The organism is Thermodesulfobacteriota bacterium, assembly GCA_040753795.1.
In the GTDB taxonomy this organism is placed as follows: Bacteria; Desulfobacterota; Desulfobacteria; order Desulfobacterales; family Desulfosudaceae; genus JBFMDX01.
In genome coordinates, this window is record JBFMDX010000015.1 from 57,672 (window position 1) to 112,216 (window position 54,545).

General features: G+C 56.4%; 50 protein-coding genes and 1 pseudogene (1 of these 51 only partly in view). 21 read left to right on the forward strand and 30 right to left on the reverse strand.

The window, feature by feature from the left end:
* The 12 genes from AB1724_15535 to AB1724_15590 form a co-directional block, all read right to left on the reverse strand.
* Positions 1-345 carry the 5' portion of a histidine kinase dimerization/phospho-acceptor domain-containing protein gene (locus AB1724_15535; GenBank protein ID MEW6079219.1) on the reverse strand. Its footprint begins 324 nt before the window's first position, so only the first 345 of its 669 coding nucleotides appear in the window; its start codon is at positions 343-345; its stop codon lies off the left edge, out of view.
* Positions 346-358: 13 nt separating this feature from the next.
* Positions 359-712 (reverse strand): response regulator, encoded by a 354-nt coding sequence (locus AB1724_15540; protein ID MEW6079220.1) that lies wholly within the window; start codon positions 710-712, stop codon positions 359-361.
* Positions 693-2,462, reverse strand: a complete 1,770-nt coding sequence (locus AB1724_15545) for an ATP-binding protein (GenBank protein ID MEW6079221.1) — start codon at positions 2,460-2,462, stop codon at positions 693-695. Before AB1724_15545 ends, AB1724_15540 begins: the two co-directional genes overlap by 20 nt.
* 29 nt (positions 2,463-2,491) lie before the next feature.
* Positions 2,492-3,727, reverse strand: coding sequence for a response regulator (locus tag AB1724_15550; protein MEW6079222.1), 1,236 nt, complete (start codon positions 3,725-3,727; stop codon positions 2,492-2,494).
* Positions 3,728-3,758: 31 nt separating this feature from the next.
* Positions 3,759-5,873: a SulP family inorganic anion transporter gene (locus tag AB1724_15555; GenBank protein MEW6079223.1), complete on the reverse strand. Its 2,115-nt coding sequence runs from the start codon at positions 5,871-5,873 to the stop codon at positions 3,759-3,761.
* A gap of 25 nt (positions 5,874-5,898) precedes the next feature.
* Positions 5,899-6,474 carry a TetR/AcrR family transcriptional regulator gene (locus tag AB1724_15560; protein MEW6079224.1) on the reverse strand — a complete coding sequence of 192 codons (576 nt, stop codon included), beginning with the start codon at positions 6,472-6,474 and terminating at the stop codon, positions 5,899-5,901.
* A 227-nt stretch (positions 6,475-6,701) separates the two neighbouring features.
* On the reverse strand, positions 6,702-7,469 hold the full coding sequence (locus AB1724_15565) for a 4Fe-4S dicluster domain-containing protein (protein MEW6079225.1): 768 nt from the start codon (positions 7,467-7,469) through the stop codon (positions 6,702-6,704).
* A 17-nt stretch (positions 7,470-7,486) separates the two neighbouring features.
* The gene (locus AB1724_15570; GenBank protein MEW6079226.1) at positions 7,487-8,992 is read right to left on the reverse strand and encodes an NADH-quinone oxidoreductase subunit C; all 1,506 of its coding nucleotides are present in this window, start codon (positions 8,990-8,992) and stop codon (positions 7,487-7,489) included.
* A gap of 1 nt (position 8,993) precedes the next feature.
* Positions 8,994-10,487 carry a proton-conducting transporter membrane subunit gene (locus AB1724_15575; GenBank protein MEW6079227.1) on the reverse strand — a complete coding sequence of 498 codons (1,494 nt, stop codon included), beginning with the start codon at positions 10,485-10,487 and terminating at the stop codon, positions 8,994-8,996.
* A 4-nt stretch (positions 10,488-10,491) separates the two neighbouring features.
* Positions 10,492-11,136, reverse strand: coding sequence for an NADH-quinone oxidoreductase subunit K (locus tag AB1724_15580; GenBank protein MEW6079228.1), 645 nt, complete (start codon positions 11,134-11,136; stop codon positions 10,492-10,494).
* Positions 11,137-11,139: 3 nt separating this feature from the next.
* Positions 11,140-12,045: an NADH-quinone oxidoreductase subunit H gene (locus AB1724_15585; GenBank protein ID MEW6079229.1), complete on the reverse strand. Its 906-nt coding sequence runs from the start codon at positions 12,043-12,045 to the stop codon at positions 11,140-11,142.
* A gap of 13 nt (positions 12,046-12,058) precedes the next feature.
* Positions 12,059-14,050 carry a proton-conducting transporter membrane subunit gene (locus tag AB1724_15590; GenBank protein ID MEW6079230.1) on the reverse strand — a complete coding sequence of 664 codons (1,992 nt, stop codon included), beginning with the start codon at positions 14,048-14,050 and terminating at the stop codon, positions 12,059-12,061.
* Between the two features lie 271 nt (positions 14,051-14,321).
* On the opposite strand from AB1724_15590, the gene AB1724_15595 reads away from it, so the two are divergent.
* The 3 genes from AB1724_15595 to AB1724_15605 all read left to right on the forward strand — a co-directional run bounded on the left by AB1724_15595 (position 14,322) and on the right by AB1724_15605 (position 17,447).
* Positions 14,322-14,924, forward strand: a complete 603-nt coding sequence (locus AB1724_15595) for a CBS domain-containing protein (GenBank protein ID MEW6079231.1) — start codon at positions 14,322-14,324, stop codon at positions 14,922-14,924.
* A complete protein-coding gene (locus AB1724_15600; protein MEW6079232.1) occupies positions 14,921-16,345 on the forward strand; it encodes a transferase in 1,425 nt (474 codons plus the stop codon). The genes AB1724_15595 and AB1724_15600 overlap by 4 nt, the downstream gene beginning before the upstream one ends.
* A 187-nt stretch (positions 16,346-16,532) precedes the next feature.
* Complete coding sequence (locus tag AB1724_15605; protein MEW6079233.1) at positions 16,533-17,447, forward strand: response regulator; 915 nt, start codon at positions 16,533-16,535, stop codon at positions 17,445-17,447.
* Between the two features lie 6 nt (positions 17,448-17,453).
* On the opposite strand, the gene AB1724_15610 is transcribed toward AB1724_15605, so the two are convergent.
* Both AB1724_15610 and AB1724_15615 read right to left on the reverse strand, forming a co-directional pair.
* Positions 17,454-18,065 carry a TetR/AcrR family transcriptional regulator gene (locus AB1724_15610; protein MEW6079234.1) on the reverse strand — a complete coding sequence of 204 codons (612 nt, stop codon included), beginning with the start codon at positions 18,063-18,065 and terminating at the stop codon, positions 17,454-17,456.
* Positions 18,066-18,214: 149 nt separating this feature from the next.
* The gene (locus tag AB1724_15615) at positions 18,215-19,489 is read right to left on the reverse strand and encodes an acyl-CoA dehydrogenase family protein (GenBank protein ID MEW6079235.1); all 1,275 of its coding nucleotides are present in this window, start codon (positions 19,487-19,489) and stop codon (positions 18,215-18,217) included.
* A 270-nt stretch (positions 19,490-19,759) separates the two neighbouring features.
* Here AB1724_15615 and AB1724_15620 point away from each other — a divergent pair, with 270 nt between their 5' ends.
* The 3 genes from AB1724_15620 to AB1724_15630 all read left to right on the forward strand — a co-directional run bounded on the left by AB1724_15620 (position 19,760) and on the right by AB1724_15630 (position 21,845).
* Positions 19,760-20,473, forward strand: a complete 714-nt coding sequence (locus AB1724_15620) for an enoyl-CoA hydratase (protein MEW6079236.1) — start codon at positions 19,760-19,762, stop codon at positions 20,471-20,473.
* An 81-nt stretch (positions 20,474-20,554) separates the two neighbouring features.
* Positions 20,555-20,977 (forward strand): DUF134 domain-containing protein, encoded by a 423-nt coding sequence (locus tag AB1724_15625; protein ID MEW6079237.1) that lies wholly within the window; start codon positions 20,555-20,557, stop codon positions 20,975-20,977.
* Positions 20,978-20,993: 16 nt separating this feature from the next.
* Positions 20,994-21,845 (forward strand): Mrp/NBP35 family ATP-binding protein, encoded by an 852-nt coding sequence (locus AB1724_15630; GenBank protein ID MEW6079238.1) that lies wholly within the window; start codon positions 20,994-20,996, stop codon positions 21,843-21,845.
* 267 nt (positions 21,846-22,112) lie between these two features.
* Here AB1724_15630 and AB1724_15635 read toward each other — a convergent pair whose 3' ends face one another.
* The 12 genes from AB1724_15635 to AB1724_15690 form a co-directional block, all read right to left on the reverse strand.
* Complete coding sequence (locus AB1724_15635) at positions 22,113-22,544, reverse strand: type II toxin-antitoxin system VapC family toxin (GenBank protein ID MEW6079239.1); 432 nt, start codon at positions 22,542-22,544, stop codon at positions 22,113-22,115.
* Positions 22,534-22,779: an AbrB/MazE/SpoVT family DNA-binding domain-containing protein gene (locus tag AB1724_15640; GenBank protein ID MEW6079240.1), complete on the reverse strand. Its 246-nt coding sequence runs from the start codon at positions 22,777-22,779 to the stop codon at positions 22,534-22,536. Before AB1724_15640 ends, AB1724_15635 begins: the two co-directional genes overlap by 11 nt.
* A 425-nt stretch (positions 22,780-23,204) precedes the next feature.
* A complete protein-coding gene (locus AB1724_15645) occupies positions 23,205-24,311 on the reverse strand; it encodes a FecR family protein (GenBank protein ID MEW6079241.1) in 1,107 nt (368 codons plus the stop codon).
* Between the two features lie 140 nt (positions 24,312-24,451).
* A complete protein-coding gene (locus AB1724_15650) occupies positions 24,452-25,987 on the reverse strand; it encodes a 2-isopropylmalate synthase (GenBank protein MEW6079242.1) in 1,536 nt (511 codons plus the stop codon).
* 10 nt (positions 25,988-25,997) lie between these two features.
* Positions 25,998-27,605 (reverse strand): citramalate synthase, encoded by a 1,608-nt coding sequence (cimA, locus tag AB1724_15655; protein ID MEW6079243.1) that lies wholly within the window; start codon positions 27,603-27,605, stop codon positions 25,998-26,000.
* Positions 27,606-27,699: 94 nt separating this feature from the next.
* Positions 27,700-28,752 (reverse strand): ketol-acid reductoisomerase, encoded by a 1,053-nt coding sequence (ilvC, locus tag AB1724_15660; GenBank protein MEW6079244.1) that lies wholly within the window; start codon positions 28,750-28,752, stop codon positions 27,700-27,702.
* 22 nt (positions 28,753-28,774) lie between these two features.
* Positions 28,775-29,290, reverse strand: coding sequence for an acetolactate synthase small subunit (gene ilvN, locus AB1724_15665; GenBank protein MEW6079245.1), 516 nt, complete (start codon positions 29,288-29,290; stop codon positions 28,775-28,777).
* Positions 29,291-29,304: 14 nt separating this feature from the next.
* Positions 29,305-31,017, reverse strand: a complete 1,713-nt coding sequence (gene ilvB / locus AB1724_15670) for a biosynthetic-type acetolactate synthase large subunit (protein ID MEW6079246.1) — start codon at positions 31,015-31,017, stop codon at positions 29,305-29,307.
* 12 nt (positions 31,018-31,029) lie between these two features.
* On the reverse strand, positions 31,030-32,700 hold the full coding sequence (ilvD, locus tag AB1724_15675; GenBank protein ID MEW6079247.1) for a dihydroxy-acid dehydratase: 1,671 nt from the start codon (positions 32,698-32,700) through the stop codon (positions 31,030-31,032).
* A gap of 323 nt (positions 32,701-33,023) precedes the next feature.
* Positions 33,024-33,995, reverse strand: coding sequence for an alpha/beta fold hydrolase (locus AB1724_15680; protein ID MEW6079248.1), 972 nt, complete (start codon positions 33,993-33,995; stop codon positions 33,024-33,026).
* Between the two features lie 16 nt (positions 33,996-34,011).
* On the reverse strand, positions 34,012-34,446 hold the full coding sequence (locus AB1724_15685; protein ID MEW6079249.1) for a PIN domain-containing protein: 435 nt from the start codon (positions 34,444-34,446) through the stop codon (positions 34,012-34,014).
* Positions 34,433-34,666 (reverse strand): AbrB/MazE/SpoVT family DNA-binding domain-containing protein, encoded by a 234-nt coding sequence (locus AB1724_15690; GenBank protein MEW6079250.1) that lies wholly within the window; start codon positions 34,664-34,666, stop codon positions 34,433-34,435. Before AB1724_15690 ends, AB1724_15685 begins: the two co-directional genes overlap by 14 nt.
* Before the next feature lie 322 nt (positions 34,667-34,988).
* On the opposite strand from AB1724_15690, the gene AB1724_15695 reads away from it, so the two are divergent.
* The 13 genes and pseudogenes from AB1724_15695 (at position 34,989) to AB1724_15755 (ending at position 46,616) form a co-directional block, all read left to right on the forward strand.
* A complete protein-coding gene (locus AB1724_15695; GenBank protein MEW6079251.1) occupies positions 34,989-35,870 on the forward strand; it encodes a C-GCAxxG-C-C family protein in 882 nt (293 codons plus the stop codon).
* A gap of 12 nt (positions 35,871-35,882) precedes the next feature.
* Entirely contained in the window at positions 35,883-37,463 is a 1,581-nt protein-coding gene (lnt, locus tag AB1724_15700) for an apolipoprotein N-acyltransferase (GenBank protein ID MEW6079252.1), read from the forward strand.
* Between the two features lie 18 nt (positions 37,464-37,481).
* Positions 37,482-38,592 (forward strand): peptide chain release factor 2 gene (gene prfB / locus AB1724_15705; GenBank protein ID MEW6079253.1). Its coding sequence is split into 2 segments (ribosomal slippage): positions 37,482-37,562 and positions 37,564-38,592, totalling 1,110 coding nucleotides; the frame shifts between segments, so codons are not numbered across the junction.
* Entirely contained in the window at positions 38,589-39,179 is a 591-nt protein-coding gene (locus AB1724_15710; protein ID MEW6079254.1) for an HD domain-containing protein, read from the forward strand. Before prfB ends, AB1724_15710 begins: the two co-directional genes overlap by 4 nt.
* Positions 39,180-39,241: 62 nt before the next feature.
* A complete protein-coding gene (locus AB1724_15715; GenBank protein MEW6079255.1) occupies positions 39,242-39,475 on the forward strand; it encodes a CopG family transcriptional regulator in 234 nt (77 codons plus the stop codon).
* Positions 39,462-39,719: a type II toxin-antitoxin system RelE/ParE family toxin gene (locus tag AB1724_15720; GenBank protein MEW6079256.1), complete on the forward strand. Its 258-nt coding sequence runs from the start codon at positions 39,462-39,464 to the stop codon at positions 39,717-39,719. Before AB1724_15715 ends, AB1724_15720 begins: the two co-directional genes overlap by 14 nt.
* Before the next feature lie 125 nt (positions 39,720-39,844).
* Positions 39,845-40,114, forward strand: a complete 270-nt coding sequence (locus AB1724_15725; protein MEW6079257.1) for a BrnT family toxin — start codon at positions 39,845-39,847, stop codon at positions 40,112-40,114.
* Positions 40,111-40,377, forward strand: coding sequence for a BrnA antitoxin family protein (locus AB1724_15730; protein MEW6079258.1), 267 nt, complete (start codon positions 40,111-40,113; stop codon positions 40,375-40,377). The genes AB1724_15725 and AB1724_15730 overlap by 4 nt, the downstream gene beginning before the upstream one ends.
* Before the next feature lie 379 nt (positions 40,378-40,756).
* On the forward strand, positions 40,757-41,506 hold the full coding sequence (locus tag AB1724_15735; protein MEW6079259.1) for a hypothetical protein: 750 nt from the start codon (positions 40,757-40,759) through the stop codon (positions 41,504-41,506).
* Positions 41,507-41,791: 285 nt separating this feature from the next.
* Positions 41,792-43,399 carry a thiamine-phosphate kinase gene (thiL, locus tag AB1724_15740; GenBank protein ID MEW6079260.1) on the forward strand — a complete coding sequence of 536 codons (1,608 nt, stop codon included), beginning with the start codon at positions 41,792-41,794 and terminating at the stop codon, positions 43,397-43,399.
* 362 nt (positions 43,400-43,761) lie between these two features.
* A complete protein-coding gene (gene miaA, locus AB1724_15745) occupies positions 43,762-44,733 on the forward strand; it encodes a tRNA (adenosine(37)-N6)-dimethylallyltransferase MiaA (protein MEW6079261.1) in 972 nt (323 codons plus the stop codon).
* Between the two features lie 50 nt (positions 44,734-44,783).
* Positions 44,784-45,020 (forward strand): annotated as a pseudogene (locus AB1724_15750) (hypothetical protein).
* A 30-nt stretch (positions 45,021-45,050) separates the two neighbouring features.
* Positions 45,051-46,616: a penicillin-binding protein activator gene (locus AB1724_15755; GenBank protein MEW6079262.1), complete on the forward strand. Its 1,566-nt coding sequence runs from the start codon at positions 45,051-45,053 to the stop codon at positions 46,614-46,616.
* 45 nt (positions 46,617-46,661) lie between these two features.
* Here AB1724_15755 and AB1724_15760 read toward each other — a convergent pair whose 3' ends face one another.
* On the reverse strand, positions 46,662-48,146 hold the full coding sequence (locus AB1724_15760; GenBank protein ID MEW6079263.1) for a sigma 54-interacting transcriptional regulator: 1,485 nt from the start codon (positions 48,144-48,146) through the stop codon (positions 46,662-46,664).
* Between the two features lie 208 nt (positions 48,147-48,354).
* Here AB1724_15760 and AB1724_15765 point away from each other — a divergent pair, with 208 nt between their 5' ends.
* A complete protein-coding gene (locus tag AB1724_15765) occupies positions 48,355-50,481 on the forward strand; it encodes a VIT domain-containing protein (GenBank protein MEW6079264.1) in 2,127 nt (708 codons plus the stop codon).
* A gap of 74 nt (positions 50,482-50,555) precedes the next feature.
* A complete protein-coding gene (gene rrtA, locus AB1724_15770) occupies positions 50,556-51,167 on the forward strand; it encodes a rhombosortase (protein ID MEW6079265.1) in 612 nt (203 codons plus the stop codon).
* On the opposite strand, the gene AB1724_15775 is transcribed toward rrtA, so the two are convergent.
* From AB1724_15775 to AB1724_15785, 3 genes are all read right to left on the reverse strand, one after another.
* Positions 51,145-52,494 carry an ATP-dependent 6-phosphofructokinase gene (locus tag AB1724_15775; GenBank protein ID MEW6079266.1) on the reverse strand — a complete coding sequence of 450 codons (1,350 nt, stop codon included), beginning with the start codon at positions 52,492-52,494 and terminating at the stop codon, positions 51,145-51,147. The two genes, rrtA and AB1724_15775, sit on opposite strands and share 23 nt — an antisense overlap.
* A gap of 3 nt (positions 52,495-52,497) precedes the next feature.
* On the reverse strand, positions 52,498-53,496 hold the full coding sequence (locus tag AB1724_15780; protein ID MEW6079267.1) for a KpsF/GutQ family sugar-phosphate isomerase: 999 nt from the start codon (positions 53,494-53,496) through the stop codon (positions 52,498-52,500).
* 246 nt (positions 53,497-53,742) lie between these two features.
* On the reverse strand, positions 53,743-54,216 hold the full coding sequence (locus tag AB1724_15785; protein MEW6079268.1) for a PTS sugar transporter subunit IIA: 474 nt from the start codon (positions 54,214-54,216) through the stop codon (positions 53,743-53,745).
* Positions 54,217-54,545 lie beyond the last annotated feature (329 nt).

A 54,545-nucleotide genomic window follows, 5' to 3' on the forward strand; every position in this document is an offset into this window, starting at 1 on the left:
AATTCCCCGGTTGACGGCAATCCGATCCGAAACGCGCAGCATCAGTTCCAGCAGGGAGGAGATATCGACGGCGGCCTGTTTCTCATCCAGACTGTGAGCCAGGCGGTTCATGTTCTTGATGATGGTGTTGGCCCGCTGCACCTGCTTGAGAATGGTCCCGGCCAGGGAACCCAGGCGTCCGGGATCCAGGGGGACCCCTTTTTTGGCCATCAGGGTGACATCCTCCAGAAAACCGGCGCTTTCGTTGATCACCGCCAGGGCGTTCTTCAGTTCGTGAGAAATGGAGGCGGAGATTTTGGAATAAAAGGTAAGCCCCGTCTCTTCCGGAATCGGTCGGTTTCCCATGCGTGAGTCTCCTTTACCTGGACAGCGCGTCATTTATTTTGGCGATCAGGTCATCAATACTGATAGGCTTGAGCAGGTAATATTCCGCCTCGGCTACGCCGGCACGGTAATCCTCTTCGGAACCGTGTCCGGTCAGATAAATTGTCTTAACCCCCGGCAGCTGTTTTTCAATGATCTGTTTTAACTGCCGGCCTCCCATGTGCGGCATCTTGACATCCAGCACCACCAGGTCATAACGGCGCGTCTTGATCAGTTCCTCGGCTTCTCTGGCGCTGGTGGCCCAGTCGGCTTCAATGTGCCTTAAGGCCAGTCGTTCGGCCAACGTGGCCACAAAATCTTTTTCATCATCAACCAGGAGCAGTTTCATCATTGTTCTCCTTTGTTTCCGGCCGGGGTGTCAGCGGCAGTGTAATAGTAAAGGTGGTGCCCACTCCGACCCGGCTCTCCACGTCGATCGATCCGCCCAGTTCCTGCGTCAGGGAATAGGTGATGGAAAGGCCCAGCCCGGTGCCGCCGGACTGGGCCTTGGTGGAGAAAAAAGGTTCGAAAATGCGTTTGATATCCTTGTCCGGAATTCCGCAGCCGGTATCTTTCACCTGGAGGCGCAACATTTGGTCAGCGATTCGCTTTGCCGATATGTAAAGGGTGCCACCTTCTGACAGGGCGGCAAAGGAATTGTTGATCAGGTTCAGCAGAATCTGCTGCAGCTTGCCCCGGTCGGATTCAAACCGGGGTATATCCGGGGGAACGTCGACGGAAATGGTAATGTTACGGTATTCAGCCTCCTTGCCCAGAAAACCCAGTACGTCGGAGATGACCGCCTTGATGTCGACCGGCTGGACACTGGTATCCATATGGCGGGCGAAGCTGAGCAGCTGCTTGGTGATTTTGCCGCAGCGGGTCACGGAATCGTGAATCGAATCCACCAGGCCGATAAGCTTGGCGTCTCCGGAATATTTTTCCGTGAACTGGAAAATATCCTTGATCAGCCCGGCCTTTTCATTGATCACCGCCAGGGGGTTGTTGATTTCATGGGCCACGCCGGCGGCCAGCCGGCCGATGGAGGCCAGCTTGTTGGCATACTCCACCTGATGCAGGCTGCGGATGCGGCGTTGATCGGCGATGTAAATCCGGTTGACGAAGTAGGTGGCGAATCCGGTGACCGCGAACAGCACGATGACGATGCCGCCCAGCAGGTAAACCAGCATCTCGATGCGGGTCCGGTGCCACGATTCCATGAGTTCTCCGGTCTTGCTGACGATCATCAGGATAAAGGGACTGTCGGGAATATAGGCATAACCCAGGATATATTCGCCTTCAGCGGAACTGTGATATTGAACCACCTCGGTTTTGTCGGAATAAACGGGAATCGGGAATTCGATTTTTTCAAACATTTTTTCATGGCCCCGGGAGGGGGTCTGCAGAATTCCCTGGGTATTGACAATAAAAGCGTTGCCTTTTTCGCTCAGCTCAAAACCCGACAACTGCTCGTTCAGCCGGCCCGTGTCGATGGATATGCGCAGCACAAAAAATCCCTGATCCGAATTTCCGTGACGGACGGCGATCACGAAATGAGGCTCGTTACGGAACCCCATGAACACTTCGCTGATGAACATGCCCCGGTTTATGGCTTCCTGGAACCACTGCTGGTTGCTGTAATCCTTGCCTGCCAGGGGGTAAGGGCCGCTGTAGGCGACCTGGTTTCCCGAAGCGTCGATCACGCCGATATCCGTTACCCCGCCGATGGCCAGCCGCAGGTTGTCCAGCAGACGGGTCAGCCGGCCGGAGTCCAGCAGCCGTTCATAGGAATTGTCATTGGCGATAAAATCAAGAGCCGCTTTCCGTTTGGCCAGAAAGGCCGCGATGGTCCGCTTGGCATTGGAAACGGTGCGGGAGGTCCGGGCCAGGCTTTCCGATTCCACCGCCCGCTGGGTGACGTTGAAGTCGACCCAGGATACCAGCAGCAGGGGGATGATGGCGGACAGGCCGGTCAGCATGACCGCCGATTTCCAGAGACGGCCGTAGTTGAACATATAGCGGTCGTATCGTCCCGGGGAAGCGTCATCCTGGCGCCGGAAGACGGGAAAGAAAAGTTTGAAGGATCGTTTTATTTCCATGATGTTATCACGATTAGGGACGGTCGTTATCAGTCACGTTTTCCGCCGACTGATTTTTTCTGCCGGACCTTTTCGTTGGCTTTTTTCAGGGTTTCGCTGAGTTCATCGATATTGACCGGTTTATGCAGATAGGCAAAAGCCCCCAGTTCCATGCACACTTTTCTATCAGCTTCGGAGCCGTGTCCGGTAAGAATGATGACCTCGATGTCCGGCCGGGTGGCCTTGACACGGCGCAGAACCTCGATACCGTCGATGCCGGGCATTTTCAAATCCAGGATCATCACTTCGGGTTCCTCTTCGGCCACCATGCTCAGGGCCGATTCACCGTCGTAGGCCACGGCCGAACCCATGTCCCTCATGATCAGGCGTTCGGACAGGGTCTGGACGAATTCGCGTTCGTCATCGACCAGCAGCACTTTCGAGGGTATCTGGAAATCGTACTTGCGGTAGATATCGGTCTGGTAAAACGCTTCGCCGACCCTGGTCTCGACACTTTTGACACCGGGGATTTTTCCCGCCAGAGATTTCAGTTCCTCTTCCAGGCGGGAGAGCATCAGCACGTGTTTGTTGATGGTGATGATCACCTTTCCGTCCCGGGCCTGGGTGGAAACATTGTGGCCGGCCCTGGCCAGAACCTCTCCGGCCCTGGCCGCCAACTGAAAATCAGCCACCATCCGGCGGGAGCGGCTGGACGGCTGGACCACATCGGCGTTCATGTGCTGAACGATCAGGTCCACGGCCTCGTTCGGTTTAATCTTGTCCGTGGGCACGAGCATATCATAAAGTTCCGGTTTCCAGGGATCATCTTCCCCCTTGACGGTTTTAACCCAGACCGCCGCTTCCTCCATGTCCTTTCGAATCAGGGCCGCGGCCTCTTTTTCAGAGAGCACTTTTTGCTGACGAACCGTCTCGATCCGGTTTTTGACGTCGGCCACCAGGCACACCCGCAGCACGTGGCTGATATCGGCGGGAATCATCAGGCTGGAATATCCCGAAATAATTAAATTATCCGCGTCAAGAAGATCGGCCAGGGCCAGGCGCAGATAAGCAATGGCCCGTTCCTTTTCATGGGTAAACGGGTTGAAAACTGATGCCTTGGGCTGAAAAGCACTTTCGATTTTTTTCTCCGTCATACCTGACAGCCGGGCTGCTTCCGATACCAGGGCGGCGTCGGTAATCATCCTGTGGCCGGTTTTCCGACGGCAGTCCTCGATGACCGGTTCGGCGTTGCAGTACGTTCCGCTGAAAATCGCTAACGTAGACATGATATGTTTTCCTTTTTCCCACGTTTGGTTGTTATGAAATGCGGCATACCGTTATCAGCGGGCAGTTGGGCTCATCCGAATGCTGATGGGCGTCGGCGTGAATGGCGCAAACCGCTTTTTCCATGGTCGGATAGATGTTATCCTGACCGATTTTGGCCAGAAGATGAGTGCGCTCCAACACCTTCATCACCGATTCGTTGACCCCGCTAAAAGAAATTTTTACACCCGCGCTGCGGACATTGTCAACCAGCAGGGACAGGGTCTCTTCACCGGAGGCATCGATGTCGTTGATGGCGTTGGCGGCGATGATAATATGGCGCAGGTCCTTGTGATTGGTCATGCGGTCGCTGATCTTGTCTTCCAGATAGCTGGCGTTGGCGAAAAACAGCGGGCCGTCGAACCGCACCAGATCGATATACTTGCACTTCTGCAGGCCGTGGATCATGGCGGCCCGGAAAGCGTCGTCTTCCTTGCGGGAGAGCGACGCCACCGTGGGCCGCATGCTCTTGTAAAGGAAGACGCACAGGGACAGCACCACTCCCACCATGATGCCCTTGTCCAGGTGCGGGGCAAAGATCAGGGTACAGATAAAGGAAAGGATGGAGATGGCGCCGTCGTACCACTGGGCCTTCCAGGCGTGCACGAAACCGCTGACGTTGATCAGGCCGATGACCGCCATCATGATGACCGCGGCCAGCACGGCCTGGGGCAGGTGGTAGAGCAGGGGGGTGAAGAAAAAGAGCGTAACCACCACCGTCAGGGAGGTGACCGCGCTGGACAGGCCGGTCAGGGCCCCGGCCTGAAGGTTGACGGCGGAACGGGAAAAAGAGCCTGAAACGGCGTAGCTTTTCCCGACGGCGCCGATCATGTTGGCTAGTCCCTGGCCGATCAGTTCCTGGTTGGGGTCAAGCCGCTGACCGGTTTTGGCGGCCATGGCTTTGGCGATGGAGATGGCCTCCATGAAGCCCAGAAGGGAAATGATGGCCGCGTAAGGAAAGAGATGACTCATGATTTTCAGATCCACCCTGGGGATGGACATGGACGGCAGTCCCTTAGGCACCGTGCCCACCACCGCACCGCCGCCGATCATGGTGATTTTTTCCGGGTTCAGGGGCGCCTCACGCACCTTGATTCGCCAGACCCGGCCGTTCAGGTCTCGGGCGGCGGGGTCATCTTTCAGATAAAAGAAATTTTCATCCTTGTCGGCCAGGAAAAGAAAGGATCGCAGTTCCTCACGAAACAGGCCGGCTTCCTCATTGAGCGCGTCGATTTTATAGTTGATCACCCGCATGGCGTGTTCGGCTTCCATCAAGGCCAGAGCGTCATGACTGGTTTTCGCTTCATCCAGTGCCTTCATGATGCCGGTGCGTTCTTCCACCAGCGTTTTGACCTGTTCCATCCGACTGTTGTAGCCGGACGCTTTTTCGTGCACGTCGGCATTCTGGACAGCCGTAAGGGGGACCGGTTTATTGTATTCAAATCCCATCAGCCAGGCCATGACGGTAGTGACCGCCACCGCCACCAGCACATTGGGTATCCGGGGATTGATCCGCTTTAACACCACCATGATGGCAAAGGCCAGAATCCCCATGAAGAGCGTGGGCCAGTGCGTATAGTGGATGGCGGCCTCTACCGTGCGGACGACGGTTTCATAATGATGGACGGCGTTGTCCACATCGACGCCGAACATCTTGGAAAGCTGGGAAGTGGCGATAATGATGGCGGCGGCATTGGTAAAGCCGTTGACCACCGGGTGGGAAAGGAAGTTGACCACCAGCCCCAGCCGCAGCACGCCCAGGGAAAACTGAAAGAAGCCGACCATCAGGGACAGCATGATGGCATAGGTGATGTAGCCCTCGCTGCCTGCCGTCGCCAGAGGGGCCAGAGAGGCGGAGGTCATCAGGGACACCACCGCCACCGGGCCGGTCGCCAGCTGGCGGCTGGAGCCGAACAGAGCCGCGATCATCGGCGGCAGGAAAGAGGCATACAGACCATAGTAGGAGGGCATACCCGCCAGCTGAGCATAAGCCATGGATTGAGGAATCAGCACCAGCGCCACGGTCAGCCCGGCGATTCCGTCCGCCTTGAACTTGTCCAGATTATAGCCCCGCAACCAGGCCATAAAGGGGAAAATCTTGTTGATCATACCGTCGCCATTCCTTCCGTATTTATCATTTTATCATAAGACCGATTAGACGCATCAGTTCATTATATAAGGCGCCTGCATCATAAAGGTTGCAGTTTTTGAAGCGGACAATCCCGTCCACCGTGGACAGCAGGACGAGGGCGGTTTTGCGGGGAGAGAGGTCGCCTACCGATCCGTCCGCTTGTCCTTTGATCAGGGCTTTTTCGAAAATATCCACAAAACAGTTGTAAATTTCTTCCAGCAGGGTCCGGCAGTAAACGTTTTCTTCGGCGAGTTTGTAAGGGTAGTAGCGATGGAGCAGGAGAAACCAGGGTTGCCGGATACCGGCCAGGTAAAGGTAAAAGGCCAGTGACGCTTCCAGCAGAGAGGCGCCGTCGGGAAACTCTTTTTCACCAAAATACCGGGAGAACTCTTCCAGTATTCCGTCTTTGACGTTGCTCAATACCGCCAGGAAAAGGTCTTCCTTGGTTTTATAATGATAGAAGACTGTGGCGGTAGCGATTCCGCTCATACTGGCCACTTCGCCCATGGAGGCTTCTTTAAATCCCCTGGTTGCGAATAAGAAAGTTGCGATTTCAAGTATTTCTTGTTTTTTTGACATGAACTTTTTAATTCCATGGAATATGGTTATCTACAAACTGACTGATTCATCAGTTAGGCTGATTTATGAATCAGTTTTACGCTAGATAAAAGCCGATGTCAAGTTTTTTTTGCAAATATCCGGATGACATTCTGATCCGATAAGAATGTTCTTAATGATATCAACCAGAAAAATCTGGTTTGCGGATTTTGGGGAGATGTTGCGGTGTGCTGTGAATCGCAGGATCGTTATTTGATGCGATCGATAAAACGCAGCAATCCATCCAGGATGGTCAGGGGATGGGGAGGACAACCGGGGATAAACAGGTCCACGGGGAGAATATGGGGAACACCGTTGTGTTGTTCGGGATGACCGGTATAAGGACCGCCGGCTATAGCGCAGGCGCCTACGGCAATGACGATTTTGGGCGCGGGAACGGCGGCATAGGTTTTATCCAGGGCAAGGCGCATATTTTCGGTTACGGGGCCGGTGATGAGCAAACCGTCCGCATGCCGGGGAGAGGCTACAAACTGTATGCCGAAACGGCCCATGTCCCAGGCCAGGGTTCCGAGTACGTTGCTGTCCGCTTCGCAGGCGTTGCATCCGCCGGCGGAGACCTGCCGGAGCTTCAGGGATCGGCCGAACAGCCGGGCAGCGGTCTCGTAACGGGCCGGAGCGAAATCCGGCGATCCGGACCGGACAAGGAGGCTCTCCCGCCCGGACGCGGCCAGCCGGTATTCACGGTCGAAACAAATGGCGCCGACCGGGCAGGCGGTTTCGCAGGCCCGGCAGAAGAGGCAGCCTCCGGTGTCGATGACCGGTCCCTTATCCGCGTCGAATAGACGGACGGCGCCCACGGGACAGGCGACCATGCACCGGTCGCAGCCGCTTTGGCAGGCGGCGCCGTTGATCACCGGCCGTCCCGCGAAACGGGGAGGCAGATCCGGCGGCGGTCCGTCAGGATAGGCCATGGTCCGGTATTTCTGCTCAAGGCGGGTTTTGATAATTCGCAGCATAAAGATCTTCCTGTTTTTTATAAATCATGCCCGCAATAGGACAGGTTGAAGCTCTTGTTGCACAGCGGAAAATCGGATATCTGCTGGTTGCGCAGGGCCAGGGCCAATCCGAACCAGTTGTGAAATGAGGGATCGACAACCTTGTAGGTTTGAAAACGCCCTCCGGCATCTGTAACAGCCACATGGCAGATCTCTCCCCGCCAGCCTTCCACCAGACTGACAGCCAGCATATCCCCTCTGGCGGGGGCGGCAGCGCCGGTCACCGGCCCGTCGGGAAGTTCTTGCAGCTGCCGGCGGATGAAAGCCAGCGATTCTTTGATTTCAAGCCAGCGCACATAAGCGCGGGCAAAACAGTCGCCGGTTGATCCGACAGCTATTTCCGGCCGGGCCAGGCGGTAGTGTCCGTAAGGAAAGTCCCGGCGCACATCGCCGTCGATTCCCGAGGCGCGCGCGGCCACGCCCACCAGGCCTGCCTCTCTGGCCGCCGCTGTCGAAACGGTTCCCGTCCCTTCGAACCGCGCCAGCACGGACGGGGTGTCGAACATGATTTCCACCGCGCCGGTCACATCTTTTTCCACGGCATCCAGACGGTCCAGCAGGGTCTCTACCAGGGCGCCATCCAGGTCATAACCGGCGCCGGCTGGCCGGACCAGGCCGCGGCCGAAACGGTTGCCGCAGAGTACGGCCGTCATGTTCAGCACGTCTCCCCGGATTCGGCCGCAGTAACTCATGGTCGGCAGATAGCCCACGTCTCCGGCCAGGGCGCCGAGGTCGCCGGTGTGGTTGGCGATCCGTTCCAGTTCGGCCGCTACGGCTCTTATGGACTCGGCCCGGGGCGGGACGGACCGGCCGGACAAGGCCTCCACGTTCAGGCAGTAGGCGGTGGCATGCCCCACGGTGGTGTCGCCGGCCAGGGTCTCCATGTAATGAATGTCCCGCGGCCCGGGGCCGCCCGCCATGGCCCGCTCGATTCCCCGGTGCTGATACCCCAGGGATATTTCCAGGTGATAAACCGTTTCCCCATGGCAGAGAAACCGGAAATGGCCCGGCTCGATCACGCCGGCGTGGACCGGACCCACCGCCACCTCGTGAGATTCCGCGCCGTCCATGCGGAAAAAACCGGTCAGTCCCACCGGCACCGCCCCGCTGGCGGGGGACCGGTGGGAATGCTGAAAGCGGATGGGCTTGAGCCAGGGATGGCTTTCCGGCCGGACCTGCCAGGTTTCGGCGATTTCACGCTCAAACCAGTGGGCGGCCGGGAAATCGGTCGTCAGGGAAGGCCATGGCTCGGGCAGGTGGCATGAGACCAGCAGCAGATCGCCCGACAAGGGTCGGGACAGGACGGCCAGGATCCGTAAGGGCTCCTCCGGGTCCGGTCGCCAGACCGGCAGGGCGGAGAGGTGGGCTCCGGCCTTGACCGTGTTGATAATTGTCCAGCGGAATGTTTCATAGGATACGACGGGCAGTTCATGGCGGCTGACCGCCTGGCCGTTGACTGTTCTTAAATAATCGGCGGACGCCATCTTACATGCCTCCGGTCAGGGCCGCCGCCCGGCCCAGAAAAGTCCAGAATTGATTCGGAATATAAAGCCCCAGCGCCAGGATGACCGCCGCCAGGGCCATGACCGGCCATGAGAACCAGAACGGTTCCCGGTAATGAAAGGAAGAGGCGTCGGGAGATCTCTCCGTAAAAGGAAATCCGAAAACCATGGAAATCATGGCCCGGGACATGGCGATGAAAATGATGCCCAGCACGATCAGATAACCGGCGGCGATTCCCCACCGGCCGGCTTCCATCATGCCTTTGAGTATGGTCAGTTCGCTGACGAAAAGGCCGAAGGGCGGCGCCCCGGTAATCGCCAGAATCCCCGTCAGCCAGAGGGCGCCGGTCAGGGGCGCCGTCTTGAGCACATGCCGGATATCGTTTATTTCTTTGCTGCCGTAGACAAAGAGCAACTGGCCGGAAACCAGAAAGAGCATGCCTTTGGCCAGAGAATGGTTGACGGCGTGAAGCATGGCCCCGGTGGCCGCCAGACCGCCGATGCCGACGGCCAGTGCCAGAATCCCCATGTGTTCGATGCTGGAATAGGCCAGCATCCGCTTGTAGTCGGCCTGCCGGATCATGAAGGCCGCGGACACGATCATGGACAGCAGGCCGAAGAATACCAGCAGTTCGCTGCTGTACCAGCCGATCCCGGCGGCCGTGAGAACGGCATGCCCTCTTAAAATTCCCAGAAAAGCGCAGTTTAAAAGAGCGCCGGACAGCAGGGCCGAGACCATGGACGGGGCTTCGCTGTGGGCGTCGGGCAGCCAGGTGTGCATGGGCGCCAGGCCCATCTTCGTGCCGTAGCCCACCAGCAGCAGGAGGAAGGCGGCTTTGAGCCAGGTCTTGTCCAGCAGGGCGGCGCCCGCGATCAGCTTGCCCAGGTTGAGATGGGCTTTCCCCGGATCGGCAAAGGCCAGAAAATAATTGCCCAGCAGGGCGACGGCGATGCCGACCGAACAGATCAGCAGGTATTTCCAGGTGGCCTCCAGGCTGCGGTGATGCCGGTGAAAACTGATCAACGGCGCGCTGGCCAGGGTCGTTGCCTCCACGGCGACCCATAACAGCCCCATGTTGCGGCTGATGCAGACCAGGCTCATGGCGGACAGAAAAAAGAGGAGGCAGGCGCTGAAGACGGTTTCCGGCTTGTTCTCGAACAGAAAGCCCTCCACGGCGTCCTTGACCCGGCGCTGGGAATCCCGGCTGAGATATCCCGTGGTGTAGACCGCGACGGCCAGAAAAAGAACGCTGGTGACCGCCAGAAACAGGAGCCCCTGGGGGTCCAGTCCGATCCAGTCTCCGGGGCGGAAGGTGTTTTTCCCGGAAAACGCTATAATAGCCGTCAGCACGGTGTGACTGACGGCGCCCGTCATCAGCAGGCCCCTTCTGATTCCCTTCCTGGGAACGGCCGGAACCGTCAGGACGAGGATCATCACGCCGAGTATGAGCGGTATCAGGACAAGGCTGACAATCATGACATCAATCCTTCAGTTCCGAGAGACGGTCGGTGTCGATATGGTCGAATTCCCGGGATATCTGATGAACGGTAATACCCATGATAAACACCGCCACGAACACGTCCAGCAGCACGCCCATCTGGACCAGCAGCGGTTCCTCCACGGCCAGGGCGGTGCCGAAGGCATATACGCCGTTTTCCATGACCAGGTAGCCCACCACCTGGGTCAGGGCCTTTTTGCGCGATACGATCACCAGCAGTCCGGTCAGGGTGGTAAAAAGCGCACCGGGCAGAAGAAAGTCGGATCCCACGGAAACCGCACCTTTCATGGGGAGGAAAATCAGAAAACTCAGGCCCAGGAGCGCCACGCCGGTCAGCACGGAAGCGCTGTAACCGACGAGGGGTTCGATTTCCCTGAGCACCTTCACTTCCCGCACGGCCCGGGACAGGAGCCAGGGCAGAAGCGCGCCTTTGACCACAAAGGTAATCAGGGAGAGCAGGATCAGCAGGGATGGCCAGGGCCTCGGCGTCATGGCCAGCATGATGGCGATCAGGAACACGGCCTGCAAAACCGTTGTCTGAATCACCGCCGCCAGGCGGCTGGTCGCCAGCAGGCGAAAGTTGGTCAGGACCAGGCCGAGAATAAACATATCAGTCCACAGGGGCATGAATTACCTCAATATCCATAAAAGCGAAGCCACCGTTACGGCCAGGGCGGCGATGAGCATCTGCGGCACGTTCAGAAGCCGGAGCCGCGCCATGCCCGATTCGATGAAGCCGACCAGAATGGCGGCGGCGAAAATGCCGGCGGTATTGACCATCATGTCAAGGGAGACGATCCCGGTCCGGAACGGTATGGCCAGACCGGTCAGTAGCGCGGCAAAGAGCCAGAGTTTCAGTGCCGCGCCGTACTGGATGAAGGCCAGGTCGACGCCGCCGTGGTCCAGAACCATGACTTCGTGGATCATGGTGAGTTCCAGGTGGGTGTTGGGATCATCTACCGGAATCCTGGCGTTTTCGGTAAGTAAGATGATCAGAAAAGCAAAAGCCACCAGCAGGGACGCCGGTCCGAGGGCGGACGCGGCCGAAACCCACAGCTTCCCATAGATACCGGTCAGGCTGGTCTCGCCCGTGCCGATGGCCAGCACGGCCAGCCCCAGCAGTAGCACGATCTCGGCCAGGATGGCGAATTGCACCTCGCGGCTGGCGCCCATGCCCTCAAAGGCCGAGCCGGTATCCAGGGCTGCGATGACGGTTACAAAGCGCGCCAGCCCCAGCAGGTAGGCCATGAAAACAAAGTCGCCGGCAAAAGAGAACACCCCGCCCATGCCGCCGGACGGGACCATCGTGACGGCAACCAATACGGCCGCAAGACTTGCCACCGGGCCGAGCCGGAACACCCGGGTCGTGGTGGTGCTGTAAACCGAACCCTTTTTCATCAGCTTGACGAGATCATGATAGGGCTGCAGGAGGGGCTGGCCCCGGCGGCCCGCGATTTTCGCTTTTGTCCGATTAATAACGCCGATCAGAAGCGGCGATAACATCAGTGCCAGGAGCAGATTGATAATGGATGTCATGACGGCCATTGTCTTATTTCACCTTGACCAGCAGAAGAACCAGAACGGTAACGGCGATATACAGAACGTAAAGCTGGTTGCGGCCCTGTTGCAGAACATGGGTTCGCCGGGCCAGTTCACTGACCGCCCGGAAAAGCGGGTCGAACAGGTTCCGCCGGAAGGGATCGCTGCTGTGGGAGGAGAGACCGGCCCGGCGGGGAAAAAAATCCTGCCCCACGCTTACCCGCAGCTTTGGCCTTATGATCCACTTGAACATGTCGATGACCGGCCAGGCAAAAGAAGAGGCCGTATATTGCATGCGGCTGTCCGGAGCGGCGTAGCCGCAATCCCAGGTGGGGCCTGTTGTATTGACGCGGCCGGTCAGCAGACGGCGGCGCAGGCCCCAGAGGAATCCGGAAACGGCGATAAAAGCAAAGCCCCCCCAACTGATCTTCCACAGAAGGCCTCCGGCCATGAGCGATACGGCGGATACCTGGGCGCTGTCCAGCAATTGTCCGGCCGCCGGGAGGACCAGCCTGACGGCCAGGGGAGCGGCCAGTCCCAGGGCGATACACAGGACCGCCAGGGTGATCATGGAAAAACGCATTGCAGCAGGGGCTTCATGGGCTTCGGCCGCCTGGGGGGTCCGCGGCTCACCCAGGAAAACGATGCCGAAGACCTTGGCAAAGCAGGCCGCGGCCAGTCCGCCGATCAGTCCCAGAGCGGCCAGGACTATCAGTCCGCCGGCCATGGGACCGCCCGGAACGCCGGCCCCGGTGATCAGGCCGAAGGCGGCCAGGTAAATCAGAAATTCGCTCACAAACCCGTTAAAGGGGGGCAGGCCGCAAATGGCGGCCGAGCCGATGCCGAAGGCCAGGGCCGTGCGCGGCATGCGTTTCGCGAGGCCACCCATGACGTCCATGTTCCGGGTGCCGGCGGCATGAGCCACGGCGCCGGCCCCGAAAAAAAGGAGGCTCTTGAAGACGGCGTGATTGATCACATGGAGCAGACCGCCCATCAGGCCGAGGGCCGCCAGGGCGGGATGACCCGTGGACACGCCCAGGAGCCACAAGCCCAGTCCCAAACTGATGATGCCGATGTTCTCAACGCTGTGATAGGCCAGCAGCCGCTTGATGTCGTGCTGGGCCAGGGCGAAAAGGACCCCCATCACCCCCGACACGGCCCCGACCAGAATCAGGGTCCATCCCCACCACTGGGCCGGCATCCCGAGCAGCGATATGATCCGCACCAGGCCGTAGATGCCCGTCTTGATCATGACGCCGCTCATCACCGCCGAAACATGGGATGGGGCCGCCGGATGAGCGTCCGGCAACCAGACATGCAGCGGCAGGAAACCCGCCTTGGCGCCGAATCCCGCCACGGCCAGCAGGAACAGGACGCCCGCCGCAGCCGCGCCGGGGGGAACGGTAAAGGCGTCAAAGTCAAGGGTACCGCTCTGCCGGCCGAGAAAGACAAACAGAAACATCAGGCAGGCCTGCCCGGCGTGAGCCGCTACCAGATACACCCACCCGGCCAGCCGCACCTCCTGTTTTTCATGTTCGAACATCACCAGAAAGAAGGAAGAAAGGGACATGGTTTCCCAGGCGACCAGAAACAGGAGGCCGTTCCTGGAAATAACCACCAGCAGCATGGAAGCGAACAGCAGGTTGAAAAAAGCCCAGGCTGGACCGAGATTTTTTCCGGCTCGGTAAGCGTCCAGGTAGGCCGTTCCATAGACGGCGGCCAGGGCGCAGACAAGGGAAATGGTCAGAATAAAAAAGGCGGACAGGGGATCAACGGCAACATAAAAAGAACCGAAAGGCACCGGCCACGGCAGGCGGAGGGATACCGCCGTTCCGGTCTCCAGCACAACCAGGGCCGCGATAATAGCCGGAACCGCGCCGGCGACGCCGGTAATCACCCCGGTCCGGGAGGTGTTTCCGCCGGCTGGGCCGCCCGGCAGAAGGCACAGGCCGCTGCCCGCCAGAAGCACCGCCAGGGATATCATCATCAGTCCCATGACCATGAAGGACTTCCTTATTTGTTTCCCGATATATCATCTTTTTCGGAATTCGCGGCCGGGTGACGGTGGTTCCCACCGTCACCAACCCCTTCCGGGCAAAATATCATCAAAGATTCGGACTAAAAGTTATGTAATCTACTTGCTTGATCCTATTTTTGTCAACAGCGGTGTTTATATGTTTATACCCATTTTTTTTATTGGCGCCATTTTGCGTGAGTTGCTATTGCCATGTGTCCATGCTATGTTTTTTAAAAAAAATTTGCAGGGAGATATCATGAACTACCTTGTCAAGGACCTGATGGTTCCCATCTCGGAATATGCCACCGTTCCCGTGGGAACGACGCTGTTTGAGGCTGTCCTGGCCCTGGAAGAGGCACAGTTGAATTTCGACCGCTCCAAGTATCAGCACCGGGCCATTCTGGTCATGGATGAAAATAACCATGTGGTGGGCAAACTCAGCCAGCTCAATGTGCTTCGCGCTCTCGGGGCAGCCGCTGACAACCGGAAGATTAAAACCATTCACCAGTTGGATCAGTTCGGGTTTACCCCGCAGTTCATCAGCGATATGGAGTGCCGGCACTGGTTCGCCGGCCGCAGCTTGCGAGAGATTTGCGCCGCGCCCGCCGCCATGAAAGTGGAGATTTTTATGAAGGCCACCACCGCCGGCGAATATATCGATGAGAACACCCCCATCGAAAGCGTCATCCCCCAGTTTGTTCACGGCGCTCACCTGTCGCTGCTGGTGACCAGCAAAAAAGAAATCGTTGGCATTTTACGCCTTTCGGACGTTTTCGCAGCCGTATTCCATGCCATGGAAGAGAACCACCACGAAACCGCCCTCGCAGGCGATGCGTCTCAGCAGGAAAAACGCCCATGAACGAACTGAAAAAATTACTCGACAGACTGATTTTACGCACCAATGTCAATGTGCGGGAGAAGCGCCATGATGCCACACCGTTCATCCAGAATCTGGTGCCGTTAAAGCAGATGGACAAGTTTTACGCCTTTTATGGTATCTCCAATCATCACCCTCTGGATCTTCAGTTTCAGCATTCCAATCTGGCCGGAAGCTACTTTCTGGGCAAGTGCCGGGTAAACAATTCGCTGGTCTATAAAAGCGACGTCCGGGGAGATGAACTCAAGAAAAAAGGAGATATATTCAAATTCCAGGATTTCGAAATTCCGATTACCCGGGACGAGGGTATCGATATTGAAGACAGCTTTCTGGTCAAAACACTGGTACATAATTATTCTCATGACCCGGAAACCCTGGAGCGTTTTTTTATCAAAGACACCATCTCTACGCATTATGCCAATATTCACGGTTCGCCCTGCGAGGGCTGCTTTCTGGGCCCTTTTGCCACGGCGGATCTGACCACTTTACGGGACAGTGTCATCGGCAGCTTCTCCTATCTGCAGGCCGGAGAAATCAGCCATATGAGAATCAAGGCGGGGACCATATGGGTCCGCAACCCCGGGGTTTTTAATTTTTTTTATCAGCATGACCGCGACCGGCTTGGCACCTATATCCGTTTCTCCGCCGGTTCCCTTCCCACGGGGGTGTTCATGGCCGTGGCCGAGGTCTGCAAGAACGAATTCCAGGGTATCTTCGACAAGGTGAATCTCGCCCATACCGTGCCGGTGCCGGAGACGGCGTCGGTGGATCGCTATGCCGTTGTCATGCCCGGCACTCACATCAGCGATAACGTGCTGGTGGCCCAGCGGGCTTTTTTGCAGAATGCCTGGATGGGCAAGGGAGCCAACGCCCAGGAGAACTGCTACATTGTCGATTCCCGGCTGGAGGGAGATAACGTCACGGCCCACGGCGCCAAGATTCTGGGCGCGGAACTGGGGAAACAGGTTTTTGTGGGATTTAACAGCTTCCTCAACGGCCAGCCGGGCTGCCGGTTGAAGATCGGCGACGGCTGCATCATCATGCCCCACACCATCATTGACGCCGACGAGCAGTCCCTGACCATCCCGCCGGGCCATCTGGCCTGGGGACTGATCAACCGCCCCGAAGACATCCGGACACATACCCTGCCCATTGAAACGTTTGCCGCCATTTCCGAATCGTTTTCTCTGGGGAACCTCTTTTTCGAGGGCAGCGGCAAAGAGTTCGTCTCGGCCTTTGAACAACGGATTCAGCACATTCTCGAGGCCAACGGCGCTTTCTTTGACGGCACCCGGAACAGGGGACACGCGCAGATCAATCAGAACATTTCTTTCAATACCCTGCAGCCGTATTCCGAAGGCGACCTGAAAGGGATTTATCCCACTATCGTGATTCGACCCTGACGGGGATATGTAACCGCCAGGCTGATAAATGACGATTGAATTAATAAATGGTTTGGTGTATACTGATAAAGGAAAATATGGCTGAATCCCATATTGGGCCTTAGGCGGTCTCAGAATCCGGGACGGACATGCTGCCCAGGCGGTGGATTCAACAAGAAGTTTTTAACGGAATTTCAGGAGGCGATAGATGGAGTTAACTGATCTTCAACTGATGACAATTGCGCCGTTTATTGACGAGACCATCAAGAAGCTGGATATCATGTGCGGGCTTCAGGCTTACGCCGGCGACCCTTTTCTGGATCAGATCGAAAATTTCCGGTTCAAGGGCTATGCCGTAGCCGCGGCCACCAGCGGCAAGATAAACGGCGTTATCCTGCTGCATAACTACATTGAAACCGCCCTGACCATCGGGAACAAACTGCGGCTGCACATGCTCGAGGAAACCAATTACCATGATCAGATCGATAGCGATATGCAGAACGCTCTGGCCGAGTGGGGCAACACCATCATCGGTAACGCCACCCGTTTCCTGGCCGATAAAAATTTGGGGATCAAGTTCGCCCCGCCTTATTTCATCACCAACACGGGAAACCTGATGACGCTGCTGACCAACGTCCGGGAAATCATCTCTATCCCCATTCACATCAAGGACGAGGGCCGGTTCTACTTTAACTATATCATCAGCACCGGCGAAGCCGCGGTGGATGCCCGCACGGGCGCCATTTCCAAGAGCGGTAAAATCCTGGTCGTGGACGATTCCAATTTTATCCGCATGGTCGTCAAAAAATATCTGCGCAAGATCGGCTATGAAAATACCGTGGAGGCGGCCAACGGCAGAGACGCCATCGAAATGTACAAGAAGGAGAGACCGGATATTATCTTCATGGATTACGTCATGCCGATGATGACCGGGTATGAGGCGCTGCAGCAGATCCGCCTGGTCGACAAAAATGTTCCGGTGGTGATGTTCACCTCCGTGTCCGATCAGAGTGTTATTGATGAGTGCAAATCCCTGGGCATTGCCGGCTATATCATCAAGCCGCTGACCGCCGAGGAAGGCCCTAAAAGACTTAAGGAGTTCCTGGATAACCCCCGCGGGTAAACGCCATTATCGTCCGGTTTTGGAAAAAACCGAGGCCATGATGGCGGCCAGCCGCAGCGTGTGTTCCCGGATTTCCGCGTCCGTCCGTCCCGGGTAACGGGTGTAACTGATCATGATCCCGTTGAGGGCCGCGAACAGGGCGTGAGCCAGCAAACGACCGTTTTCCCTTACCGGCCTGGGCGTTTTGCCCAGGCCGGTTTCTATTCTGTCCATCAGATCGCGCATGGCCTGGTTGAGCCTGTCCGTGGCTTCGGGACCGAAATCGTTTCCCAGCATGAAGTGGCTCATCATCTGATAGAAGGTCATGTTGGTGTTCAGGTAGTCCACGTAAATCCGGCAGACGTCGTCCAGGGAAGGCGCCGATTCCCCCGCCTGCCGGTCTATCTGGGAGGCGATTTCCTCGGAACATTGCAGAAAAATATCCAGAAACAGCTGATCCAGATTCGCATAGTAATTGTAGATGGTGCCGACGCTGACCCCGGCCTGCCGGGCGATTTCGCGAACCGTCACCTGGCGGAAGTCCTTGACCGAGAAAAGTTCCCGGGCTGCCTCCAGGATGAGATTCCGGCGGGCATCCTTTTCCTGCTGCTTTAAATCAGCCAGTGTCAGTGCGGGCATCGGTTTCTCAAAAAAAGTCCAGATAATGTTGTATAAAATATGGCAAAGTAAAAAGTCCAAGTTCAAGGCGCGCAAGTCTCGAGGAGTAAGGCGTACTTAAAGTACGTCGCATCGACGAGGGACGCAGCGCAACGCAGAAATTGGGGTTTTTACGAAGCCATATGCTCCTCGTGAACCCGCATCATATCCTCGTCCGTGAAACAGCGCTCGCTATCGTCCGGACAGGCGGCGTCGTTTTCCATCTTGCGCCGGTCGTAGGCCGGGTCCAGGATCTGTTTGAAGTATTCGTGCTGGATGAGCAGGCTCATGATTTCGTTGGTTCCAGTCCAGATCATGGCCAGGCGGGTGTCGCGCAGGGCCCGTTCAATCGGATACACCTCGGTATAACCGATGCCGCCCATCATTTGCATGGCCTTGTTGACCACATTCCAGGCGGCCGTGGTGGCGAATTTTTTGGCTTCGCTGACCAGGCGGCGGACATAGGGATAGTCGTTGTCGACGGCCTTGGCGGCCATGTAACAGAGGCCGCGGGCCGCATCCAGTTCCGTGATGGCGTCGGCCAGCATGAAGCTGACGGCCTGATATTTGCGGATTTCCTGTCCGAAGGCCCGGCGGCGGTTGGCATAGCGCGCGGCCAGGTCCAGGGCACCCCACATGGCCAGACTGCCGCCGGCCGAGGTCATGCGCTCGGGAATCATCATCTGGTGAAAGCAGAGGGCGCCGCCGTGGAGTTCACCGACCAGGTTTTCCCGGGGCACCTTGACGTCGCGGAAGACCAGCCGGCCGGTGCCGCCGCCGCGGCAACCCATGAGACCGTAAAGGTATTCGGTCTCCACGCCCGGCCCCCGGTCCACCAGCAGCAGGCTGAGGCGGCCGTACTTGTGGGCCTTGGGATCGAAATTGGTCCGGCAGTAAACCAGGAAGAAATCCGCGCCTTCGGCGCCGACCACGAATCGCTTCTGGCCGTTTAACAGGAAATGGTCGTCATGGACTTCCGCCCGGGTCACGGCGCCGAAGAAATCGGATCCGCCCCGGGGTTCGGTCAGGGCCTCGGCGGCCACCAGTTTCCCTTCCAGATAGGGCTTCAGATATTTCTGCTTCTGCGCTTCGGTGCCGAATACGTTCAGGGCTTCACCAACGATGGAGGGCATGGAATAGGCGCAGCCCAGGGCGATACCCAGGCAGCCGATCTCCTCCAGCACCGCGATTTCCGCTGTCCAGCCCAGGCCCCGGCCGCCGTATTTTTCCGGAAAGCGGACACCGATCAGTTTGCGCGCCGCCAGTTTTTCCACGAACTCGCGGGGATAGGTGATTTCGTTCTTGTCCATTTTTCTAAGAAAATCACTGGAAATCTCATCGCGGACAAAGGCCCGGGCCTCTTTTTTCAATTCCTGTTCCTCCGGTGTCAACAGAAAATCATACATGCGGCCTCCTTGTATTATCGGTTTTATTTAAGAATTATGAACTTTGAATTTTATAATGAACATTGCTCATTCTGTCAATAGAAAAAATCGATCCAGGGTTCAAGGTGTAAGGGTGTAAGGTGTAAGGCTCAGGGGGCAAGGCTCGGGGGTTGAGGGGAGAGTGAAAGAGATTGAGGAGGGCTTGTATGATGTCAACCGCCTGGTTTGATTTTCTTACGTTTGATGGTATATTACCCGGCATGCTGAACGGTATGATGACGGGAGGTAAAGATGGAACAACCGATTTTGTTTGAGTTAGACGGCCCGGTGGCGATCATCCGGCTGAATCGCCCGGGACGGCGCAACGCCATTAATGAAGCGCTGCTGCGGGGCCTCTACGACAGCCTGGAACGGGTCGCCCGGGACAGCGCCGTAAAGGTTGCCATCATCACCGGCACCGGTAAGGCCTTCTGCTCGGGGCTGGACCTGGACTGTCTGGCGACCGATAACCTGCTGGATCCCCGGGGCGACGGCCGCGACATGGTGGATCTTATATCCGCCTGTGAAAAACCCATAATCGGCGCCATTAACGGGTACGCTATTACCGGCGGATTCGAACTGGCCTTGAACTGCGATTTTCTGGTCGCCGCCGAAAGCGCCTCTTTTGCCGATACCCACGCCCGGGTGGGCATCCAGCCGGGGTGGGGCATGACCCAGCTTTTACAGCAGGCCGTCGGTCAGCGCATGGCCAAGCAGATGTCATTCACCTGTCAGTTTATCTCCGCGGCCCAGGCCCTGCGGTGCGGGCTGGTGAACGAAGTCGTGCCCGATGAAGAACTGCTGCCCCGCGCCCGGGCCATCGCCGAGGCCATTTGCGCCGTTAATTATGACATGCTCGTTAAAATCAAACGGCTCATTGAACATCGCAATCAGGCTTTGCTGAACGACGCCATGGACCACGAGCGCAAGGGATTGAAGGCCATGATCGCCGCCATGGCGCGATAACGGCCGGTAAGTGAATAATCGGCTTGACATCCAAAGGAACAGTGGTTAACTATTTAATGAGCATATGCTCATAAAGAGAATATGTCGCGACCCAAAAAAGAAAGACACATCGTCTGTGATCCGGACATCTGCTATTTCAAGCCCCGGGGTGTTCCCCTGCGGGATCTGGAAGAAGTCGGACTGACCGTGGATGAGTATGAAGCCATCCGCCTGGCGGATTTGTTCGGCCTGTCACATGAGGAGGCCGGTAAACGCATGGGGGTTTCACGGGCTACCTTCGGCCGTATCATCCAGAACGCCCGGCGGACGGTGGCCGACGCCCTGGTGAACGGAATGGCTATCCGGATTGAGGGCGGCGTATACAAGGCGGCGAATCGTGAAGCGGCATCGTTTATCTGTGATGAGTGCGGCAAGGCATGGAAAGAGTTGCCGGATGCGGAACATGCCGTAAAATGTCCCCGCTGCAACCGGGACACCGTCCGGCAGCTGGCATCAATATTATAAATGAAGGGATGAGGTAATGAGCAAAACACAGCAAGGCGTTCCCCTGTGCGGTACCGGCCAGGGGCAGCCTAAAAAGGATGAGGCGCAGGAAAAAATAAAAGAGTCGCTGGACAGAATCAAGCACAAGTTTCTGGTCATGAGCGGCAAGGGCGGGGTAGGGAAAACCAGCACTTCCGTCAATCTGGCCTTTGCCCTGGCGGGTAAGGGATACAAGGTCGGCCTGATGGACGTGGATATTCACGGCCCCGACATCCCCCGCATGCTCGGCCTGACCGGTATGCCCGGTGTAACCCCCGACCGTAAAATGATCCCCGTGAAATATTCGGACAATCTGGGCATTATCTCCATCGAATCCTTGAGCCAGAGCAAGGATGACGCCATTATCTGGCGCGGCCCCATTAAACATTCGGTGATTCAGCAGTTCATCGGCGATGTGGCCTGGGGGGATCTTGATTTTCTGATCATCGATTCTCCGCCCGGTACCGGCGACGAACCCCTGACCGTGGCCCAGGTGGTGACCGGCGCCCAGGCCATCATTGTCACCACGCCTCAGGAAGTGGCCCTGGCCGATGTCCGCAAATCCATCAATTTCTGCAAAACCGTCAAGCTGGAGCCCTTCGGCCTGATCGAGAACATGAGCGGTTTTACCTGCCCCCATTGCGGCCAGATGGTCGATATCTTCGGTGCCGGCGGCGGCGAAAAGACCGCCCGGGAGATGGGGCTGAATTTTCTCGGCCGCATCCCATTTGACGTCAACCTGGTTGCCTGCGGCGACAGCGGTTGTTCCTTCCGGGAAAAATATCCGGATTCTCCGGTGACCAAAGCCTTTGCGAAGGTGGCGGAGCAGATGGCGAAATTAGTGGGATAGGGGGGAAGTGATTAAGTGTTAAGTGATTAAGTGTTAAGTGTTAAGTGGTTAAGTAGCGGAAGGGGTCAGCCTTCCAGAAAAAAAGTTCCGGGTTGAGCCCGGGAATAGCAAAAGGGTGGATGCGTCAGCGCTTCCACCCTTTTTGTTTTTGTCACGGTGACAGATTAGTACTGTCTTCACCCTCCTGAACCTTAAACCTTGAGCCTTGAACCCTGAACCTTCCTATGTTTTAAGATGACATCTTGTGCCTTTATCTGAATCGATCGGTCATGTCGCACGACGCGGTAACCACTCGACCTGCAACAGGCCATCGGCGACCAATGGTTTGAATTCGGGATCGCCTGTCACCAGAACCGCCTCCTGCTCTTGTGCCGCAACAACCGCAAATGCATCCGCATACGAGATGGCGTATCGCGCCTTTAATCTCGCCGCCGACAAAACCACTCTCCGTTCGGCCGGCAGGACTTGAACAGGCAGCTGGTCAAGTGCCGCCAGTGCGCTCTGTGCCGCTATCAAACCCTGCTCGCGCTCAACGACATACAGGACCTCGCCCAGGTTGATAACCGACAAGTAAAGCGCAATGGTCCCTTTTGTCACCTCAGTCAACAGCGTTCGGACACGGCCCATTCCAGGTTCGCCTTCAAGATAAGCCAGCAGGGCGAAACTGTCCAGCACACAGGCTGAGGCATTAGCGACCACCTGCCGCCTCCCGACGACGTTCCGCACGGCGTTCGGCCAACAGCGACTTCGTGAGCGATTTTTTTCCTTTCAACATTCCGGCCGCCTGTTGCACCGGATTCTCCAGCGTCGGAACGATGGCCAGCACGCCACCATAGTCGACAATCTGGACGGTCGATCCGGGCTTGAGCGCATACTTACGACGTAACTCCGCTGGAATCACCACCCAGCCTTTATCCGAAATCACCAGAGCCATATCCACCTCCATCGTTATACATAAACGTGAAATAGTATAACCTCGACTAATGGGATAAGCAAACGGATAAAAGGATAAGGAAAGTATAAGAACTCGCTTTCTTGGTCATTATCTAAAGCAAGGCCGGACTTGTGTGTCAATATTTTGAAGGCCACCACATATTGAAGGACGTTTCAGAAGGGATTCGACAGGACATTTTCAGAGAGGCAGAAAGAGCGGGAGATACCGTCCGGATATCCGGGAGTACATAAAAACATAGGATTTTTGAGGCAGCTCTATTGTGTTACCGGGCCGGTTATTCAGAGGGTTATTCCGCCCAGTAACCATAGTTGGGAACCTGTGACCAGACTTCAACACCAGCCACGCCCGGGCGTGGCTGGTAAGTCGGCTCTCGTACCATTCTTAGAGATCTCTTACCTCAATCATCACTGTATTTTGACCCCTGTCCCCTCGACGTGACCGCCACAGGAAGTCGTACCATCCGTCCGGATCCAATCATAAGAATAGGTTGATGTCGTGTCTGAGGTACGTATTCTAGTACCTGTAACAGTTGTTGTAACACCATTTCCATCATCTATGACAGAGGTCCAGTAGGAAGTATCCCCGATAATGGTTCCGGAAGTGATGAACCCATTCTCATTCACAAGAGTAAAGGTACTCTCTGTTTCTGTGACTGTTGATGTGCGCGTCTCCAGCTGGTTTGGAAAACCACAAGTATTCTCTCTATATGTGTCCGTTTGGACCCAGGTGCTCGTAGTTGATTCGGTTCCGTCACTTCCTCCGTCGTCGTTTGCTGCGGCGACAATTGCACCGGCACCAACTATGCCGGCGGCGGCTGTCCCTATTATTGCGCCCGTTGACCAGCCTGCAGCCGCTGTTGCCGCAGAGCCCGTTTCTGCTGCGGTAGCTCCAACCCCTGCAGCAACAGCTTCTCCAATCATAGAAATAGTGATTATCCCCCCTGAGATGACAGCCATCTGACCAGCTTCAAGCACGGCTGTAGAAACGACAGCTCCGGTATCTGACAACGCTGAAAGGTTCAGTGAACCTTCCGTACAGCTGACCGTTGATTTAGCCTTGCCTTCATCTTTCGCTTCGATTAATTCAAAACCTGTTCCCCTGACTGCTGTAACGGAAGTGGGTGTCCTGACTTCAAACGTATTTTCTCCACCGATGAATTTACTCACGTTAACCACCACCTTCCCGATGGTCAATAGGAAATGGGCTTTACGGGATTCATTTTCAAAAAGGAATTGATCGATTTCCAATTTCGAGTCCTGCTCCAGCTTGATCATACTGTGATCGGAAAAAGACATCATTGCGGAAGATCTCTGACCCGTGATGACCACATCCTTTATTTGAATCGGTGATTGTTTAACGGGTTTGATTTCCTCCGTCGCCCTGATCTGCGAAACGGTGCCGGTGACCGACGTAAACTCACCGATCATTGTCGCCAAAACGGAAATTGGAATAACCATTTGTATTGTAATAAAAATAAGAAAAGGAATGATTTTTTTGACGGTTTTAAGCATAATGAAATCCCCAAAAAAGAAGCCGAATTTCTATCAAAACTATTTTGTTTGTCAACGCCTTTGGTCAGATTAGGATGACAGTGGGTTTGTATTCAGGCCTTCGCCGGTCAGGTGAACACCCTTTATTGCGAAAGAGGGGGCTAAATCATATCAGCGATGACCGGGTGGCGCTTCAGGTATTCCAGCCGGTTCAGGCCGTTGATAAAGGCCTTGGCGCTGGCGATGATGATGTCGGGATCGGCGCCGCGGCCGAGGGCGATCAGGCCGTCCTCCTTGAGCCGCACGGTCACCTCGCCCTGGGCGTCGGTACCGCCGGAGATGGCGGAAATGGTGAATCGCAGCAGTTCGCAGTTGGTCTTGGTCAGCTCGGTGATGGTCATGTAGGCCGCGTCAATGGGACCGTTGCCGTAGTTGGCGCCCCGGACCAGGCGGCCGTTGATGGTCATCTCCACGCTGGCCATGGGGAAAACCGTGGTGCCGCTGGTGACATGCAGGTATTCCAGCTTGAAGACATCCTTGGTCTGCATCAGGTTTTCCGACACCAGGATTTCCAGGTCCTCGTCCACGATGTTCTTCTTCTTGTCGCACAGGTCCTTGAACTTGCCGAAGATGAGGTCGATTTCCGGTTTGGACAGGTTGTAGCCGATGGCCTTGAGCCGGTCGCCTAAAGCATTGCGGCCGGAATGCTTGCCCAGGACCAGGGAGCTGCTGGCCACGCCCACCGTTTCCGGCCGCATGATCTCGTAGGTCATGGGGTTTTTCAGCATGCCGTCCTGGTGGATGCCGGCTTCATGGGAGAAGGCGTTGGCGCCGACGATGGCCTTGTTGGGCTGCACGATCATGCCGGTCAGCAGGCTGACCAGCCGGCTGGTGGGATAGATTCTGGTGGCGTCGATGTTGGTGTGCAGGGGCAGGCGGTTGTTGCGGGTGCGCATGGCCATGACCACCTCTTCCAGGGAGGTGTTGCCGGCCCGTTCGCCGATGCCGTTGATGGTGACCTCAGCCTGCCGCGCGCCGGCCGCCAGGGCGGCCAGGGTGTTGGCCGTGGCCAGGCCCAGGTCATTGTGGCAGTGGACGCTGATGACCGCCCGATGAATGTTGGGGGTGTGGGTCCTGACATATTTGATCAGCTCGGCGTATTCATCCGGGATGGCGTAACCTACCGTGTCGGGGATGTTGATGGTGGTGGCGCCGGCTTCGATGGCCGCCTCGAAGATTTTGCACAGAAAGTCGCGGTCGCTGCGGGAGGCATCCTCGGCCGAAAACTCCACGTTGCCTGTCAGCGACTTGGCGTATGTGATACCGGCCACGGCGCTGGCGATGACCTGCTCCCGCGGCATGCGCAGCTTGTACTGCATGTGGATGTCCGAGGTGGCGATGAAAATGTGGAGCCGGGGCTTTTTGGCGTTGCAGACCGCGGCCCAGGCCTTGTCGATGTCCTCCTTGTTGGTGCGGGCCAGGCCGGCCACTTCCGTGACCGTCAGCTTCTCCGCCACGGCCGACACCGCCTCCAGGTCGCCCTTGGAAGCCGCCGGGAAACCGGCCTCGATGATGTCCACGCCCAGTTCCTCCAGCCGGGAGGCGATGCGCAGTTTTTCATTGACGTTCATGCTGGCGCCGGGCGACTGTTCGCCGTCCCGGAGAGTGGTATCGAAGATGTAGACACGTTCTGACATGGTACCGCTCCTATTTTTTTGTTGCCCGTTCCTTGGCCAGCTTGTACTGGCAGCTGTCGGCCAGGGCCTGCCAGCTGGCTTCGATGATGTCCTCGGATACGCCGATGGTGCTCCAGACTTCGTCCTCATCGCGCGAGTCGATCAGCACCCGCACCTTGGCCGAGGTGCCGTCCCGGCCGTCCAGCACGCGCACCTTGAAGTCCACCAGGTGCATGGCCTCCATGCCCAGGGAATCGGGGTAGAATTCGGCGATGGCCTTGCGGATGGCGTTGTCCAGGGCGCTGACCGGCCCGTTGCCTTCGGCGGCGGTGATGGTCTCCTCCTTGCCCACCGCCATCTTGATCATGGCCTGGGAAGCGCAGGGCCGGTCTTCGTTTTTCTCAATCATGACCCGGAAGGATTTCAGGTTGAACATGGGCTGAAAATTTCCGGTGATTTTCTCCATCAGGATTTTAAAGGAACCGTCGGCCGCCTCGAACTGGTAGCCTTCCTCCTCCAGCAGTTTGATTTCGGAGACGATCCGGCCGGCATCCGCGCCCAGGGAGTCCAGGTCGATGCCCAGTTCCCTGGCTTTGTAAAGGATGTTGCTTTTCCCGGCCAGGTCGGAGACCAGCACCCGCCGGCTGCTGCCGACCAGCTCCGGATCGATGTGCTCATAGGCCACCGGGTTTTTCATGACGGCGCTGACGTGAATGCCGCCCTTATGGCAGAAAGCGCTTTTGCCCACAAAGGGGCGGCTGGCCAGGGGCGGAATGTTGGCCGTCTCGCTGACGAACCGGGAGACTTTTTTAAGCTTTTTCAGGTTGTCAGACGACAGGCAGGGGTAACCCATCTTCAGGCAGAGAATGGGGATGATGGCGGTCAGATCGGCGTTGCCGCACCGTTCCCCGTAGCCGTTGATGGTGCCCTGGACGATGTCGGCGCCGCCGCGGATACCGGCCAGGGATGTGGCCACGGCCAGGGCGCTGTCGTTGTGGGTGTGGATGCCGATTTTCACCGCCGGCGTCCGGTACCCGCCGCCCAGGGCGTCAACCACCTCCCGGGTGGCGGCTTCGATCTCGTGGGGCAGGCCGCCGCCGTTGGTGTCGCACAGGACCAGGGCGTCGGCGCCGGCGTCCGCCGCTGTTTTCAATGCCCGCAGGGCGTATTCCCGGTTGCGGGCAAAAGCGTCAAAATAATGCTCGGCGTCAAAAAACACTTCCCGGTCGTGCTTTTTCAGATAAGAGACGGTGTCATGGATCATGGCCAGATTCTCTTCCAGGGAATTGTTCATGATCTCGGTGACGTGCAGGTCCCAGGTCTTGCCGACCACGGCCACGGCCGGCGCGCCGCAGTCCACCAGCATCTTAATGCCGGGATCCCGGTCCACCGCGGTTCCGCTCCGGCGGGTGGCCCCGAAGGCGGTCAGCCGGGCGTTTTTGAACCTGATCTCCCTGGCCATTTCAAAGAAATGCAGATCCCGGGGATTGGCGCCCGGCCAGCCGCCCTCGATATAATGGATGCCGAAATCATCCAGCACCCGGGCGATGCGGATCTTGTCCTCGGCCGAGAAATTGATGCTCTCGCCCTGGGTCCCGTCCCGGAGGGTGGTGTCGTAGAGCAGGATCTGTCGTTTCATGGCGGCCCGCCTTTTTGTTTCGCTATTCTGCTCATTTAGTCGATGTAAAGGGTTCAAGGATTCGACCCCTTGAACCCTTAATCGGCAGATGAGCCTATTTTTTCCGGTTCTCCGGACGCAGGGCGCGCACTGCGGCCCCGGCCTTCCACATTTCGGAATTCTTGATGGCGTTGAGTTCCGCCGTCAGTTTTTCCTTGTAGTCCGGCGCGCCGTTGGCCTCCAGCACGCGTTTTGTCTCCTGGCCGGTCTTGACCCGGTTGTACAGGTCTTCAAAAACCGGGGCCACGGCGTCGCGGAATTTCGGCGCCCAGTCCAGGGCGCCCCGCTGGGCGGTGGCGCTGCAATTGGCGAACATCCAGTCCATGCCGTTCTCGGCCACCAGCCGGATCAGGCTCTGGGTCAGTTCCTCCACCGTCTCGTTGAAGGCTTCGCTGGGGGAGTGGCCGTTCTTGCGCAGGATGTTGTACTGGGCCTCCATGGTGCCGGCCAGGCAGCCCATGAGCACGCCGCGTTCGCCGGTCAGGTCGCTGTAAACCTCATGCTCGAAGGTAGTCCGGAAGAGGTAGCCCGAACCGATGGCGATGCCCAGGGCAATGGTCCGCTCCTCGGCCCGGCCGGTGGCGTCCTGGAACACGGCGTAGCTGGAGTTGATGCCGCTGCCGTCCAGGAAGTTCCGGCGGACGTTGGTGCCCGATCCCTTGGGCGCCACCAGGATGACGTCCACATCGGCCGGCGGGATGATGCCGGTCTGTTCTTTATAAACAATGGCGAATCCGTGGGAGAAGTAGAGGGCATCCCCCTTGTTCAGGCAGGGCTTGATCTTCGGCCAGACCGCCACCTGTCCGGCGTCGGACAGCAGCATCTTGATGATGGTGCCTCTTCTGGCCGCTTCTTCCAGGGGGAAGAGGGTCTTGCCCGGCACGAAGCCGTCCTTGACGGCTTTCTGCCAGTATTCATCGCCTTCCATCTGGCCGATGATGACGTCAAACCCGTTATCTTTCAGGTTCAGGGCCTGGGCCGGCCCCTGAACACCGTATCCGAGAACGACGATCGTTTCGTTCTTGAGTACCTGTCTTGCTTTGTCCAGTGTGAATTCTTCCTTGGTGACCACGTTCTCCATGACGCCGCCAAAATCAATTTTCGGCATGACAATCCTCCTTTGGTTGATATTAGTCTGCTTTCTTCTCGGGTTTGCAGGGTTTCACGTCCCGTTGCAGCGCGATGGCGCCGGTGCGGGCGATTTCCTTTATCCCGATGGGTTGCAGCAAGGTTATGATGGCTTTGAGCTTCTCTTCGGTTCCGGTGACCTCGATGGTGTAGTGGTCCAGACTGACATCCACCACCTTGGCCCGGAAGATATCCACGATCCTCAGTATTTCCGCCCGGAATTCCGTTTTGGCCCTGACCTTGATCAGGACCAGTTCCCGCTGGACGAAGGGCGTGTCGGTCAGGGTGATGACCTTGATGACGTTGATCAGCTTGTTGAGCTGCTTCTTGATCTGCTCCAGGATGGCGTCGTCGCCCACGGTCACCATGGTCAGCCGCGATATCTGGGGATCGGTGGTGGCCGCCACGCACAGGCTTTCAATATTGTAGCCGCGGCCGCTGAACAGGCCGGCGATGCGGGAGAGCACTCCCGGCTGGTTATCGACCAGAATGGAAAGAATGTGTCTTTGATCGTCCATTGCCTTTCCCCTTTTTACACTAAGATCATGTTGGTTATGGGTGATCCGGCCGGCACCATGGGATAGACGTTCTCCTCCCGCTCCACCACGAAATCGATCATGACGGTTTTCGGCGTGGCCAGGGCTTCTCTGATGACCGGCCCCACTTCCTCCGGCCGGGTGGCGCGCAGCCCCACGGCGCCGTAAGCCTCGGCCAGCTTGACGAAGTCCGGGGCCGCCTCCATGTTGGTGCTGGAGTAACGGCGGTCGTAGAACAGTTCCTGCCACTGCCGGACCATGCCCAGGTAGCCGTTGTTGAGGATGGCGATTTTCACCGGCAGGTTGTTGCTGACGGCGGTCATCATCTCCTGGATGTTCATCTGGATGCTGCCGTCGCCGGCAATATTGATGACGGTCTTGTCCGGGCAGGCCACCTGGGCGCCGATGGCGGCCGGCAGGCCAAAGCCCATCACGCCCAGTCCCCCGGAGGTGACGAAATGCCGGGGCTTGTCAAAATGGTAATATTGAGCGGCCCACATCTGGTTCTGACCGACCTCGGTGGTAATGATCGCCTCGCCCCTGGTCAGTTCAAACAGTTTCTCCACCACGTACTGGGGCTTGATGATCTTTTTCTGATCATAGCCCATCATGTTGTCTTCCTTCCATTGGATGATCTGTTTGAACCATTTGTTCCGGTCCTTCAAGGCCTTGTCGTCCAGCAGGGGCTTCTGGGCCGCGGCCAGCTTGTTCAAATGCTTCAGCGTGATCCGGCAGTCGCCCACTATCGGCACGTCCACGGCCACGTTTTTCTGAATGGAGGTAGGGTCGATGTCGATATGGACGATGGTGGCTTTGTCGGCGAACTCGTCGGTCTTGCCGGTGACCCGGTCGTCGAAACGGACGCCGATGCCGATGAGCAGGTCGCAGGAGGAGACCGCCAGGTTGGCCCGGTAGGTGCCGTGCATACCCAGCATGCCCAGCCACAGGGGATCGCTGGCCGGGAACGCGCCCAGGCCCATGAGGGAAGAGGTGACCGGCACCCGGCAGGCCCGGGCGAATCGGGTCAGTTCCGCGGACGCGTCCGACAGGATGACGCCGCCGCCGGTGAAGATGACCGGCTGTTTGGCGGCCTGGATCAGGTCGATCACCTTTTGAAGCTGTTTGATATTCGGCTCGTAGGTCGGGTTGTAGGACCTGATCTGGATGTCCTTCTGATAGCTGTAAGGCGCCGCGGACCGGAGCACGTCCTTGGGAATGTCGACCAGCACCGGTCCGGGACGTCCGGAGCCGGCGATGTAATAGGCCTCACGGATGGTCCGGGCCAGGTCGTTGACGTTCTTGACCAGGTAATTGTGCTTGGTGCAGGGCCGGGAAATGCCGACGATGTCCACCTCCTGGAAGGCGTCGTTGCCGATCAGGGGGGTGGGCACCTGGCCGGTGAAGATCACCACCGGGATGGAATCCATGTAGGCCGAGGCAATGCCGGTGACGGCGTTGGTGGCGCCGGGACCGGAGGTGACCAGGCAGGTGCCGGTCCGTCCGCTGACCCGGGCATAGGCGTCGGCGGCATGGACCGCGCCCTGTTCCTGGCGGACCAGGATGTGCCGGATGTCGGTGTTGGGCAGTTCATTATAGACATCCAGAACCGCGCCGCCGGGATAACCGAAAATGGTGTCCACGCCTTCGTCTTTGAGCGCTTTCATCAGGATTTGCGCGCCGGTGTACTTCGCAGTCGATTTCTTTTCCACTTTTGTTCACCTCTAATCTCTGAAAATTGCCCCGGTATTGGCCGATGAGACCATCCGGGCGTAACGGGCCATGTACCCCCGGGTAATTTTTGGGGCCGGTTGTTTCCAGGTCGTCAGCCGTTTTTTGATCTCCGCCTGGGTCACCTTCAGGGTGATCTTCTTGGCGGGAATGTCGATGGCGATGCGGTCGCCCTGGCGGACCACGGCGATGATTCCCTTGTCCATGGCTTCCGGAGAAACGTGGCCGATGGCCGCTCCCCGGGTGCCGCCGGAGAACCGGCCGTCGGTGATCAGGGCCACATGCTCGTCCAGGCCCATGCCGGCCAGGGCCGAGGTCGGGGTCAGCATCTCGCGCATGCCGGGGCCGCCTTTTGGCCCCTCGTAACGGATGACGATGACGTCGCCTTTTTTGATTTTGCCGTTCATGATGGCCTCGCTGGCCGCCTCTTCGGAATCAAACACCCGGGCCGGGCCTTCGTGCTTCATCATGGCCGGCACCACCGCCGACTGCTTGACCACGCATCCGTCCGGCGCCAGGTTGCCGAACAGTACCGCCAGGCCGCCTTCGGCATGGTGGGGTGTTTTCAGGGTCCGGATGACCTGACCGTCGGCGCCCGCGGACGCGGCGATATTCTGGCCCACGTTCTTGCCGGTAACGGTCAGGCATTTCTTGCTGATCAGGCCGGCTTTGGACAGTTCCTTGATAATGGCGCTGATGCCGCCGGCGCGGTTGAGATCTTCGATATGGTTCGGACCGGCCGGGCTCAACGAGCACAGGTGGGGCGTCCGGCCGCTGATTTCGTTGATCAGGTCCAGGCTGATGGGCACGCCGGCTTCATTGGCCAGGGCCGTCAGGTGCAGGACCGTGTTGGTGGAGCAGCCCAGGGCCATGTCCACGGCCAGGGCGTTGCGGAAGGCGTCTGGCGTCAGGATTTTGTCCGGCGTGATCTGTTTTTCCACCAGCTTCATGATCTGCATGCCGGCCGTTTTCGCCAGGCGCAGGCGCTCGGCCATGACCGCCGGGATGGTGCCGTTGCCGGGCAGGCCCAGGCCGATGACCTCGGTCAAGCAGTTCATGGAGTTGGCCGTGAACATGCCGGAGCAGGAGCCGCAGGTGGGGCAGGCGGCGTTCTCGATGGCGGCCAGTTCGTCCTCGGCCATTTTTCCCGACCGCACGGCGCCGACCGCCTCAAAGACGGTGATGAGATCGACCTTGCGGTCAGGGTGCCACGGGTGCCGACCGGCCAGCATGGGGCCGCCGCTGATAAAAATGGTCGGCAGGTTCAGCCGGGCCGCCGCCATGAGCATGCCGGGAATGATCTTGTCGCAGTTGGGGACCATGACCAGGGCGTCAAAGGCATGGGCCACGGCCATGATCTCCACCGAGTCGGCGATCAGCTCGCGGCTGCCCAGGGAATACTTCATGCCGATGTGGTTCATGGCGATGCCGTCGCAGACGCCGATGACGCCGAACTCCACCGGGGTGCCGCCGGCCATGTACACCCCGGCCTTGACCGCTTCGACGATCTTGTGCAGGTGGGAATGGCCCGGCACCACTTCGTTGGCGGAGTTGGCGATACCGATGATGGGACGGCTGATCTCCTGGTCGGTATAGCCCATGGATTTGAACAGCGCCCGGTGCGGGGCCCTGGCGATTCCCTTTTTAAACGCGTCGCTTTTCATGTCCCTTTCTCCTTGGTAAAAAAAAACCGTTATCAGTAGGGCTGATAACGGTTTTTTTAAAATATGGGGTTGTTCAAGCCATTATCAGCCCATGCGCCCGACGCGGAGCAGGACTACCGCGACGAGAACCGGAATCAGAATAATGCTGATAATCGGCCGATTTCGTTTCATCTTTATACCTGTTAATTAGTGACTGATTTTAATACTATTTAAAGATACGGGTGTCAAGGCAATTTTTAAGGGCGCCGCTAAAAAGGCGATTAAGGTTCAGGGTGCAGGGTTCAGGGTTCAGGATGTAAGGTACAAGGTCTGAGCCGCGGGGTTTAATGAACGGAAAAAAGGTCGATCAGCTTTTGTTCATACCAGCAGGGGGATGGAAACCGCTCGATGAATCCGTTATGCCCGCCATAGGGCTGAACAATCAGCCGCGTCATGTCATTCAGGCCGCATTCATAGAAATCTTCAACGGGAATGATGGGGTCGTCCCCGGCCGTGATGATGGTCGTGGGAACGCCGATTGCTTTCAGCGTATCGCCGGTAAGCGTATACCCCTTGAAGTATTCGGGCACCCCCGGATAGTCGCTGAGCTGTTTTAAAAAGACGTCGGTTGTCTCCATCACGGTCTTTGACCGCAGAATGGCCCCAAAATCATACTTGTCCGGGAACAGTTCCTGCTTTTTGCGAAGGGACCAGCGCCATTTTTTCAGAAAATACCAGCGGAACACCGGGATGGCGTCAATGGCTTGCGTTGACTTTAACGGGTTGATGCCCGGACTGATGGCCGCCACATGGGCGAGCCCCGGGATGGGTTCCCGCGCGCATCGGATGGCGATGCGCAGGGCGAAGTTGCCGCCCATGGAAAACCCCGCCAGAAACACCGGCCCCTCTTTTTCCATGAGGGCCGCCTGTTTGACGCAGGCAAAGACCTCATCGAGCCGAATGGCGAAAAAGACTCCCTCGTTCAGATGATGGCTGGGGCCGTGGTCCCGGTAGTTTAACCTGAAAATGTCATACCCGGCCTCAAACAGACGTTTTCCCGTGGTTTTGACATAAGTGGAATGCGAGCTGCCCTCCCAGCCATGGAGCAGGATCACCAGCCCTTTTTTCGGGACACTCGGCACGGAAGACCAGTATCCCAGAAGACGGATACCCTGGCCGTCTTCGAGAATCATCTCCCGCTCCGATGCCGTCATGGCATTGCGGCCCATCGCCCTTAATCTGCTGCTGGCCAGCATGGACTGGACATAGGGGTTACGTAAGTAAACCGGCGGCCTGAACGTCCCGTTTCCCTTCATCCTCACACCTTGAACCTTAAACCTTGTCCCTTTCAGACCGTTTCCGGGTGACAAACGGGTTGCGAATCCTCAACCGCCTGTCGATAACCAAGCCGTTTTGCATATCTTCGGAATAAAGAATGTTGCAGTCTTCGATAAGGGCCGCTGCCACGATCATGGCGTCATAAATATTCAGGTCGTATTGCCGCGCCACCTGCAGCCCTGTTTCGTGGGTTTCCGGTGTCAGGGGCAGAATGTGGCAGAGCGACCGGATCAATGCTGAAAACTCGTAAATCTCCGTCCATGACATGGCAAGCTTTCTTCGGGACACGCTGGTCAATTCATTTAACACCTGCACGCTTATGTACCCTCCTGTCGCCAGGATTGCTTCGGCCCTTTCGGCCTTGACGGTATCCCCTGACAGGAGGTAGATCAACACATTGGTGTCGATGAAGATTTCAGGGCCGGGCATTGGCTTCTTCCCGGTCAAACCGGAAGTCGGGCGGCAGTTTACCGCGAAACTGTCGCAACCGCTTCAGAAGTTCCTGCCGGTCGGGTTTTTTACTTATTCGGAAACAGCGCGCATCGGCGATTTCCACTTCGATGTCGTCTCCCTCCCGCAGGTCCAAGGCTTTTACCACCGAAGCGGGCAGACGAATGGCCATGCTGTTGCCCCATTTTGAAATCTGCATGGGCAGCCTCCTTTTGGATATACATATATTATTTGTTTATCATGACTCGAAAAAAAAGGTCAATACAATTTTAAAAATATTATAGTATTCCAATGATTAAACGTTGAGTACAACGCCGGCATCGGGCCAAAAGACAATGATTAGAGGTGCCCTTAGGGGAAATCCAGCTTGATGGATCCGTCTGTTTTTTGGTATGAAGAGAAAACGAGTTAGGGGAACCGGGTTTTGGAAGGAGGGAATCATGCCTGATGCAAAGAGCGGTTTTTATGGCTTGAAAGGAATGTTCTGCCTGATCAAGGATATGAACTGAGCCCTGGCCTCCCTGGAAGTTCTCCAGGACATGCTGGGCCAGCGCCATGACCCGATGCTGAAAGCGTTTACCGGCCTGGAAGGCGGGGTGGTGGCCGCGGGATCGACCTGCGGTGTCGTTTCCGGCGGCGCCGTCAGCCTGGCCCTGATGCGGCTGGACGAACTGACCAAAGATAAGGCGGGCACGGAAACCGCGGTGCTGGAGCAGGTCCGGGATTATACCCGGTGGTTTGAGCGCCAGTACGGGTCGTTCCTGTGCCGGAACCGGAGCGGCGTGGATTTTTATTCACCCGGAGGACAGATACGGTATCTGCTTCCCGGGGACCGGGTCGGTAAATGTTTGTGGCATATCCGGGGCGCCGTGCGGTATATCCAGGGCGTAACGGACCGGCCCCTGCCGGTAACACCTGGCAAGTCTGCCGCGGCGACGGAGGATGTCCCCCATTGCGCCGGGAGCGTATTGAAAAAAATCAGGGAACGGACCGGTCTGGGAGACGACGCTTTAGACCGGGTCGCCTTTGTGTTTGACGGCGGCGTCGGGCTTTCCGGCGGGGTCTGCGGGGCTTTGGCCGGCGCCATCCTGGGGCTGAACCTGCTGCTGGGCCTTGATGTCCGCTCCATCTCTTTTTTCCGGATTACCCGCGCTTTTGTTGCCGGGCATCTGAATCTGCTTTCGGACAGGCCGCCGGATCGGGCCGAGCCGTTTTACGTGGGCAAAACCGTGGTGGCGAGGTTTTTTAAGGAAGCCGCCGCCATGGAGTGCGCGACCATATCCGGACGACAATTTTCTTCTCCGGCGGATTTTCAGGACCATCTCCGCGCTTCTGATACTTGCCGGCGCCTGATAGACCGGGCCGCCGACCTGGCGGTGGCCGCCATCGAAAAATGGCGGTAGGAGAAGCGCGACGTGACCCGTAAAGAGCGATTTTTGTTTGTTCTTCCGCCGGCTCTGGCTTCGGGCCTGATGCTGACGGCCGCTTTCCCCAGTCCGGGGTTATCCTGGCTGGCCTGGGTGGCCCTGGTGCCGCTGCTCTTTGCCCTGCGCGATCTGTCCCCCCGCTGGTCTTTTGCCGCGGGTTTTCTGACCGGCTGGACCCATTTTCTGACCCTGGGGTATTGGCTGATTCCGACCATCATGGTGTACGGCGGCGTACCCCTGGCGCCGGCCCTCACTTTCTACCTGGGCCTGGGGGCCTGCCTGGCCGTGTATATTGGTCTGTTCGCCCTGCTGGTGTCATGGGTTCGCGGAAAACCGGGCCTTTGTCTGGCGGCGGTGCCGGTTATCTGGGTGGGGGTGGAATATCTCCGCTCCCATCTGTTTACCGGTCTGCCCTGGGAACTGCTGGGCTACTCCCAGTACCGGCACCTCTGCCTGATCCAGGTGGCGGACATCGCCGGCGTTTACGGCCTTTCCTTTATTATAGTCCTGGTTAACGCCGCCGTGACCGGCCTGCTGCTCTGGCTGTGCAAACGTCCCTGGCGGGGAGTGGCGATGACCGGCCGGACCGCTGTTTTGCTGGCGGTGGTGGCCCTGATGCTGGCGTCTGGCGTCTGCTGGTATGGCTGGTACCGGGTCAGGACAGTCGACCAGGTTCTGGCCGGGGCGCCAGGCCGGACCATCGCGGTGGTCCAGGGCAATATTGATCAGGCCCAGAAATGGGATGCCGCCTTTCAACTGGCCACGGTGAAAAAGCACCTGCTCCTGGCCATGGAAACCGTTCCCCGCGATCCGGATCTGATCGTCATGCCGGAAACGGCGCTGCCGTTTTATTTTTTTTATGAGGAAGCCCTGACCGACATGGTCTGCCGGGTTGTCCGGCAAACCGGCACTTTTTTTTTAGCCGGCGCGCCGGCCTTTGAACGGACCCCGGCCGACATCCGTTATTTTAACAGCGCTTTTCTGATCAACCCCGGCGGCGAAGTGGTCGGTCGTTATGACAAGACCCACCTGGTCCCCTTCGGCGAGTATGTCCCCTTCGGCCGATACCTGCCGTTTATCGAAAAGCTCGTTGCCGGGGTGGGGGATTTTACGGCCGGAACCGCTGGCCAGGTTTTGTTCATGAACGGAACCCGGCTGGGCGTTCAGATCTGTTATGAGATTATCTTCCCGGACATCTGCCGGCGGATGGTCACAAACGGCGCCGACATGATCATCAACATCACTAATGACGCCTGGTACGGCAAATCCAGCGCGCCTTACCAGCATTTTTCCATGACGGTGCTGCGGGCTGTGGAAAACCGGCGGTCCCTGGTGCGGGCGGCCAATACCGGTATCAGCGGATTTATCGACCCGGCCGGCCGCATCCGGGGGGCCACCGGCATTTTTGTGGAGGACGCGCCGGTCTATGCGGTTCCGATCATGACGGGGGGCACGATATATAACCGTACGGGGGATCTGTTCGCGAAATCTTGTGTCATCCTGCTGCTGTTTGTGATATTGCAGAGATACGTTGAAAACATACGCAAAAAAAGGACGAAAAAAAAATAAAATAAGGGGGAAGAAGCAATGGCCGTAGTCAACAGTGCGGAAACCAGGCAGGTGATTCAGCGCTTATACGAAAAGATAGACCAGATCCGGGGCTATCTTTGACGTACCGGTCATTGAGAGAAAGCTGGCGGAAATCGAGGCGCGGCTGGGCAGCAGCGGTCTGTGGAACAACTCCGACGAGGCAGTGGCCGTCTTAAAGGAGCGATCGATCCTTTCTTCCAAGATCGAATCCATTAAAACCATCGCCGCGGACGTGGAAGAGGCGGACGTGCTGCTGGAGCTGGGGGAGGAGGCCGATGACGCCGCCACCATCGCCGAAGCCGACAAAAAAGCCTCGCGGATCGCCGAACGGATCGGCGCGTTTTTCGTTGAACTGACCCTGACCGGCGAGGACGACCCCGCCAACGCCATCGTTTCCATCAATGCCGGCGCCGGCGGCACGGATTCCCAGGACTGGGCCGAGATGCTGCTGCGCATGTACACCCGCTGGGTGGAACATAAAGGCTACGGGCTGGATGTCCTGGATATTCAGCCCGGTGAAGAGGCCGGCATCAAGAGCGCCACCTTCCGGGTGGTCGGCCATAACGCCTTCGGATACCTTAAAAACGAGATCGGCGTCCACCGGCTGGTCCGGATTTCACCGTTTAACGCCAGCGGCAAGCGGCAGACCTCGTTTGCTTCGGTGTTTGTCACCCCTGAGGTGGACCAGAACATCGAGATCGAAATCAACGACAAGGACATCCGCATCGACGTGTTCCGGGCCAGCGGCGCCGGCGGCCAGCATGTCAACAAAACCAGCAGCGCCGTGCGCATCACCCATTTTCCCTCCGGGGTGGTGGTCCAGTGCCAGCAGGAAAAATCCCAGATCCGCAACCGGGAGATCGCCATGACCGTCCTGCGGTCCCGTCTTTATCAACTGGAAAAAGCCAAGCAGCAGGCCAGAATACAGGAGATACATGACGGCAAGGAGGAGATCGCCTGGGGCAACCAGATCCGGTCCTACTTCCTGCATCCTTACCAGAAGATCAAGGATCACCGGGTTGACCTGGAGATCGGCAACGTCAACAGCGTCCTGGACGGCAACATCGATCCGTTCATCAACGCCGTGCTTCTGGGAGGGCACGCGTGACCGGCGGCCCGGGAAAGCTGGATCTGGGGGCCGGCGCCGGAATCGTCCCGGTTGCGATCATCAGAAAATTTTATCCCCCTGATTCCAAAGCGTTTGACGTTCTGCTCCGGCACGGGGAACAGGTTGCGGAAAAAAGCCTGCGGATTGCCCGGAACATTGACGGGCTTTCTCCTGACATCAGCTTCATTGAAGAAGCCGCCATTCTGCATGATATCGGCATGATCCGGACCCGCACGCCATCCCTGGGCTGTTCCGGAGAATCCCCCTATATCTGTCACGGAGTGTTCGGCCGGGAGATGCTGGATGGGCTGGGCCTGCCCCGGCACGGGCTGGTCTGTGAACGGCATGTGGGCACGGGTTTGACCGCGGCGGACATCGCGGCCCAGGGGCTGCCGCTGCCCCCGCGGGACATGCGGCCCGTCAGCATCGAAGAAAAGATCATCGCTTACGCCGACAAGTTTTTCTCCAAGAAATCGGGGCAGGGGGGGGAGAAACCGTTTGCCGATGTGGTCAGAGAGATCGAGCGCTACGGCCGCCGCCAGGTCGAGACCTTCCTGGCGTGGGCGGAGATGTTCGGAGACCGGTAATGTCGGTTTGACGTTTAGACGTTTTAACGTTATAATGTCCCAAAATGAATGGAGGTGACATTATGCAGGCAACGGTTAAACGCGCCACGATTTATCTGGATGAAGTTGTTCATAAGGCCCTCAAAATAAAGGCCCTGGAAACGTCCCGATCCATTTCGGATCTTGTCAATTCAGCTGTTAAGGAAGCCCTGGCCGAAGATGCCGAAGATCTCGCGGCATTCGAAGATAGAGTCAATGAGCCGCTGTTAAGCTATGATGAAATGGTGAAGAGGCTCAAAAAAGATGGCCGCATATAAGGTTTTTTTCAGAAAATCCGTGGAAAAGGACCTTGCCTGCATTCCGAAAAAGGATGTAGCTAAAATTTTTGAACGTATCAGGACGCTTGGTGATAACCCGCGTCCGAATGGTTGCGAAAAACTGACCGGGCAGGAACGGTACCGCCTGCGACAGGGGCGATATCGCATCGTCTATTCAATTCAGGACGATGAACTTACGGTATGGATTGTGACGATTGGTCATCGAAAAGATGTTTATCGCTGAGGTTCTCTCCAGGCTGATCATAAAGAAGGATGTTTTTGAAAAAGCCTTTGTTCGCTCCGTGCTGATTTCCCCTGAAAAATTTTCCCCTTGACATGTGCACCGATTGTACATATTGTTGAATCGTTATGGATTACGAGTGGGATGCCAGGAAGGCTCAACACAACTTAAAGAAACATGGCGTTGATTTTGCCGACGCGGTTTCTGTTTTTGATGATCTGAATACCATTACGATCGAAGACGCCTGTGAACAGGAGCAACGCTTTGTTTCTATTGGAATTGACTGTTTTGCCAGGATTCTGGTTGTCGTTTATACTTGGCGAGGGGATACTATCCGTATTATTTCCGCCCGTAAGGCGACCAGAAAGGAACAAAAGCATTATGAGGTGGGGCTATGAAAAAAGAGTATGACTTTACCAAAGGGAAGCGGGGGCCGGTCGTTCCTCCGGTGCCAAATAAGACAAGGATCACGATCCGTCTGGATAACGATATTATCAATTGGTTTAAAAACAAGGTTCATGAGGCCGGAGGCGGGAACTATCAATCCATGATCAATGAGGCTTTACATAAATATATTGAGGCGGAAAGGGAGCCGATCGAACAGGTGTTAAGGCGTGTAGTCCGGGAAGAGCTTCATCGTGATAGCGCCTCCCCACGGTAACAATAACCTTCAGCAGCGCCTATCCATTGTGTTGACGAAGAGTAAGGAGGGGTTTTGGGAAAGGTCTGTGTTCGCTCCGTGCTGATTTCGGGAGCGCGTCGCGTCCCGGCGGAATTTCTCGAACTCGGGCTGGCGCCCTCAAACAGCGAGAAATTCTTGATGCCGGGTCTGCTCCGCGCTCTGTTGCCGAAATCATCACCAGTCGCTCACATAAGACTTTCCCAAAAACTCCTTTGGCGTAATGAAAGCGGTTGGTTGGTGGTTTTGGCGTTTTTGCGGCCTTTTTGCCGAAACAGACTGTGATGTACGATGCCTTATAATTATTTGGCGCGATATCTAAATTATTATGTTTTAAATAAATTAGAGAGCGATTACAGAAGTGAAGCCAACCAATAAAAAAGTCCTCTTGTTTTCATCCGGTGCAATTTTGATTGTTGCTTTTTTTGTTTGGTATTTTTTCCCCATTATTTTTTTTCAATGGTATTGTTATAAATTTGACTTTTTTCATAAATATCTTTGCCTTACACCAGTATATATCTCAGAATTGAAAATGCCTCTTGAGAAATGGGAAGATGTCACTATTGAAAAATTATCAATGAAATTACCCTTGTCAGAATATAACGAAGTTTCTGAAGGAAAGCATAGTGTTCAGTTTAAATCTGAGAAGGGACCGGTTCATTTTCTTAATTTTTTCGTAGCAGAAGAACTAAAAAATCCGATTCTTTCATTTCAGCGCCGGTTAAAGATGCTGGAATCAAGCCCTGATGACATTTCCTTCTTTCATTCACGAAAGAAAAATATGACCGCAGTGGAATACCAGATCAGTAAAACGATGTCGGTCCCAAGCGGCGGCCTAAGAAAAATTCTATCTGTTCAGATCGGAGACTTGAGGGCTTTGTGCCTGCTTTTTGAAAAGCGAGATAATGGTTATGGCGCTCATATGACATTATATGATCAAAATGGGATAGAGACATTCAGCCTGATACTTCTTAACTATAAAGACGCAATAAGTCTGGAAGCGGATCTATTGTCTATCCTCGGAGGGATAAAGGCCCCCTATTTTTTAAATGATATGAATAAAATCAGTGACGACATTAGTAGCCTTGTGAAGCGATTAAAGAAAACATAACCTGCAGGTAATGTCGGACTACTTACAACAGCCTCACACGTCTTTAATGTTATGAAAATGACCCCGGGAAGAGTATTCTGGTGAGCGACTTTGAGCCGTTTGGGAGAAAGCCGGTTGGCGTCATCCGCGTTAGAATTTCTCGCTGTTTGAGGGCGAAGCCCGAGTTCGAGAAATTGACGCGGATGACGCCAACCGACCCCAAAAGGGTCAGGGTGCGAACCAGACACTTTTCCCAGGCACCATAAACAACAGGATGAATAAAACGGATAACAAACTATATCGCCTATGCTGCCCCATAACCTCAATAACTGTTTGAAATTCTATTTTATTACCGATGACGGCGCGGACCTGCCGGTGATCGACCAGGTGAAGGCCGCCATTCTCGGCGGGGCCACCATCGTCCAGTACCGGCACAAGTCATTTACCACGGCGCTTTTTGACGAAGCCGCTGCCGTCCGGTCCATGTGCCGGGCCAACCGCATCCCCTTTATTATCAATGATAACATTCTATTGGCCAAAGCCCTGGAGGCCGACGGTGTCCATGTGGGCCAGGATGACGAATCGCCGGCCGACGCCCGCCGGATCATGGGCCCAAACGCCATTATCGGGGTCTCTGTTTCCACCCTGGCCGAGCTGGAAAAAACCGATACCGGCCCCTGTGACTATATCGGCGCCGGACCGGTGTTCGCCACATCCACCAAAAAGGATGTTAAGCCGACCATCGGCCCGGACGGCCTGGCCCGGGTGGTCAAAGCAGCGGATATTCCCGTGGTCGCCATCGGCGGGATTGATGCCGCCAATGCCGGTTCGTGTTTTGAGGCCGGCGCCGTCGGGGTGGCGGTCATCAGCTGCGTCACCCGATCCGCGCAACCGGTTGAAAGCGCTCGTCAACTGGCTGTCGCCTGCGGAATTTTCGCTTTCCCGGACACCTTGCTTACCCCCTGGAACGATGAATTCGGCCTGATCCGGGCCATTACAACCGATGCCCCCCTGACCCGCGGCGGCCAACCGGTGTTTGACGTTTCGCCCGGAGACGACGCAGCCGTGCTCAAGGATATCCGCCGGCCGGTCATCTCCACCGACGCCCATGTCCAGGGGGTGCATTTTGACTTGGCCTGGCAGACGCCGGAAGAGGTGGGGTATAAGGCGGTGGTGGTGACCTTAAGCGACCTGGCCGCGTCATATGCCCGGCCGGTTGCCATGTTCGTTAACCTGACCCTGCCGCCGGATGTTTCCGAATCTCTGGCCATTGAAATTTGTGCCGGATTAAAGAAGGCGCTGAGGGAATATGACTGCACCCTGGGCGGCGGGAATGTGACCTCCGGCCGCGATATTTATTTAAACCTTTTTGTAATAGGTGAATTGTTAACCAGCCGATATCCTTCACGTTCAAATGCGAAGATAAATGACGGCCTGTATTGCACCGGTCCTCTCGGTCTGGCCCGCGCCGGGCTGATGATGCTTCAGAAAAAGGATGATGCCTTGCCCGGGTTAATCGAAAGGTTCAAGTTTCCCCGGGCCCGGTTTGACGCGGCCGCCATCCTTGCCGCCCATGATGTTGCCTGCGTGATCGATGTCAGCGACGGCCTGGCCGGAGACGCGGCCCACCTTGCCGAAGCTTCCCGGGTAACCCTCACGTTTGACTTTGATGATGCGGTTTACTCTCCTGATTTACTGACGTTTTGCAAGCGTTTCGGCCAGTCGCCGGAAGAGATGGTCCTGCGCGGCGGGGAGGATTATGAACTTCTTTTTACCTGTGATCCGGCCAAGTTTGATGCCATCCATAAACAATTGCCTGAAGCCTGCCGGGTAGGGTGGTGCCGGGAGTTTGACGGCCAATACCTCAAGGGCTTGCCCCATGGCTTGCGGTCATTTCAACATGGGGAAAAATGAGTTTTAAGTGGTTAAGTTTTAAGTGTTAAGTGGTTAAGTTTTAAGTGGTTAAGTGAGTAAGTGGTTAAGTTTTAAGTGGTTAAGTGAGTAAGTGGTTAAGTTTTAAGTGTTAAGTTTTAAGTGGTTAAGTTTTATAGGTGTGGGATGTATGGTATAAGGTTCAGAGTTTATTTGTCCCGTACTCTTCACTTTATATGCTGCACCGTGCACCTTGAAACTCAAACCTTAAAGCTTAACACTTAACACTTAAAACTTAACACTTAAAACTTAACCACTTAACCACTTAAAACTTAACACTTAAAACTTAAAACTTAACCATAAGATATTGATATTTATAATATTGAAATAATATTGAAATAATATTGAAATTAAAAGATAAAGAAAACGCAAACCTCCCCCCCGTCATCGTCCTCTGCGGGCCGACGGGTGTCGGCAAAACCGCCTATGCCATTGAGCTGGCCCGGGCCTTCGGCGGGCAGATTGTGGGCGCTGACTCCATGCAGATTTACCGGCACATGGATATCGGCACGGCTAAGCCAACGGTGCAGGAGAGACAGCAGGTCCCGCACTTCATGATTGATATCGTCGACCCAGATGAGGAATTCAGCGCCGGGCAGTATGGCCGGATGGCCGGAGAGGTGCTGGCCGGAATGCACAAGGCCGGGATTCTTCCCTTTCTGGTCGGCGGCACGGGGTTGTACATCAAGGCCTGTCTCAGGGGGCTTTTCCGGGAAGGACCGGCAGACGGCCGGGTGTTAAATGAACTGAAAGACGAGGCCGCGGAAAAGGGTGCTGCCGCCATGTATGAGCGGCTGCGGTCCTGTGATCCGGAATCAGCCGAACGCATCAACCCCAACGATGTCTTCCGGATTGTCCGGGCCCTGGAGCTGTTTGCCGTTACCGGCCGGCCGGCCTCCGAACATATCCGCTCTCACGGGTTTTCGGAACAGCGATATAACGCATTGAAAATATGTCTGTATCCGGAACGGGAGGAGATGTACCAGGCCATTGACACCCGGGTGGACGCCATGCTGGCGGCGGGTTTTGCCGAAGAAGTTAAAGGATTGCTGGACAGGGGATATGGCCCGGAGTTAAAATCCATGCAGTCCATCGGCTACCGGCACATGGTCGCATATCTTCTCGGGAAGACTTCCCGGCAGGAAATGGTCGAGACCATGAAACGGGATACCCGGCGGTATGCCAAGCGTCAGTTGACCTGGTTCCGGGGGGATTCCGAGGTGGTCTGGGTCCGCAAGGAAGAGGGGCTGGATCGGATGTTCGGCCTGGTCAAGGCGTTTATTGACGACACAAAAGGAGAAGAATTTTCCCGATGATCAGATATGTCAGAGCAGGAATCGGGTTGCTGGCGGCAGGGGCTTTGTTGATGATTTTTGCCTGCGCGTCTCACCATACGGTGAAGGAGAACGTTCAGGATGATGAATTATTTATAAGAGCTGAAACTCTATATAATCAAGGATTTCACGATAGATCCTTCAACGTTTTTCTTACCTATATCCAAGCCTATCCAAAGGGGAGAAATTTATCTACCGCTTTCTTAAGGCTGGCCGAAATCCATGCCGAAAGGGGTGAATATGCCCTGGCCCGGCAATATTACGACCGCCTTTTACAACGGGCGGAAAGCGGCCGGTTCATGGAAAAAGCCGGAATCGGCATCCTCAAGTTGTGGTTCAATCAAAAGCAGTATCACCAGGCCATTGATTATGCCCAAACCATTAAGGACGATCGACTTTCCAGCGACGGCCTGATCAGAAAATACGCCATTGTCAGCGATGCCTGGATGGCCCTGGAAGTTCCGGAAAAGGCGGCTTCGGTTCTGGCCATGGCGATGAACAGGGTGGACAAGAACAACTGGAATAATTTGCAGGACCGGTTCAACCGGGCAATCAAGGAGGTGGGGGAGGAGACCCTGCGGCAACTTCTGGCCGAAGTCAGCGATCCCGATCTTAAAGGTGTTTTAACCTGTCAGATCGCCGACCGTCAGATTAAGGAAGAAGATTATGATCAGGCGGTTATGAGCCTGTCCGATCTGGTCGCCGAAGATCCGGAAAACGTCGCTGCCGGCAAGGCAGAGGAAATGATGCGGGAGATCGAAGATGAGGCGGTTTATGATTTTTATGCCATCGGATGTCTGCTGCCCATGACCGGAGGATACCGGCTTTTCGGTGAACGGGCTTTGGATGGCATTCAACTCGCCTTCCAGGAGATGATCGCGGCCAACAACCGGACGGACACCGCGCCCCCCATCAAACTGATTATTGCCGATACGGGATCAACCCCGGAGCAGGCCCTGGCCGCTGTCAGGGAACTGGCCGATAAAAAGGTCGCCGCCATCATCGGGCCGCTGAACTCTTTCCGGGAAGCCATTCAGGAGGCGGAAGACCTTCACATTCCCATTATCACCCTATGCCAGGAAGAAGATATCCCGGCCATGGGCCGATATGTCTTCCGGAATTTTCTGACGCCGCGGATGCAGATCGAGACCCTGGCGCGTTATGCCTGCCTGACCCGGGGACTGCGCCGATTCGCGGTGCTCTATCCCGACGAGGGATACGGCCAGGTGTTCGCCGGAAAATTCCGGGATGAGATTGCCCGGTATGGCGGCCGGATGGTCGGGTTCGAATCCTACAATCCCGGGGACACCGATTTCGCCAAACCCATAAAAAAGCTGGCCGGTGCCGGTTTTGAAGCCCTGTTTATTCCGGACGGCCCCTCCAACGCCGGCATGATTATTCCTCAACTGGCCTATCATGACGTGGACGGTGCCCTGCTGCTGGGCACCAATTTATGGTACAGCCCGGAACTGATCCGCACGGCCGACCGCTTTGCCCGGGGGGCGGTCCTGCCGGCCGACTTCTGGGATACCGGTCTGCCGGGAACGGAACAGTCTTTTTCGTTTCGCTATGAACGAAGCTTTAACGAAAAGCCGGGTTTTGTTGCCGCGGTGGCGTACGACACTGCCGCCATTTTGATGAATATCCTTATTCATCCGGATGTTCGTTACCGGGACTCCATTATTGAACAGCTTGAAAATATGGAAAGTTTTCAGGGGGTGACCGGGGTGACCGCGTTTGATTCCAACGGCGAAGTCATCAAGCCGCTCGCCCTGGTCATGATTCAGGACGGTGAGTTCATCCGGGTCGAGGAAACGGTCGTCACCGCCGTAGAGGCAGGAGGGGGGCCCGCGGCCGGCCGGTAAACCTCTCAACCCCTGAACAACTCAACTCCTCAAGAGCCCAACCCCTCAGCGCGCTGCTTTGGCAGTGCCCTCAACATGGCTTTTCACCGTCCGCCGGTCCAGACCCGTCCGCCGGGCCACTTCACCATAAGTTCCTGATTTTTTATACAGATACCGGCAGTATTCCCTGACCAGACCCCGCGCGTCGAGTTCTCCTTCCTCAATGAATCTTGAGAACCCGTTTGGTTCCGGGAAGTGCACTGCGGAAACCGGTGTGCCGTAACTTCTTCTCAACATGACGCGGCGAACGCATTGGCCCAGTTCCCGGACATTGCCCGGCCAGGCGTAATCCATGCCCGGCTGGACGGCGATGATTTTTCTGACCATGGCGGTTACATCGGGTGACGGCTTTCCCGTAACCTTTTCGATGGTATAGGTCAGCAGGTCATCCAGTTCCCCGGGATCTTCAGCGATTCGCCGGCGCAGGGAAGGGACCTCGATGATATCGGAGCAGAGGCGGTAAAAGAAATCGTCCCGCAGAACATTACCGGACTGGATACTCTCCAGGGAGCGGTTGGTGGCGGCGATGATCCTTCCCTGAAACCGCCGGATTTCATGGCTGCCTACCGGCGTAAAGGTCCGCTCTTCCAGCACATTAAGGAGTTTAATCTGGACAGGCTCAGACACCTCTCCGATTTCATCCAGAAAGATGGAACCGTGGGCGCTGCACTGGCCGAGAATGCCTTCATGGGCCTCCACCGCTCCGGTAAAGGCCCCCTTCCGGTGGCCGAAGAGTTCCGATTCAATGAGATTTTCCGGAAACTGGGAAAGGTTTAAGGATACGAATATGGCGGTAAAGCTCTCCCTGAATCTTTTTCGGTCCGGATCAAAGGGAATAAAGCCGCTGCTGCCGATGGCTTTGGCCGCGGCTCCCTTGCCGGTGCCGGTTTCACCGAGAATGAGGGTGGAAAAATCCTCCATCCGGTTCCACAGGTGATGCCGGTAAAAATCCATGTCACATGAAAACACGTTGTTCCAGAGACTTTCCCGAAGTTTTTTCATGCAGGGGCTGCGGCCCACCAGTCCGTGGTCAATGAAAAAATAGGCCCGTCGGATCTGGAAGCACAGGGCGAAAAACCCGACGGCCTCCGCTTCCGCAAATCCCCGCTCGACAAACAGCCTCAGCATATCGCCGGCAAAAGGGACGGGCAGGGGGCGTGCCCCGGCGCTAACCTGGTCGGTGATATGGCCGTCAAGCTGCGCTACAAAGAGATGGAAAACGTCAAAGAGGCAGGCGGCCATGAGCATTTCCCGGTCGGCGCCGGAATACGTGTCCAGTTTTCCCCTGCCGGCCCTGTGCAGGCGATCGATGCCGGCGCGAACCTCGCGGATCGCTTTTTCAATTGTTTCCGTCCGTCCGCTGCCGGGAAACAGGCCGGCGATTTTCATGTCGGTCTCGGCCCTTTTTTCTGAAAAAGGATTGGCCAGCACAGCCTGCTGGACCAGCTGGAAAAACATTCGCTCGTCAGCCGTCAGTCGGTTTTTTGGCATGAACTCACCTGTTATTCAATTTTTGTATACATTAAAAACATCAAATGAACATAAATTTGCGTATCATAAACATCACCGCTTGTCCATAAAAAAATAATATTTTCTTATAAAACAAGTTGTTAAATAAAAAACCCGATTCCGGCACGTTTATTGATTTATGAACCGGCAAACCGGTTAAAACCATCATTCAATAAAAGGAGGCAAGGACATGAAAATCGGAAAATTCATTCGAAACAGCGTCAACATCATGACAAGCGCCATGGCGGCCGCTATCCTGTTTCTGGGGGCCATGACGATGACGGGCAGGGCCGAGGCCGCGGGGTTGCTGATCGCGGACGGCGGTTTCGGCGGCGTGCTTGAAATCAGGGAACATGACGTCAATGTCACCATCAACAACGGCATTGCCGTTACGGAAGTCACGCAGGTTTTTCTGAACACGGAACAGCGCCAGGTGGAGGCCCTGTACACGTTCCCGGTGCCAAAGGGCGCCTCGGTAGCTGATTTCAGCATGTGGATCAACGGCAGGGAGATGGTCGGAGAGGTGGTCGAAAAGGAACGGGCGCGGGAAATTTACAACAGCTACAAGCAGCAGCGCCGGGACCCGGGCCTCCTGGAGCAGGTCGACTACAAGACCTTTGAAATGCGTGTTTTCCCCATCAACGCCGGCGCGGAACAGAAGGTCCGTATTACCTATTATCAGGAAATCGATATTGATCATGACCAGGGCACATACGTCTATCCCCTGGCCACCGTCACCCGCCGGGATATCAACTCGAAAACCACCGGGCGATTCGCCTTCAACGCGGAGATCAAATCCGTTGTCCCCATTGCCAACCTTGCCAGCCCGAGCCACAAAGATGCCTTTGTCGTGGCCCGGCATTCGGATACCTTTGCCGTGGCCAGCCTGGAAAGCACCGGCGGCAGCCTGGAATCGGATGTGGTGATCAACTATGACATGGCCCGGCCCGTCAGCGGCATCGACCTGGTTGCTTCCCGGCAGACGGGGGATGACGGCTATTTCTGCCTGACCGTCACCGCCGGCAAGGAACTGGCGGACAATGAATCGGGCATGGATTACGTGTTCGTTCTGGACGTGTCGGGCAGCATGGCCAATGACGGCAAGCTGGTCGTCTCCAAAAACGCCCTGGAGGCTTTTACGGATGAGATCGGCGAAAACGACCGGTTTGAAGTCATGACGTTCAATGTCACGCCCCAGGTGCTGTTTCGGGAATTAAGACCCGGCACCGATGCCGCCAGGGGGGAAGCACGGGCCTTCATGGCCACCCAGCAGGCCCGGGGCAACACGGAACTGGTTCCGGCCATGACCACCGCCTATAAGTATAGCGACCCCGACCGCACCCTTAACGTGGTCATTCTCAGTGACGGCATGACCGAGCAGGGAGAACGGCAGACCCTGCTGCGGATGATCCAGTCCCGGCCGCGTAACAGCCGGGTGTTCTGCGTCGGCATCGGCAACGAGGTCAACCGTCCGCTCCTGGAGCAGATGGCCGATGATTCCGGCGGCCTGGCCGCTTTCATCTCCCGGGGTGACGACTTCCAACGCGCGGCCAGGGGGTTTAAAAGAAAACTCATGCGGCCGGTGGCGACCGACCTGCAGCTTGATTTCGGCGGCGTCAAGGTGTACGACGTCGAGCCCCGGGTGCTGCCCAATCTTTACCATGGATCCCCCATCCGGGTTTACGGCCGCTACGAAAAGGGCGGCACGGCCGATGTCCGGCTGACCGGCAATATCCGGGGCGTGGCCATGCAGCAGTCGGCTGCCATGACGTTTCCGGACAAAGACATTGATAATCCCGAAATTGAACGCATGTGGGCCTGGAAGCGGGTCGACCAGTTGCTGAAGGAGGCCGACCGGTCCGGAGACCAGAGCCGGGTGGTGGGCGAAATCGTCGGGCTCGGGGAAACCTATTCCATCGTCACCCGCTATACCTCGTTTCTGGTGCTGGAAAACGACGAGGAATATAAACGCTGGAAGATTGAACGGCGCAACGCCGGCCGGATGGCCAGGGACCATGAAGCGCAGACCAGAAGGAAAGCGCTTCTGGATCAGATCAAGGATAAAGCCATGAGCGACATCGGTCCCCAGGAGGCGATCCAGAAGACGACGGTCTCTCCTGGAAAGAACGCCGTCCAGACATCTCCTTCCGTTCCGGGACAGCAGCCGCAGGCGCAAAACACGCCGCCGTCCTCCGGTGGAGGCAACAGCAGAGGGGCGGACTTCGATTTTGGCGGCGGGCCGGTCGGGCCGCTGTTTGCCTGGTTCGCCTTCTGGCTCAGAAGACATAAAATGAAGAACGTAAAGAACAACCGTTAATAACGGAACGCAAACCGCCGGGGCATCCCGCCGGACGGATGCCCCGGCTTTTATAAAAGATGGAAAGAGATAAGATGATGACGATTTTTCGCATCCCCCTGGATATGGTCATTCTTCTGGGGCTGATCGGGTTGTGCAATTTTCATCTGATTACCGGCGATTCCTGCGGCACTCTGATTTTCAGGTGGGACAGGGTCACGGCCGGAGACGTATACCGGCTGGTGACCCATCCGTTTGTGCATGTCTCCTGGTATCATTTTCTGCTGGATGCCGGCGCTTTTTTTCTTTTATATACCGGACTCAGCGAAAAGCGCCCGTCCCGGCGGCTGTTGACCGTCGGAATCTGCGGCTTCAGCGGGTTGCTGGCTCCGCTGATTTTCGCCCCTGAGGTTTATTCGCAAGGCTTGTGCGGACTTTCGGGTATCGCCCATGGCCTCATGGCCTTTTCCGGCCTGGAGATGATGCGGGATAAAACAACCGCCAGGGTCGGATTCATCTGCCTGGCGATCGTGGTGGTTAAATCGATTTACGAGGCCGCTACCGGGACGATGTTTTTTTCTTTTCTTCTGTTCGGCCTGTGCGGGATTCCCATTGCCGTCTGTCATGCCGGCGGGGTTCTGGGAGGGATCGTTTCCTTCATTTTGTTCGGTCGCGCTTCCGGCCTTAACCTTTGCCGTTGTTCTTGAAATTTCCCTGGCCGGTGGCTTCCAGTACGGTCCGCCACAGTTTGCCGTGGGGGCTGATCTGTTTGCGTTTTCCCACCGACAGTTTCATGGGGATATGGACAAAATGATTGTTCCAGTTGCCGACGATCATTTTGGTTTTTCCGGCAATGGCGGCATGAACCGCGTCCCGTCCCAGAAAACCGCAGAAGACGCTGTCGTTGGCGTTGGCCGGCAGGCTGCGGATGATGTAGCTGGGGTCGATGTACTTGAGGGAAACCTCGATGCCTTTGGCGGCAAAATGATCCTTGATCCGGTCCCTTAAAAACAGGCCGATATCGTTTAGACGGACATTGCCGGAGGCGTCATGATCTTTGGAGCCCTCCTCAAAATATTTCTGCCCGGCGCCTTCCGCCACCACCACTACGGCATGTTTACGGGACACGACCCTTTTTTCCAGGGAGGCTAAAAAACCGTTGGGCCCGTCCAGGTCAAAATCGATTTCCGGAATCAATACAAAATTCACGTCCTGACGGGCCAGCACCGCTGTGGCGGCAATGAAACCCGAGTGCCGACCCATGAGCTTGATCAGTCCGATGCCGTTGGGATAACCTTCGGCTTCACTGTGAGCGCTTTCGATGGCGCTGGTGGCGATGTCCACGGCCGTGTCAAAACCAAACGAGCGGGCCAGGAGATAGATGTCGTTGTCAATGGTCTTGGGAATGCCGATGACGCTGATTTTAAGCCGCCGTTCGGTGATTTCGTCGGCGATTTTCGTGGCTGCCCTGAGAGTGCCGTCGCCGCCGACCATGAACAGGATGCCGATGTTCATCCGCTCCAGGGAGTCGACGATCTGGGCGATGTCCTGGGGACCCCGGGAGGAACCCAGAATGGTGCCGCCCGTGTTGAGTATGTTGACGACGTTCTGGGGCACCAGGTCGATCATGTCGTGGCCGTATTTGGGGATGAACCCTTCCAGCCCGTAGCGGATGCCGTATATATTCCGGATCCCGTAACGGTAGTAGAGCTCCAGCACCGTGGCCCGGATGATGTCGTTCAGGCCGGGGCACAGGCCGCCGCAGGTGACGATGGCGCATCTGACCTTGCTGGTGTCAAAGTAAATTTTTTTACGGGGCCCGGCCAGTTCAAAGGAAGGAATCTTCTCGTTTTTTTCTATGTAGGACGCGATCATATCCGGGTTGATGTTGACCAGCACCCGGTCATTGTCACTGGTAAAATCATGCTCCGGATCGAGATCCTCTTCCTTCAGAATAGGCGAGTCGATCTTGGCCTCGCCCAGGCTTTCCACCAGGGTGTCGGCGTACGTAAAATCCACATTGAATTGTTCCATAGGTTACTTCCCGTTGAATGAAAAAGCGCCTTTTCCGAGAATATCATGCAGATGAAGAATGCCGCGGAGGATTTTCGTCTCGTCGGTTACCGGCAGCACGGTGATCTGGTGCTGTTCCATGATATTCAGGGCGGTATATACCGGATCCTGGGGAACCACATACAGCGGGTCTCTGGTCATGACCTTGCTCAGGGATACCCCGGAGAGCGGGGTCTTTCTGATGACCAGTCGCCGGATATCCCCATCCGTGAGAATGCCGCTTAAGATATTCTTTCCTTTTACGGCGATGACCGCTCCCAGCCGCTGCCGGTCCAGGACCGCCAGGGCTTCTTCCAGCGATGTGTTTTCGTTCACAAACGGAACGGCGTCGCCGCTTAACATGATTTCAGAAACGTTTGAGGCCAATCGCTGGCCGAGTACCCCGCCGGGGTGGTATTTCTGGAAATCACTGGCCTTGAACTGTTTTTTATTGATCAGCGCCACCGCCAGGGCGTCTCCCATGGCCAGAACGGCCGTGGTGCTGGCCGTTGGCGCCAGTCCCAGCGGGCAGGCCTCGCGCGCCACGCCGACATTGATGATAATGTCGCTCATCCGGGCCAGCCGTGAGGCTTCATTTCCGGTAAAGGCGATGATTTTGCAGCCGAGCTCCCGGATGGTCGGTATTAAATGGTTGAGCTCTTCGGTTTCGCCGCTGTTGGAAATACCCAGAAACACGTCCCGTGAGCTGACCATGCCGAGGTCTCCATGCATGGCTTCCACGGGATGCAGGAAGATGGCCCGGGTGCCGGTGCTGTTGAGGGTGGCGGCGATTTTCTGCCCCACGATACCCGACTTGCCGATGCCGCTGATGACCAGCCGGCCACGGCTGGCGCAAATCAGCTCCACCATCCGCGCGAAACGCTCGTCTACCCGCGGAATCAGGCCGTTGATCCCTTCGGCTTCAATCTTCAGGACGTCGATGGCCTGCGCGATGATCTGATCGTTGTCGTTTTTCTGTTGCATATGTTGTGCTGCTTCCTGTTATATTGGCATGAATTTTATCCCGCCTCGTCATTCCGGCGGAAGCCGGAATCCAGTATCAAACTGATACTATTCGTCTTATCTGGATCCCGGCTCACGTTCCGCTTTGCTTCACTGGCCGGGATGACGACGGGCCATAAATTCATTTCCTTGAAAGGCAAACTCTTGGCACATTCTACTGCCGATTATTTTTTTATCAAGGACAAACTATTCGCGGAGATGGACCGCCTAACCGGACTGGTCCGCGAGAACAGCCATCAGGTCATCCGGCGTGGCGGCCGCAAAAAGCCTGTCCCTGAACCGCGGAATTTTTACCAGCATCATCAGCGAGGCGATGATATCCAGATAACGGGCGGTGGCTTTATTGGCAATAACCGATGGGTGATCGGGAACGCCGATGAGAAAGATTGCCCTGACCGGCGCGGCATCAATGGCCTGCCACTCTACCGGATGCCGCGTGATTCCGGCAATGATAAAAAAATCATTTGATTCCAAATGCCTGGCATGGGGAATGGCCAGCCCCAGGCCGATGCCGGTGCTGGACATGGCTTCTCTCTGCTGAATGGCTGCCTCGAAACCGGCCCTGTCCCGGATCAGGGCAAGGGATGCCGCCTTGTCCACCAGCCGGCGGATCACCTCCAGCTTCCCGGTCTCTTCCGGAAAGACAATCCTTTCCCGGGTTATATATTCAGACAGAATCATGGTTTTAAAGTTTTAAAGTTTTAAGTGGTTAAGTTTTAAGTTTTAAGTGGTTAAGTTTTAAGTGGTTAAGTGTTAAGTTTTAAGTGATTAAGTGGTTAAGTTTTAAGTGATTAAGTGGTTAAGTTTTAAGTGATTCAGTGGTTAAGTTTTAAGTGATTCAGTGATTAAGTTATTAAGTTATTTCGGATATTTCACGCGTTGAACCGGCTAATTATTTAGTCGCTCTTAAATGTTTTCTCTGACGCTCCAACCACCCAACAACTTAAGACTTAACCACTTAATCACTGAATCACTTAACCACTTAAAACTTAACCACTTAATCACTTAAA

Bases quoted from the DNA above. Each gene is read 5' to 3' on its own strand.
- AB1724_15540 (MEW6079220.1), bottom strand. From the start codon at position 712: ATGAAACTGCTCCTGGTTGATGATGAAAAAGATTTTGTGGCCACGTTG.
- AB1724_15545 (MEW6079221.1), bottom strand. From the start codon at position 2,462: ATGGAAATAAAACGATCCTTCAAACTTTTCTTTCCCGTCTTCCGGCGC.
- AB1724_15550 (MEW6079222.1), bottom strand. From the start codon at position 3,727: ATGTCTACGTTAGCGATTTTCAGCGGAACGTACTGCAACGCCGAACCG.
- AB1724_15555 (MEW6079223.1), bottom strand. From the start codon at position 5,873: ATGATCAACAAGATTTTCCCCTTTATGGCCTGGTTGCGGGGCTATAAT.
- AB1724_15560 (MEW6079224.1), bottom strand. From the start codon at position 6,474: ATGTCAAAAAAACAAGAAATACTTGAAATCGCAACTTTCTTATTCGCA.
- AB1724_15565 (MEW6079225.1), bottom strand. From the start codon at position 7,469: ATGCTGCGAATTATCAAAACCCGCCTTGAGCAGAAATACCGGACCATG.
- AB1724_15570 (MEW6079226.1), bottom strand. From the start codon at position 8,992: ATGGCGTCCGCCGATTATTTAAGAACAGTCAACGGCCAGGCGGTCAGC.
- AB1724_15575 (MEW6079227.1), bottom strand. From the start codon at position 10,487: ATGATTGTCAGCCTTGTCCTGATACCGCTCATACTCGGCGTGATGATC.
- AB1724_15580 (MEW6079228.1), bottom strand. From the start codon at position 11,136: ATGCCCCTGTGGACTGATATGTTTATTCTCGGCCTGGTCCTGACCAAC.
- AB1724_15585 (MEW6079229.1), bottom strand. From the start codon at position 12,045: ATGACATCCATTATCAATCTGCTCCTGGCACTGATGTTATCGCCGCTT.
- AB1724_15590 (MEW6079230.1), bottom strand. From the start codon at position 14,050: ATGGTCATGGGACTGATGATGATATCCCTGGCGGTGCTTCTGGCGGGC.
- AB1724_15595 (MEW6079231.1), top strand. From the start codon at position 14,322: ATGAACTACCTTGTCAAGGACCTGATGGTTCCCATCTCGGAATATGCC.
- AB1724_15600 (MEW6079232.1), top strand. From the start codon at position 14,921: ATGAACGAACTGAAAAAATTACTCGACAGACTGATTTTACGCACCAAT.
- AB1724_15605 (MEW6079233.1), top strand. From the start codon at position 16,533: ATGGAGTTAACTGATCTTCAACTGATGACAATTGCGCCGTTTATTGAC.
- AB1724_15610 (MEW6079234.1), bottom strand. From the start codon at position 18,065: ATGCCCGCACTGACACTGGCTGATTTAAAGCAGCAGGAAAAGGATGCC.
- AB1724_15615 (MEW6079235.1), bottom strand. From the start codon at position 19,489: ATGTATGATTTTCTGTTGACACCGGAGGAACAGGAATTGAAAAAAGAG.
- AB1724_15620 (MEW6079236.1), top strand. From the start codon at position 19,760: ATGGAACAACCGATTTTGTTTGAGTTAGACGGCCCGGTGGCGATCATC.
- AB1724_15625 (MEW6079237.1), top strand. From the start codon at position 20,555: ATGTCGCGACCCAAAAAAGAAAGACACATCGTCTGTGATCCGGACATC.
- AB1724_15630 (MEW6079238.1), top strand. From the start codon at position 20,994: ATGAGCAAAACACAGCAAGGCGTTCCCCTGTGCGGTACCGGCCAGGGG.
- AB1724_15640 (MEW6079240.1), bottom strand. From the start codon at position 22,779: ATGGCTCTGGTGATTTCGGATAAAGGCTGGGTGGTGATTCCAGCGGAG.
- AB1724_15645 (MEW6079241.1), bottom strand. From the start codon at position 24,311: ATGCTTAAAACCGTCAAAAAAATCATTCCTTTTCTTATTTTTATTACA.
- AB1724_15650 (MEW6079242.1), bottom strand. From the start codon at position 25,987: ATGTCAGAACGTGTCTACATCTTCGATACCACTCTCCGGGACGGCGAA.
- cimA (MEW6079243.1), bottom strand. From the start codon at position 27,605: ATGAAACGACAGATCCTGCTCTACGACACCACCCTCCGGGACGGGACC.
- ilvC (MEW6079244.1), bottom strand. From the start codon at position 28,752: ATGCCGAAAATTGATTTTGGCGGCGTCATGGAGAACGTGGTCACCAAG.
- ilvN (MEW6079245.1), bottom strand. From the start codon at position 29,290: ATGGACGATCAAAGACACATTCTTTCCATTCTGGTCGATAACCAGCCG.
- ilvD (MEW6079247.1), bottom strand. From the start codon at position 32,700: ATGAAAAGCGACGCGTTTAAAAAGGGAATCGCCAGGGCCCCGCACCGG.
- AB1724_15680 (MEW6079248.1), bottom strand. From the start codon at position 33,995: ATGAAGGGAAACGGGACGTTCAGGCCGCCGGTTTACTTACGTAACCCC.
- AB1724_15685 (MEW6079249.1), bottom strand. From the start codon at position 34,446: ATGCCCGGCCCTGAAATCTTCATCGACACCAATGTGTTGATCTACCTC.
- AB1724_15690 (MEW6079250.1), bottom strand. From the start codon at position 34,666: ATGCAGATTTCAAAATGGGGCAACAGCATGGCCATTCGTCTGCCCGCT.
- AB1724_15715 (MEW6079255.1), top strand. From the start codon at position 39,242: ATGCAGGCAACGGTTAAACGCGCCACGATTTATCTGGATGAAGTTGTT.
- AB1724_15720 (MEW6079256.1), top strand. From the start codon at position 39,462: ATGGCCGCATATAAGGTTTTTTTCAGAAAATCCGTGGAAAAGGACCTT.
- AB1724_15725 (MEW6079257.1), top strand. From the start codon at position 39,845: ATGGATTACGAGTGGGATGCCAGGAAGGCTCAACACAACTTAAAGAAA.
- AB1724_15730 (MEW6079258.1), top strand. From the start codon at position 40,111: ATGAAAAAAGAGTATGACTTTACCAAAGGGAAGCGGGGGCCGGTCGTT.
- thiL (MEW6079260.1), top strand. From the start codon at position 41,792: ATGCTGCCCCATAACCTCAATAACTGTTTGAAATTCTATTTTATTACC.
- AB1724_15755 (MEW6079262.1), top strand. From the start codon at position 45,051: ATGGAAAAAGCCGGAATCGGCATCCTCAAGTTGTGGTTCAATCAAAAG.
- AB1724_15760 (MEW6079263.1), bottom strand. From the start codon at position 48,146: ATGCCAAAAAACCGACTGACGGCTGACGAGCGAATGTTTTTCCAGCTG.
- AB1724_15765 (MEW6079264.1), top strand. From the start codon at position 48,355: ATGAAAATCGGAAAATTCATTCGAAACAGCGTCAACATCATGACAAGC.
- rrtA (MEW6079265.1), top strand. From the start codon at position 50,556: ATGATGACGATTTTTCGCATCCCCCTGGATATGGTCATTCTTCTGGGG.
- AB1724_15775 (MEW6079266.1), bottom strand. From the start codon at position 52,494: ATGGAACAATTCAATGTGGATTTTACGTACGCCGACACCCTGGTGGAA.
- AB1724_15780 (MEW6079267.1), bottom strand. From the start codon at position 53,496: ATGCAACAGAAAAACGACAACGATCAGATCATCGCGCAGGCCATCGAC.
- AB1724_15785 (MEW6079268.1), bottom strand. From the start codon at position 54,216: ATGATTCTGTCTGAATATATAACCCGGGAAAGGATTGTCTTTCCGGAA.